Raw genomic sequence first — 57,671 nt, forward strand, 5'->3', positions numbered from 1 at the left:
AGTTTCTTTGGAAAGAGAGAATGGCGTAGTTAAACGTAAATCTAAGTTTAAGTTTAAAAACGAGTAAAAAAACAAGTTCATTTTATTTACGCTTTCGCGAAAGCGTGATAATAACTATTTATCGCATTTTGAGAACTTTAATGCCCTGTAAAACGAGGTCTGAGGCTGTCGAAAACCGCAACACAGAATTATCCAGAAGCTATGAAAACACTAGACAAAATACCTACCAGTAAAATAGGCCGTACGACCGAGCTAGTGAAAACTGGTGCTAAAATAGGTGCCAATTACTTGAAATATTATTCTAAAAAAGCTGTGAATCCGTCCATGGATCGTTCATCACTCGATGAAGATAATGCGACCGACATTTATGACGGATTGAAGAGTTTAAAAGGTAGTGCGCTTAAAGTTGCGCAAATGCTTTCTATGGATAAGAGTTTGCTACCTGGTGCTTATGTAGAAAAATTTAGTCTTGCGCAATTTAGCGTGCCACCACTATCTGCACCGCTAGTACGCAAAACATTTAAAAAATATAACGGTGCTTTTCCAGAAGAGATTTATGATACTTTTTCAAAGGATTCTGTAAACGCAGCAAGTATAGGTCAGGTCCACCGAGCGACCAAAGATGGTAAAGAACTAGCAGTAAAAATCCAGTATCCTGGTGTGGCAGAATCTATAGGTAGCGACCTTGCAATGGTAAAACCAATTGCTATTAAGATGTTTAATTTAAAGGGTGAAGACTCAAAAAGATATTTTGCAGAGGTTGAAGATAAATTAACCGAAGAAACTGATTATACTCTTGAGGTAAAACAAAGTATTGAAATCACTGAGGCTTGTTCTCATATCCCTAATATGAAGTTTCCGCAATATTATCCTGAGTTGTCCAGCAAGCGTATTATCACGATGGACTGGATGACGGGACAGCACCTGAGCGAGTTTGCAAAAACTAACTTTACTCCTGAAACTGGGAATAAACTAGGTCAAACGCTTTGGGATTTTTACATGTTTCAAATGCACGGTTTAAAAGCCGTTCATGCTGATCCACATCCTGGGAATTTCTTAATTTCTAAAGATGAAGAATTGATTGCCATAGATTTCGGTTGTATTAAAGAAATCGTGGATGAATTTTACCAGCCATATTTTGAACTGGCAGTTCCAGCAAGTATTAATAATCCGGAAATATTTAAAGCAAAATTATACCAGCTAGAGATTTTACGTAAGGATGATAGCGAGAAAGAAATCGTTTATTTCAGTGCGTTATTTCACGAAATGTTGAGTTTGTTTACAAAGCCTTTCCAAGAAAAGACATTTGATTTTTCTGATAGCGCATTTTGGGATGAAATCTCGTCACTGAGTGAGAAGTATAGTAATGATAAGGAGTTGCGAAAGATGAACGGTAATCGTGGTAGCAAGCACTTCTTGTATATTAACCGTACGTTCTTTGGCCTTTATAATTTACTACACGATTTAAAAGCGACTGTGAATACGCATGATTATGTGAAGTATTTAGAGGAAAAAGGTTTTAAGAATCATAGTGCTTTGTAATTACTTTCTTCATATAAAATATCAAAGCAGTTGTCCTTAATTGAGCAGCTGCTTTTATTTTATGGACAAAAATTTAATTACTGCTTCTCCAGCATTTGTTGGACTAATGCTTTGAGATCATTAATTTCTTTTTGTTGAGTTTCGATCAACTCCTGTTGTTCCTGAGTAGCTTTAATGAGTACAGGAATAAGAGAATTATAAGCCATGCCCATTCGTTGCATTTCTACCTTCGAATACTCATTGGGGTTGCTTTCATCTAATAATTTGTAATCATGGGTTTTTACAGACTCAGGTACTAGTTGTAAAGCCTCTTGAGCAATAAGACCCAATTTTCTTTCATTAAAAGGATCCTGTTTTAGAATATAAGAAACAGGTCTCATTTGCATTACTTCATTCAAGCCATATGTTAAATTCTCAACATTTCTTTTTTCACGTAGGTCGGATACGTTGATAAAATTATCAGCAAAAACATCGTCCCAAGCACGTGCAGTGGTAGAAAACCCCAGGTCACGATTCAAATGAGTGGTTGGTGAAAAAGAGTTATTAATTGCTGTCTCAGAAGAAAGATCCAGTAAATATTCTACAGAACCAATTCCTACAGCAGTTCCTGTGGCCCCAACACCTCTATCAAAATCAACTACATAGTCAACAGTAACACCACCTATTACAGTGCCATTTTGAGAGTCTGAAAATGGATTAGCTGTCCCGAATCTAACAATATTCTCACTAGCGTCTAAAAGAATCATATTATTTCTACTATCTGATTCGATTCTAAAATCACGTGACAAACCTTGTTCATTGAATACAAATCCTGTATTTGCATCTAAATCAACAGATGTCAAACCATTCTCCATAATTCGGAAACGACCATCATCTGCATCATCTACTAAACTTGCAATAACGATACCTACGGTATTACCATCTCGCCAAAGAACATCGCTACCGAAAGTTGAACTACCGGCGCCAGATACTGTTAATTGATTGACACCATTATCTTGTACATGAAAATTTCCTGAAGAACTTAAATTAAAGGTGGCGTCATGGACTCCGAAGTCAATTTCTGTGGCTTGTGTCAATATTCCACCCAATCTTGTAACTCCAGAAGTCGTTGTAAGTCCGTTTTCAAAACTAGCTAAAGTTGTTCCCATTGATAATGGCGCCCATGCTGGTGTACTTACACTATTATCCCAATAATAGAAACCTCTGGTTACAGAACCATCTCCTGTAACAAATACTAATAATGCATCCTGATCTGCTGTAGGATTTGTAACTGGAAATTCATCAATATGAGGAATTAGTAAGCCATCTTCGTTAGTCGGTGAAGTACGACTAGATGAATGCAAATCTAATAGTGCGTTTGGATTTTCGGTTCCTATTCCGACCTGTGCTTCTAATGAAACACTTGCAAGCAATAAGAACACAATTATTAAAACTCCCTTCATAATTCATTTGGTTTAATTAGTATAAAACTAATAAAACTTAACCACAAATGAAATACGTACTTGTGTCGATTATTACGTAGTACTGCGTATTAAATCACCTCTTATAAACCACTCCATCCTTCATCACAAAACTCACTTTTTTACAATAATGACATTATTTTCTTGGTCTCAGAAATTAAAGAAAAGTCCACTAAGGAAATATTTCAATTTACTTCTTAGCTTTTTCCTTTTTAAGTAAGGCTATTTCTTTCTCGATGTCTTCAATCATTTCTTGTTGTTCTTGTACCGCTTTTACTAAAGGGACTACAAATTCTGCATAGGAAAGTGCATAGAGTTTATCATCCTTAGTAGGAGTTTTCACACCGCTAAAATCATAGTTAGATGCACTTGCTGCCGCTTCAACTTCTTGAGCGATAAATCCAGACATTTTAATTTTTTCAATATCGTATTTAGATTCGTAATCTGGAGTTTCTTTTTTACCAAGTAGTTTAGCTTGAGATCTTGTGTCAAGGTTGTATGTAACAGGTCTAAGTTTTGTAATAAAATCAAGACCTACGACATCTTCTTGAATGTTTTTCTTGATTCGACCGTCGGAATATGTAGAAAAATTAACCTCTCCTCTAATCTGTGTAATAAAAATATCACCTAGATGAACTCTGTTATTACCGTTTATACTGGTGGCATGACCTATAGCGGTTGAGTTATCAAAACTACCTGTTTCATAAGCGTCCTTTCCTATTGCTGTGTTGAAACTACCAGTCGTATTATCGTTCAGCGCATGTCTTCCTATAGCAACATTATCACTTCCTGTTGTGTTTTTTTCTCCAGACCAGTAACCTATACCTACATTATGTGTTCCAGTGGTTGTTTCTCTAAATGATTGATTTCCTATGGCAACATTTTCATTTACAGAGGTTCCATATTGTAATGCTAAATCTCCGATTGCGATGTTATCATTTCCATCTGTATTTGCGCTCAATGAATTAAGCCCAAATGCTACATTTCTAGAACCAGTAACATTTGCACCTAGAGCACTAAGTCCTACCGCTGTATTAGATTCACCAGTCGTATTTTGACCACCAGCATCTTTACCTATAAAAACGTTTTGATTATTGCTTAGGTCATCATTTGCCCCAGCATTATTACCTATAAAAACAGAATTTCCTGTATTAAGTGTGGAAATAGTTCCATTTGTTTCTAATCTTAATTTCTCAACATTATTCACTCTGAATGTGAGTGCTTGATTATCAGTAGTTCCCAAAAAATTAGTAGCACTATTAGTTCCTGCATTTCCTGTTAAGTTCCATTCTGTGCCTGTTTGATTAGTGGCAACTCTTTCCCAATTGGCACCAGTATTGTAATAGAATCCTGGTGTAACATCTCCTGCGGTTACTAGATTATACACTAACATACCCGACACGTGTGCTGTTAAAGGTGATGGGCTTGTAGTTGCACTCAAATTTAATCTTGGCAATAAAAGTCCTTGATTAGAGCTTGATATTTCTAGTATTGCATTTGCATTAGGAGTAATAGTTCCTATACCTACCTGACCCAAGGATAAAAATGGAATTACTAATAATAGAAAGTATATTTTTTTAATCATAACAGAGTTTCTTCTATAATTCATTTTTCAATTGCTGTAATTCTTCTTTTGCTTTCAATAATCGTTTTTGCTGTTCTTTCAGTGTTTGCACTAACGGTATGATGAACTGACTATATGTAACTTTATATAGTACTTCATCTTTCTCTGGTTGAAGCAAACCGCTAAAGTCATAATTTGATTCAATCGCTGCAGCTTCAATTTCTTGTGCTATGAAACCAGAAAACTTAATATTTTCAATATCATACTTAGAAGGATAATCTGGTGTTTTAGGGACGTTCATCAATTCATTCTGTTTATGAATATCCAGATTGTAAGTGACAGGTCTCAAATTTTTGATAAAATCTGTCCCTACTACATCTTCTTTGATATTCTTTTTTATTCGGCCGTCAGAGAAGGCAGCATAATTCACCTGACCACTTATTTGTGTTACAGAAGTATTCCCTAGATGAATTACATTATCTGCATTTACCTGTGTATTATATCCTATAGCCGTTGAATTCTCATAATCTCCAGTTAAATAAGCATTTGATCCAGCTGCAGTACTTATGTCACTATTTACTAACGATTTCATACTATCAAATCCTACCGCAACATTTTCTTCACCACTTTCATTTGCTAATAAAGAAGAGATACCAACTGCGGTATTTCTTCTTCCCGTTAGATTATTTCTCAGAGAATAATTACCGATGGATACATTCCTGTCGCCATCGGTATTTTCCATGGATTGATATCCTATAGCCACATTATGGTCAGAGCTCCTTAATTTTTCCAGCGCTCGAGCACCAATGGCATTATTATTTGCACCTGTTAGATTTCTTCTATGTGCATAAGCTCCTAACACGGTACTTCTTCTACCTATCGTGTTTGATTTTCCTGCATTCCTACCTACAAATGTATTTAAGTTAGTTGCGTTTGCTGGGAAGGCTACATTTACACTATTTAATCCAGCCTCTTCACCTATATAAGTTGAATTACCAGGAATAAAAACAGATAAAGTTCCATTAGTCTCTAGAGCATGATTAAGCACATTATTAGTTCTAAAGCTTAGAGCTCTATTATTTGTAGTACCTATATTATTGATTGAATTATTTGTAGAACCATTACCAGTTGTTAACCAATCTCCTGTAGCATAGTTCAAAATACGTAACCACGCAGAACCATTATTGTAGTAAAAACCTGGCGTTACATCATTAATAGTAGCATTATTAAATATAATGATACCTTCTACATGCGCCGTTAACGGAGCAAATGAAGTCGTGTTATCTAAACTAATGGTATTAATAAGTAGCCCAGCGTCTATAGATTCTAGATCTAGCATGGCGTCAAGATTAGGACTAGACGTACCTATCCCAACTTGTGCAATCGATAAAAAACTAGTAAAAAATAGAACAATGGCTGTTTTAAGCATATTCAGGGAGATATGTTAAAGAAAACCAAATATATCATTCCAAAGTCGTTAAGCAAACTTTTAATAGAATATTTAAGATCTTTTTCGACGACTTGTAAAATATCTACTTATTAGATTGATTACCTACCTCTTATAAACCACTCCATCCTTCATCACAAAACTCATTTCTTCCAGAATAGCAACGTTCTTTTCCGGATTTTCTGAGACCGCAATGATGTCTGCATAGAATCCTTGTTGGATTTGACCTATGTTGTTTTCTTCTTTTAAGATGATGGCTGGTGTAATGGTTGCACTTTGAATGGCTTCCATAACTGGCATTCCGGCTTCATTCATGTAACCAAATTCCTTTGTGTTTTTACCATGAGCAAAAACTCCAGCGTCTGTACCGAAAACGATAGGTACTCCACGTTTGTAAGCTCTTGCAAACGTTCCTTGAATTTGAGGACCTACTTCTCTGGCTTTAGGAATAACAATTTCTGGATAGAAACCTTTTACTTCGGCTTTCTCTGCTACTTCTTTTCCTGCAGTTATTGTAGGAACGAGATAACAATCCATTTTTTTCATTAAATCCATAGTTTCTTCACTCATGTAAGTTCCGTGCTCGATAGTTTTTACACCACCTAAAACAGCGCGACGCATTCCTTCATCACCATGCGCATGTGCAGCGACGTGAAATCCATAGTCTGCAGCAGTTTCTGTGATGGCTTTAATCTCTTCTATAGTAAATTGCGGATTGCTACCGTTTTTTGCCACACTCAACACGCCACCGGTAGCCGTAATCTTTATACAATCTGCTCCATTTTTATAACGATGACGCACGGCTTCTCTTCCTTCATCTGGTGAGTTTGCGACTCCTTCACGAGGTCCTGGATCACCCATTAATTTTTGATTGCTACCGTTAGTAGGATCTGCATGACCACCAGTTGTGGCAATGGATTTTCCAGCAGTAAAAATTCTAGGACCTGCTACTCTACCTTTGTTTATAGCGTCTCGCAAGGAGATATTAATTCCACTACCACCTAAATCTCTTACGGTTGTAAAACCAGACATCAATGTGATTTCGGCATATTTTACAGAGCTATAAGCAACATCTGCTGGGTCATCTACATATTTTGTGACATATGCATGTGGATTATATTCCGTCTCCATATGAACGTGCATGTCTGTAAAACCAGGCATGACCCATTTATCTTTTAAGTCTATATAAGTTCCATCTTCTGGCACGTCTAGAAACCCTTTTTCGACTTTGGAAATGCGATTTTTAACTACCGTAATAGTCATTTGATCTTGCCATTTCCCTTTTTTACTATCCAGCACATGACCAGCATGAATGTAAGTTGTCATGTCTTGAGCAATGGTTATAAATACCGTTAATAATAAAAGGATAGTGAATTTGAATTTCATAACTAATCATTTGAACCGTGAAGTTATGAAATTGCAATTTTAAAACAACTACAGAATCGTCAATTTCAAATATTGCCAGTTGTGTTCTTCTTTGCGATCATCATAATAAGTTCCCGTAACAGCACTATCTATAGGATGAACTTTTAAAATCAATTCCTTGTCTGATATCCAAAACGAACTATTCAAGTTTCCATCAATCTCCCAAGACTGAAAATTGATACTCAAATACTCGTGTGAATCTAGATTACTATCTAAATATTTGATTTCTAATTGCGCACCTGTCTCCATATAGAAATGTCCAAACTCAACAGAGTAATCAGATTGTGGAGAAATATTCAAATGAACCTGTCTTTTTTTACCAGTATTCATATCGATACCATAATATTCTCTTCCTTCAAAATCTGCGTAAAGAACATAAAGATTTAGTGCCTCAATTTTACCTAGATAATGGTGATTATAAGAGAACTCACCTAGCCACGGCTCGATAGTTTTTGTAAGTCCATTTTTTAAAGGCAAGTCAAATTTAAACCAGCCACCATCTTTTGCATTTCCTTCAGTATAAATATATTCTGGCTTATTAGAATAATCTATGTCATAAGTTGATGACTTCCTTTTATGAATAACATTTTCTAGCTCAACCGGTTCTAATTTAATCTTGGATTTTAGAAACGTCATGGCATCATTTCCATAATCAGATTTTATCGCGTTATTTATTGTTAATGGCTCCACATGTTCTTGATACCGTGGATAACAATCTATATAAGCACTATAATTATAGGTTTCTTCATCCACCTCATAGTAAGCACTGTATAAAATATCTTGAGAAGCATTTTTATAACCAAACTCATTAAAAAGATACAAAGCACTTTCAGGCAAGTCCTCTAAATGATAACTCAAATAAGCGCTGAACACATAACCGCCTGGATTACCTTTTAAATCTTCATAAGGAACACTTTTCCAAACTTTCACCCAGTAACCTTCTAGTTTCTTTCCATTATCGATGACATAAGTTTTTACATCTCTCGATCCTGGTGGTGACCAGTCTAGTTTTGTGCCGTATGGGAATTTTGTAATCACGTTACCTTCTGGTCCAGCGACATCGCGCATATTCAAGCCGTTTTTTGCAATAACATAAATACATTCTTTATCATAAGATGATGTGTTTTCCGCTTTCGCGAAAGCGTAATTCAACAACAATAAAAATGTAAGTAATATTCTCATATTAAAACTGAATCGTCCCTTTTAAATAAATTACTGATGTCTTACTTTGTATAGCATCATTTTGAAAAGCTGTATCCATAGGTAAAACACCTATGATAAACTGATTCTCTGCAATCCAGAAAATCCCACCTGCTGTAATCCAACTTGAAAATGTGATAAACGCACCTTGTGGTATCGTTTCTTCATCAAATTCAGTTACGGTAAAATAAGTAGTAGAATCAAATCCATTATAATATTCGGCAATCATGTATTCACCTCGTGGTGAGATATTAGGAAAACCACTGGATAGTATGCTTTTTTTCCCAGTAGTCCGGTTCACCATAATAACCTCTGCATCTTCTGCAAAGCCTGATATTAAATAACTATCGAGCTCATCAATTTGACCATAATACTCAGTTTTTGAAGCCCATTCTCCAGTGTGATCTTTTATTAAAATAGAATCTCTTCCTCCATCAAGAGGTAAATAATATTGTTCCCATTCTACTGGTCTGTAATCGTGCTCTAGCTTGAATTTTTTAGGTTGCCAGGTATCATCTATCTCATAGTTACCTATCATTTTTTGTTTGATATAATCTTCTAAACGCACCACTTCAAACTGGATGATATTTTTGAGTGCTTCTTTGGCAGCAGGATTGTTTTCATAACGCACATCACATTGCTGACCTGTTTCCCACATTTCACGACGTGATGAAACTCCCATGAGTGGCTTATAATCATCATGCGACGCAACATCATAGAGTTCTACAAAATTATGCAAACTCGCCGGCGGAATGGAATTTAAATGTTGTGATAAAAAAACATCAAATACATACATTTCTTGCTTCTGAGCATATAGATAATCATAAAATGTAGGCGCCACTTTCACCCATTGCCCATATTTCTTCACGCCATTATCTAGCACATGAGTTTTGCCTGTTGCAGGAACATTCTCAATTACTTTAAGTTGAGCTCCATAAGGTAACTTTTCAACGACATCATAATCTGTTCCTGGACCAGAACGTAAATTCAGTCCACTCTCGGCAGTTATAAAATAGCAGTGGCCTGGTTTTAATTGCGCTTTCGCAAAAGCGTGACACAAAAAAACCACTATAAAAAGAATGTTTAAGATTACTTTCATAGTGGTTCTATTATCAATTATGGGACCTAAAAAAGAATTAAATTTTCTTTGTAATCCAGTTTGTGATTTTATCAATTCTCAAAATGAAGATTAAAGCTAATACAAATCTTAACAGATACGGCATTATCTCAAAGTCAGAAGCAGAAGAGCTCCAATTGTCAAGAATAGTTTTAATGAATGAATAGAAGAATTCAATCGCTTGAGGAAGTAAATATATCGACTGAGCTATCCATATCACACTGGTAGTTAAGAGAATGATTTTAGTGAGTGATTTAGAATTTAAATCAATTGTTATCGTATCATTTTTTTTAATCAGCCTCGCAGCAATCCATTCTGCCTTTATTATTAGGAATAAGGAAACAATAATATTTACAATTAACAGGAAAACGTTTGATACATAGTATTTATCAAATGGCACTCTTAATAAATCACTCATCGCATCAATTGCAGCTACAGACCATATTGAGAACACATGCACTGCAAAATGATCAAAAATCTTAGTGAAAAGAAAGATTCCTGCCATTCTTAAAACAATGACTAATAGACTGCGATGCGTCATCCTTTATCGATTCACAAACTCTAAAATAGTATCTGTAATAAACTTTATTTGCTCATCGTCCAGCTCTGTGTGCATAGGTAACGAGATGCATTCCTTCACGAGCTGGTTAGTTACTTTAAAGTCGTCTTCATTGTATCGCTCGTCTGCATATGCTTTTTGAAGATGTAAAGGAATCGGGTAGTAAACACCGCATGGGATATCGTTTGCCTGTAAGTGCTTTACGAGTTCATCGCGGTTTGCGTCTTTAATCACTAGTGTGTATTGATGAAACACGTGACAATCACAACTATCACAAACTAGTGGTGTGATGATTTTTTCATTACTAGCAAAAGCGGCTGTATATTTTCTAGCAGCATCTCTACGAGCATTATTATAAGCATCTAAATGCGGTAATTTTGCTCTTAAAATGGTTGCTTGCATGGAATCCAGACGTGAATTCACACCTACAACATCGTGGTGATAACGTTCATACATTCCGTGATTTACAACTCCTCTAATTGTATGAGCGAGTTCATCATCATTTGTGAAAATAGCTCCACCATCACCATAACATCCTAAGTTCTTAGATGGAAAAAATGAAGTCGTTCCTACGTGACCTATGGTTCCTGTTTTAGCTTTTGCACCATTGCTGTGCATATAATTAGAACCTATTCCTTGAGCATTATCTTCTATTACAAACAAATCATGCTCCTTTGCGATTGCCATGATTTCATCCATGTTTGCTGCCAGTCCAAACAGATGCACCGGTACAATGGCTTTAGTTTTAGGAGTAATAGCTTTTCTTATCGCTTCAGTATCAATATTAAAATCAAATGGATTCACATCTACTAGCACTGGAGTCAAGTTCAATAAGGCGATAACTTCAACGGTTGCGGCAAAAGTAAAATCGGCTGTGATGACTTCATCTCCTGGTTGTAATCCTAAACCCATCATTGCGATTTGCAATGCGTCAGTTCCATTTGCACATGGAATCACATGTTTAACACCTAAATAGTCTTCTAACTCTTTTTGAAAAGAATGAACCTCAGGACCGTTTATAAACGCCGTAGATTCTATAACGCTCATCACGCCGCTATTAACTTGGTCTTTTATTTTCTCGTACTGACCTTTAAGGTCAACCATCTGAATTTTACGCATTTGGGAAAAGTATTTGTGACATCGCTCCTATTGCGATGATTATTGTAAAAATACATAATAAAGAGTGCAATGCCCAACCATAATTTTTTATCCTATTTTTGATTAAAACCTACTGGATTGAAATTACTATACAATTGTCTTACTACTTGTGTTCAAGCCACGTTACCCGTTGCCGGTGTTTTTAATAAAAAACTGAAGCTAGGTGCGCAAGGTCGTGCGCGAACCTGGGATATTCTTGATCAAAACGTTAAGAAAACAGTTCCTAAAATATGGGTGCACGCTGCTAGTTTAGGTGAATTTGAGCAAGTGGTTCCTATTCTTGAACAATTGAATAGAGATGCGTATCAAGTCATCTTAACATTCTTCTCGCCAAGTGGTTATGAGAATAAAAAGAATACAGTTCTAGCAGATACCGTTTGTTATCTTCCCATAGATACGGCCGCAAATGCATCAAAATTTATGGAGATTGTAAATCCATCGCTAGCGATTATGGTCAAGTATGAATTTTGGCCTAATTACTTGAACGAGTTACAAAAGCGAGATGTAAAAACCATACTGGTGAGTGGTATCTTCAGGAAGAGTTCTACTTTTAATTCATGGTACGGCAGCTGGATGAAAAAATATCTCAATGCCATTGATCATTTCTTTTTACAAAATGAAGATTCTTATAGACATCTAGGTGATTTAGGATTTAATAATTCCAGTGTTAGCGGCGATACTAGATTTGACCGAGCAAGCCAACTCATAGAAAGAGATAACCAGCTCGATTTCTTAGAGCATTTTATTGATAATAAAAAGTGCCTCGTTGTAGGCAGCAGCTGGCCCGAAGATATTCTTGTATTACAAGAGTGGCTGCGCGAAAATTATGAATCTGGAGATTGTAAAATTGTTATTGCACCGCATGAAGTAGAAACTGATAAAATTAATGCTCTTGTAAAACAACTCGATGACGAACCTATATTGTGGTCATCACTCAAGCGCAATCATAAAACACTAACACCTAAAAGTATTGCCATACTGGAGCAAAACAACACTTTAATTATTGATACTATAGGATTGCTGACTAAAGTTTACAGCTATGCAACCATTGCTTATGTAGGTGGCGCAATGGGAAACAGCGGTCTTCATAATATTCTTGAAGCTGCCACTTATGGCGTTCCAGTAATCATAGGTAAGAATTATGAAAAATTCCCTGAAGCTGGAAAACTAGAAGACTTAGGTGGTTTGTTCTCAGTCGCAACGCCAGGAGACTTTATGGAAATTATGGATCAACTGCTTACAGATCATCATTTATGTGAGAAAACTGGAATGATTTGTGGACACTGGATTAATAGCAATACTGGCGCGACTCGTGAAGTCTTGCATTATTTAAAACAAATAGATGAAAAACTGGTTATTTCTTAGCATATTATTAGTTGGTGTTTTGGCATTAGGCCAGGATATCTCCATTAAAGATACTGCTACAAAAAAAGGCGTTCCCTTTGCTACGATTAGCTTTGGAGATGGAAAAGGCACCTTTGCAGATGATGATGGTGTGTTCCGCTTTTCGCGAAAGCTATATAAAGACGTAGATTCACTACACATATCATCTATCGGGTATCAAGATCTGAGCGTGGCAGCTAGCTCGCTGGGATCAGAAATTTTATTATCACAAGAAGCTGACGAGCTAGAAGCTGTGATGCTAAGCGCAGAATTAAACGGAAAGTTTAAAAATAAAAAACAAAAGCCTGTTGCACACGATAATTATTTCAACTGCTGGTTACCTACCGTAGAATCTGAAATTGCTGTGCGGTTCGATAGAATAGACCATCAACCTACTCGTATTTCTCAACTTCAATTTCCTATTGTTAAAGAAGAAAGTCAAGTAAGTAAAAAGGGCAAATTGCGTGCTTTTTCTACCATGATACGTGTTATGTTTTATGACGTAGAAAATGGCAAACCAGCTTACCGTTCTTTTTATCCCAGCATGACATATGTGATTACTGAAAAATCTGATGATGTTATAGAACTCGATATAGACCATTTGAATATCAATATTCCTAAAAATGGAATTTTTGCGGCGATCCAAATCCTAGGTTATACAACACCAGATGGAAAATTGATTAAAGCTAAAAAATATCGTGAGATTGAAACGGTGCGTGGATTGCGCAAAGTATCTACAACCTACAGGCCTTTATTACCGTTTACTGATGAGATTGAAGGAAAGCAAACATGGGTACGTCGCATTTTTTATAATAATAAGGAATGGGTGCTGTTTGATCTAGAATACAATCCTAACTCATCATTAGTACGCAGTGGCCATGATAATTATGGAATAGGCGCAGAGTTTAAGGTATTCTATAAGAAAGATTAATTCTTTGAAATTCAATATATTTTCTCTGAAAACCATTAGATTTTGTAGAATGTTACTTCAAATAACATACGGACAGCTACTCCGATTTTGCTAAAACACTAATTTCTTTAATTAACTTTAAGATAATTTATGAAATTCATAAGATAACAGGTTTTTACATTTTAATACATTTACACTTTAACTAAATCAACCATTATTATGAAAAAAATTGTTTTAAGTGCTGCAATATTATTATTAACTGCAACTGCATTAACTTCTTGTAGAGAGACAGAAACTAAAACTATCATCAAAGAAGTAGAAACAGAAACTAAAGAGACTACTGAAGAGGCAGAAGGTATGTTAGAGCGTGCTGCAAAGAAAGTTGATAAGGAAATCAACGAGGAAATTAATGAAGAAATTGAAAAAATAGGTGACGATAACTAATCGTTCTTAAAATGTCATTTAATAAAGGAACCTTTATGAGGTTCCTTTTTTTATGCTCTGTATTTCTTGTCTCAGATTATCAAGCCCTTGTTTCAAAGAAATCATGGCTTCTTCACCTTCATGAACATCTAGGTCAAAACTCAATTTAGAATTTACTTCCCATAACTCTTTTATGTCTGCAATGGATTGTTCGATAACTGGATAATCTCTATTTAGAGAAATTAAGTTTACTTGATTCTCAATTTCAGATTTACGTAGTTTTTTAACCACGACAGTATCTGCAGTAACTACCACATGAATGCGATTATCATTTGCCTGTCGTACACTTTCTACTGCTTTTCCCATGACCCATTCTGCCGGTTGTAACACGGGCAACATACTATCACCTCGCACTTGAAAGGCTCTATAACTTCCTTCTTTATATTGCGGTAACGGTATATTAAAGGCAGGCAACTCTTGATACCAGTCAGTATCTAATACATTACTCGCATATCCAGCGCTCGCTTTTATGGGAACCATAATCATGTTTTCACGCTCGCTAGTATCCATAGTGATAATTTTAGGAGCGGTACTTCCTGTAGTTTCAAGATTCTTATTATAACTGTTTCCATATAACCATAAAGGATTGATATGAAACTGACGCAGGAGCTCGGTCACAATCTTACCGGTAATTTTCTTTTTACCACGTTCAATATCTGCAGTAGTACTTCCTGCATCGAGCAGTTCAGCAAACTCAGATTGGGTCTTTCCTAACTCTTCTCGTATTTGTTTGAAGCGTTTTGCTTCTATAGATATCTCTTGTGCCATAAGACAAATATAGACCTTTTAGGAATAATTCCAATTTTAACATAGGATTATTTCCTAGTTATTGGAATTATTCCATATATTTGAAACGTAAAACGGAACGATTCTTGGAATAATTCCATAAAACAAATTATTATGTGTGGAAGAGCAACTATAATTACGCATCAAGAAGAACTAGAAAAACGCTTTAATGCTGTTTTTAAAAATAATGTTCAATTACCAGAGAATGTAAACATATCTGCTGGTGACAAGATTCCTGTAATAACAAGTGAAGCACCAGGTGAAATTCAATTATTCACTTACGGTTTTACACCTCACTGGGCACACAAGCAAACTTATATGCTTAATGCTCGTTGTGAAGGCAGCCTTAATATAGATAACGACATAAATTATAAAGGACCGCTGGGCATATATAATAAACCCATGTTCCGTCAAGCAATTAAATCACAACGTTGTTTAATTCTAGTGGACGCTTTTATAGAAGGACCTAAGCAAGAGAAACTAAATAAACCTTACTTAGTTTATCCTAATCGTGATCGTGGACCATTTGCCATCGCAGGAATCTATGACACATGGCAACATCCACTTACTGGAGAAATTCATCATACTGTTGCGATGGTTACCACTACCGCAAACCGATTAATAAGCCGTATAGGTCATCATAGATCTCCTGTTGTTTTAAGTAAAGAAGATGAGCAACGATGGATTCAACCTGACTTGAGTACTACAGAGATTTCTAAACTCATGAAGCCTTTTGAATCTAAAGGATTCAATGCTTATCCTATATCTCAAAAAATTAAAAAACCAGATGCTAACGGACTGGAGTTATTAAAACCTACTGGTGAGAAACTCTTCAAAGATTATGACCGTTGTCTTTATGAACGCCTTAAGTATGCAGAGGACCATTCTTTTACTATAAGAGAAGAACGACTTGTAGAAGGAGACCAATTCATTTTATTTTAAAAAAGCTGTTATGAACATAGAACTCATAAAAACGGAATTGATACAGGAAGTGGACCAGCTTTTTCAAAAAGAGCATAACAAGTCACTTCAAAAAAGAATCGAGAAAAAGATAAAATCATGGAAAGAACAAATCACAGAAACTGAAGAGTTAATTGAGCGCGTGAACTGTACACTCCAGCATATTTTACAAAGGCATGGTATCACTTTTAAACATCAATTAGAAAAAGAAGGTTTTACACATTACATAGAACCTACAATTCATCAACTGGTATTGCGAAACATGAAAGATTAGTCAGCACTATCTTTTCATTCATTTCACGACCTCACAAGAATTTTCTTAGTGAGGTTTTTTAACCGCCTAACTCAAGGAATCGAGAAAATAAATTATGAGTCAAAAACAAATCATGCATCTGGATCTCGATACTTTTTACGTTTCTGTAGAAAGGAAAATCGACTCACGTCTTAGAGGTAGACCCATACTTGTAGGTGGCACGAGCGATCGTGGTGTGGTAGCAGCTTGTAGTTATGAGACTCGTGGTTTTGGCGTTCACAGTGGTATGTCTATGAAACTTGCCAGACAGCTTTGCCCAGAAGCTATAGTTATAAGAGGTAATGCCGGCACTTATTCAAAGCATTCTGACGAAGTAACTGAAATAATTAAAGAAAAATCACCACTCTTTGAGAAATCTAGCATCGATGAGTTTTATGCAGACCTCACTGGAATGGATCGATTTTATGGTTGTTACAAGTTTGCAACTGAAATGAGACGCAAGATTATAGAAGAAACAGGATTACCTATTTCTTTTGGCTTATCAGTGAATAAAGTGGTTTCAAAAATAGCAACAGGAGAAGCAAAACCTAACAATCAACTACTTATAGATCATGGACAGGAAAAAATGTTTCTCGCACCACTTTCAATTAAAAAAATTCCGCAGGTGGGCGATAAGACCTATCAAACCTTAAGGCATTTAGGAATTAAAAAAATTCATACCCTACAAGAAATGCCTCAAGAAATGATGATTAATGTACTGGGTAAAAACGGCTCTTTAATCTGGCAACGTGCGCAAGGTTTAGATAACAGACCAGTAATTGCTTTTAACGAGCGTAAATCAATTTCTACAGAGCGCACATTTGATAAGGATACTATAGATATTAAAAAGTTAAAATCTATCCTCATTGCAATGACTGAGAATCTAGCATTTCAATTGAGACGTGGTAATAAATTAACAGCTTGTATAAGTGTAAAAATACGTTACTCAGATTTTAATACTTACAACAAGCAAATGCGTATTCCTTATTGCAGTGCAGACCATATTTTGATTCCGCATATTCTTGAATTATTTGATAAGCTTTTCCAGCGTCGTCTATTGATACGATTAATAGGAATCAGGTTTTCACATATCGTGAGCGGTAATTACCAGATCAATCTATTTGACGATAGTGAGCAAGCCATTAATTTATATAAAGCACTAGATAAAATGAGAGAGAAATATGGAGATAGAACAGTCATGAGAGCTGCCGGAATGGAAGCTAGAACCATAGGTAGAATGCAAAACCCTTTTAACGGTTTACCGCCAGTGGTACTAGCACACCGTAAGCAGTAGGCTAAATTTTAAAATTCTGAAATAGGAAACACTATAAAACATGATAATTCATAGGTACAGACTTAAGTCCGCACCTATGAATTGGAAAACTCACAACTTGTCCCGAAGATTTTCGGGAAACTCAAAGACTCAAAGACCGCGTGTATTTAAACAACCACACATACTACTCTTTACGATACGGCACTTATGACGAGAAAGACCTATTGCTTCTAGCGCAACAAAATGGCCTGAAAACAATAGTTCTTACAGACATTAATAATACCAGCGCATGTCTCAATTTTATCAGGCTTTGCACAAAACATCAACTTCATGGAATAGTAGGTATTGATTTTAGGAACGAGCACCAGCAACTCTATGTGGGAATCGCTAGAAATAATCAAGGTTTTCAGGAATTAAACGAGTTTTTATCACATCATTTAGAGCATAAAATCCCTTTACCTAAACGTGCTCCTGCATTTGATAATGCTTTTATCATCTATCCATTAGAACAAGTAATGAAGATGGAGTTATCTCGCTTTCGCGAAAGCGAATTCATAGGAATCTCTACTGCTACTTTAAGAAAACTACCTTTTACTGATTATGCGAGAATGAAGGATAAGCTTGTCGTTCTTCAAACAACAACATTTAGGAATAAAAAAGATTTTAATGCTCATAGACTATTGCGATGCATAGATCTTAACATTCTTTTGAGTCAGTTACCAGAATCTCAGCAAGGCAGTACAGAACATCAAATGATTCCGGTTCAAGAACTAGAAAAAGCTTTTGAAGAATATCCACATATCATCGAGAATACAAAAAAACTCCTTGCGCAATGTTCAATTAATTTCAATTTTGAGAACGCACAACTCAATGAGAATCAACGTGTATTTACTACAAATGAAGATGCCGATTTTAAAGAATTAACGAGACTCGCTTATGATGGAATCGAGCATCGCTACTCAGAAACGGAAGATAAAAAAGATGTCATTGCCCGTATAGAGAAAGAGCTAGGCATCGTAAAGAAAAAAGGGTTTGTCGCTTATTTTCTAATCAATTGGGAGATATGCCGTTATGCTCGTGAATGCGGTTACTTTTATGTAGGTCGCGGTAGTGGTGCTAACAGTATTCTTGCCTACTTACTAAGAATTACAGAGGTAGATCCTATCGATTTAGACTTATACTTTGAGCGGTTTATTAACGATTATAGAACGAGTCCGCCAGATTTTGATATTGATTTTTCATGGGATGATCGAGAAGATATTACAAGATTTATTTTTGAACGGTTTGATAATGTTGCCTTGCTCGCCACCTATAATACGTTTCAAATACGCGCAGTTATGCGTGAGTTGGGTAAAGTCTTTGGACTTCCTAAAGAAGAGATTGATAAATTAACCAGCAACTCATTACATGAGCATGATCGAGATCAAATGCACAATCTCGTCATCAAATACAGCAAGCTCATACACGGCATGCCCAACTATACCAGTATTCACGCTGGTGGAATACTCATTACTGATAAATCCATTCATTACTATAGCGCAACAAGTTTACCGCCTAAAGGTTATCCTACAGTGCAGTTTGACATGCACATTGCTGAAGATGCTGGGATTCACAAATTTGATATTCTCGCACAGCGTGGACTAGGAAAAATACGTGATGCTATTGAGATTGTAAAATACAATCAGCCAGGTGCGCACATTATGGACGTTCATAACGACGTGAAGAAATTCATGAAAGATGAAAGCATCAATAAAATGATCTCACAGGCTAAATGCATTGGTTGTTTCTATATAGAGTCACCTGCTATGAGAATGTTGTTGAGCAAACTCGCCACTAATGACTACATAGGACTAGTCGCAGCAAGCTCTGTCATACGTCCTGGCGTGGCACAAAGTGGTATGATGCGTGAATTTATACTACGCACACGATATCCTGAGAAACGTAAAGAAGCACATCCTATAATGAATAGAATTATGCCTGAGACCTATGGCATTATGGTCTATCAAGAAGATGTGATTAAGGTCGCCCACAATTATGCAAAACTAGATTTAGGTGAGGCAGACGTGCTACGACGTGGAATGAGCGGTAAATATCGCTCGCGAGAAGAATTTCAAAAAGTAGAAGATAATTACTTTAACAACTGTCTCAAGGAAGGTTACGATCCAGCAGAATCCCGTGAGATATGGAATCAGATTAAGAGTTTTGCTGGTTACGCTTTTGCAAAAGGTCACTCTGCATCATACGCTGTGGAAAGTTACCAGAGTTTGTATTTAAAAAGATATTTCCCGCTAGAATACATGACTGCGACACTTAACAATGGTGGCGGTTTTTACAAACCAGAGCTTTACGTTCATGAAGCTAGAATGTGTGGCGGCATTATAGAAGCGCCGTGTATCAACAACAGTGATATTGCTACTATTATAAAGGATACAACTATCTATATAGCGTTGAGTTATTTAAAAGAACTGGAACGTCGTACTATTTTAAGAATCATAGAGGAACGTGATAATAACGGATTTTTCAAGTCACTAGAAGACTTTATTAATCGTGTATCCATCAGTATCGAGCAACTTTCTATTTTAATACGCATTAATGCCTTTAGATTTACAAATACCGATCGGTATGAGCTCTTGTGGCAAGCACATTATAAGCTGGATAAAACACCAAAGAAAGTATTTCAAAGCAAACTGTTTGTTCCTAAACACAAGCACGTGGAAATACCAAGACTTTCTACTACGCCTGAAGAACTAGCATTTGAGCAGTTTGAATTATTAGGCTTTCCACTTTGTTCTCATTTTGACTTATTAAGCGAGCCGCCTAGAAATAAATTGGGTCGCAAAGAAATGATGCAGTATCACAACAAAATGATTCTCATCTATGGCTATGTAGTAAATATAAAAACCACAACTACGGCAAAAGGAAAACGCATGCAATTTGGAACTTTTCTAGATCACAGAGGTGAGTTTTTTGACACAGTTATGTTTCCTCCTGTGGCTGCTAGAATACGCTTTCGCGGAAGCGGTATTTACATCATCTATGGTAAAGTAGTAGAAGAATTTGACTTCTACTCTATCGAGGTTCACAACATGAAAAAAGCAGATTACATTCAAGATCCTAGATATGCAGAGGAGAATCCGCAGACGATACAACGACTCGATAAACAAGCCAGTTTGCGTGATCGCCGTATGGGAAACGGAAACGGTCGCCGTAATCCAGAATTATCCATAGAGAAAGGAACTATTCATCAAAAAGGTGGTGGAAGGAAATCGAGCAAGCCATAACAAGTATTGAAGTAATGCTAGCTATTCCGTCCTGCGACGGCATGACAAGTAAAACACTGAATTAAGTTCAGTTAATAATTTAAAAAAGAGCCCACATGCGCGGGCAGTTGTATATGAACTACGAGAGAATAAAAGAAAAACTTGAAATACTGGCCGATGCTGCAAAATACGACGTGAGTTGTAGCAGTAGCGGTAGTAAACGAGCTAACAAGAATAAAGGACTGGGAGATTCCAGTGGAATGGGAATATGCCATAGTTATACAGAAGATGGCCGCTGTGTGTCATTGCTCAAAATCTTGCTGACTAACGTGTGCATTTTTGACTGTGCCTATTGCGTGACCAGAAAGTCTAACGATATCAAACGTGCTGCTTTTACTGTGCAGGAAGTCGTGGACTTAACCATTAATTTTTACAGGCGTAATTACATTGAAGGATTATTTTTAAGTTCAGGGATTTTTAAAAGTCCCGATGCTACTATGGAGCGATTGATACGAGTAGCAAAAAAATTGCGTCTCGAAGAAAATTTCAATGGCTACATTCATTTAAAATCTATTCCTGGAGCTAGTGATGAGTTGATGCAAGAAGCAGGATTATATGCTGACCGCTTATCAGTAAATATTGAAATACCTACTAAGGCAGGATTGAAACTTCTCGCACCAGATAAAGATCATAAAGACTTTATCCAGCCTATGAAAGCGGTTCAAAAATCGATTCATATTTATAAATCAGAAAAGAAACTGATTAAAAGCACACCTATTTATGCACCAGCAGGTCAGAGTACACAAATGATCGTGGGCGCCACAGGAGAAAGTGATCGTGACATCATGTATAGCGCTAACTTCTTCTATAATAAATTTGAAATGAAACGTGTCTATTACTCCGGTTATATTCCGGTAGCCGATGATTCTAGACTACCAGCCATAGGAACTGAAGTACCCATGATGCGAGAAAATCGATTATATCAGACAGATTGGTTGTTACGTTTTTATGGATTTGACGTGCGTGAAATTCTAAATGATACACATCAAAACCTAGATATGGACATAGATCCAAAGTTATCTTGGGCACTGCGCAATCTTGACCAATTTCCTATAGATATCAATCGAGCAGACAAACTCATGCTTGCCAGAGTTCCTGGCATAGGTATGAAATCAGTAGGGAAAATACTGAGTGCAAGGCGTTTCAGAAAATTGAATTGGGAACATTTGAAAGCAATTGGAATTTCTATGAATCGATCTAAATATTTCATTATTTGTGATTCCAAAGAATTTGAATCTAGAGATTTAACTGGTTCTAAAATCAAGAACTTGATAATGATTAATTCAACCAGCAAATACCATAAAAACTTTAATAATCAATTAAATCTATTTGCATGACAGTAACACTTCTATACGATGGTAGTTTCAATGGATTAATGACTGCAATTTATACCATATATGACCATAAAATAAAGGCACCTATAATTGCTAAGTCTTCCCATGGTCAAAAAGACCTTTTCGGTAGCACAATAGAAATTATTACTGATGTAGATAAAGGACAACGAGTATGGAACAAGTTTACTGCATTATGTAAAAAAGTAGATTCAAGACAAATTTATAAGTCTTTTTTAAGTGAGATTATAGGTATAGAAAATACGATTTATGAATATCTAAGAATCACATTTGCAACTAGGAAAGCACCGAGTGGAGATTTTGGAAATTCAACAGTTTTAAAAATTGCACAAGCCGCAAAAATGGTAGGTCGTGAAAAACATCGCATGGAAGCATTTGTTAGATTTCACCTCATAGAAGATGACATCTACTATGCAAACATAGAACCTGATTTTAACGTGCTGCCACTCATTTCTAATCATTTTAAAAAGCGCTACGCAGACCAGAAATGGGTAATTTATGATCTCAATCGTAATTATGGAATCAGCTATGATTTACTGACGGTTCAAGAAGTGACCATTGAATTTAATGAACCACGTGGACAACGAGGCATCACAAATACTACTATTGATGAGATAGAAGGAGTTGCTGTTAGTTCTCGCTTTCGCGAAAGCGAGATCAACTACAAAGATTTATGGAATCAATATTTTAAAAGTACTAATATCGAGTCGCGCAAAAACATGAAACTTCATTTACAACATGTTCCAAAAAGATATTGGAAGTACTTGAGTGAGAAGAAATAACATCTATACGGTTTTGGCACTAGGCAAAATCTGCGATATTTTACTCATAATAGATAAAATGACACAATTTATCGAATGTTAACGAATTAATAAGAATAGTAAAACAAATTTGACTAAAAAAACTACATTTGTTATATAATTTATTAAATCTACCTCAAAATGAAAAAATTATTTATTGGAGCAATGGCTCTTTCTCTTATGTTCGCTGTAGGATGTAGAGAAGTTGAAAAAGGAATGGAAGACGCTGCTGACGGTGTTGAAAACGCTGCTGACGCTGCAGGAGATGCTGCTGGCGACGCTTTAGATGCTGCTGGTGATGCAGTTGAAGGTGCTCAAGACGGTCTTGAAGAAGCTGGAGATGCTCTAGAAAATGCTGCAGATAATGCAACAGGTGCTGCAAAAGAAGGACTAGAAAATGCAAAAGAAGGTCTTGAAGATGCTGGTGATGCTCTTGAAAATGCGGCAGACGATGTTAAAGATGCTGCAGGTAAAATGAAAGATGACGCTAAAAAAGCTGCTAATGACGCAGTTGATAAAGCTAGCGATGCTACAAAAGAAGCTGCTGATAAGGCAAGTGCTGCTGGAAAGAAAATGATGGGTAACTAATCCATTTAAATCTTTAAAGAATTTAAAAACCGCCCAATGGGCGGTTTTTTTATGTCATAGATTTAGAATTCAATATATAGATCCTACTTATAAAAAGCATATTGTTACTTATACGCTCGCTGAAACTTTCTTAAATGAAAAAGAGGCTACCTATTTCTAGATAACCTCTTAGTACTCGAGACGGGCACCGCATCAAGTGCGGCAGTAAACACTACGTCCCTTTATTTCGTTGCTAAGATTACTATAAATGAAAAAGAGGCTACCTATTTCTAGATAACCTCTTAGTACTCGAGACGGGACTTGAACCCGTACGGGCATTACTACCCATTGGATTTTAAGTCCAACGTGTCTACCAATTCCACCACTCGAGCTTGGTAGTAAAGAAGCCATTTTTAACTTCTTTGAGCGAAAGACGGGATTTGAACCCGCGACCTCCACCTTGGCAAGGTGATGCTCTACCCCTGAGCTACTTTCGCAATTCGCTCTTTTTCAATTACGGATTGCAAATTTAACAACTTTCCGTTATCCGCAAAGCGTTTCAATTAAAATTATCACTTATTAATTATTTTCCTTGCAACATTTTTTTTATTTCATTCAATTTCATCAAGGCTTCAACTGGAGTAAGTGTGTTGATATCCACCATAAGAATCTCTTCCTTAATGTTTTGCAATAAAGGATCGTCTAAATTAAAGAAACTTAACTGCATTTCCTCTTCCTGAGTATCCTGTAAAACTTTTTTAGAATCTTCTTGCTGATGAGACTTTTCCAGTCGTTTTAAAATTTTATTGGCCTTTTTAATAACTTGTTGTGGCATTCCTGCCATTTTTGCCACATGAATTCCAAAGCTGTGATGACTTCCTCCAGGAATCAATTTGCGCATAAAAAGCACTTTATCTTTCAACTCCTTTACCTCAACATTATAATTCTTAATACGATTGAAGAGTTCTGTCATCTCATTTAATTCATGATAATGCGTTGCAAATAAAGTTTTAGGCTGATAAGGATGCTCGTGTAAATACTCTGTGATTGCCCACGCAATTGAAATTCCATCATAAGTACTGGTTCCTCTTCCTATTTCATCCAGTAATACTAGACTGCTTTTACTGATGTTATTCAATATACTTGCACTCTCATTCATCTCAGTCATGAAAGTAGATTCGCCTTGTGAAATATTATCGCTCGCTCCTACTCTAGTAAAAATCTTATCGACGATTCCCATTTGAACCTTGGTCGCTGGAACAAAACTTCCCATTTGAGCAAGCAGAACTATAAGTGCCGTTTGTCTCAAAATAGCCGACTTACCACTCATGTTTGGACCAGTTATCATAATGATTTGCTGTTGTTCTCTATCTAAAGTAACATCGTTAGGTATATAAGGTCGGTCTGCAGGAAGCATTTTTTCAATAACTGGATGACGTCCTCCTTTAATATCAAGGGCATCTCCATCTAGTAATTCTGGTCTAGTGTAATTACTAGCCACGGCATGTGCTGCAAAAGATATTAAACAATCCAACTGCCCTATGAGCTGAGAATTATTCTGAATGGCTTTTATATATGGTGTGATTTCTTGAATCACTTTATCAAAAAGTTCTTGTTGCAACGCATTAATACGTTCCTCTGCACCTAGAATTTTTGATTCATATTCTTTAAGTTCCTCAGTAATATAACGCTCTGCATTTACTAAAGTTTGTTTTCTGATCCATTCTTCGGGAACCTTATCTTTATGTGTATTTCTTACTTCTATGTAATATCCAAAGACGTTATTACTGGCTATTTTCAAACTTGTAATACCAGTTTCTTCAGTATGTCTTGCGAGCATTTTATCTAAGCAGTCCTTACCACTATTTGCAAGACCTCTTAACTCATCTAGTTCTGAATTATAACCTGCTGCGATAGTTCTACCTTTAAGAATATTAACTGGCGCCTCTTCATCTACAGACTCTTTAATGAACTGAATCAAATGTGTGCAAGCATTTAAGTTTTCTCCGAGCACTTGTAATGCCTTATTTTCAGACTTTTCGGCTTGTTCTTTTACAGGAATAATGGCCTCAAGACTATTTTTGAGTTGTACCACTTCCCGTGGGCATATTTTCCCGACGGCAACTTTAGAAACTAAACGTTCTAAATCGCTCATGCGTTTAAACTCTAGCTTGATTGCATTTAGAATCTCCGGTGACTGTGTGAAAAACTCGACAATATCATGTCGTTTCTCAATTTGCTCTTTATTCTTTAATGGAAACGCCAGCCATCTTTTCAACATGCGACCACCCATGGCAGTTGCCGTTTGATCGATGACATCTATTAAAGTAACAGCTCCAGCACTGAGTGCTTGATATAATTCAAGATTACGCACAGTGAATCGATCCATCCAGACATAATCCTCGTCTGCTATTCTGGAAATTCCTGCAATATGACCTACTTTATCGTGCTGTGTTTCTTCTAGATAATGTAATATAGCTCCAGCAGCGGTAATGGATTCTTCTAGTTTTTCAATCCCGAATCCTTTTAATGAATTCACTTTAAAGTGTTTCAATAATGATTCACGTGCAAAATCGATTTGAAATACCCAATCTTCTAAAAAGAAGTAAGGTAAGTCATAAGGGAAATCTTCTTTTAAAGCTGTTTTATCCTTACGATTAATAAGAACTTCACTTGGATTAAAGTTTTGAAGTAATTTATCGATTTCTTCACGAGAACCTTGACTCACCAAAAACTCTCCAGTAGAAATATCTAAAAACGATACTCCATAAACATTGCGATTAACCGTTAAAGAAGCTAGAAAATTATTGCTCTTAGATTGCAATACTTCGTCATTTAAAGCAACTCCAGGCGTAATTAATTCTGTAACACCTCTTTTTACAATCGTTTTAGTCTGTTTAGGATCTTCTAACTGATCACAAATAGCAACACGCTCACCAGCTTTTACTAGTTTAGGTAAATAAGTATTCATCGAGTGATGTGGAAAACCAGCAAGTTCTATCGCATCACCACCGTTATTCCTACTCGTCAAGACTATATTTAGAATACGTGCTGTTTTAATAGCATCTTCTCCAAAGGTTTCATAAAAATCTCCAACGCGAAAAAGCAACAACGCATCAGGATATTTAGTTTTTATCCTGTTGTATTGTTGCATTAATGGAGTGACTTTCTTAGCCTTTGCTGCCAAATCGTATTCTTAAAAGTGAATCTCAAAAATACGATTCTGTTACCGCTTGCTACCCCAAAACAAACAGCTTTTTTCAACAGCTTTTTGTAGCCTATTCCTGAAAATAAGAAATAGTAGGCGTCTCCTTTAAATTCTTTTAATCACGCTTTCGCGAAAGCGTAATCAAATCAATTATATTACTTCCAAGTGTAATTCTTAGCTACCGCTTTCTTTTTTACCGCATTTACCATAGCGCTTTCTAGTTCATTTTCTCCAGCTCCTTGTTCCTTAATATAAACTTCTCTTTGTTCATTAAGTTGTAAGATGGACTTTTGAACTTTTGCTCGCTCTTCCTTTTTGGCCAAAGTAATTTGTTTGATTTCCTCAACACTTTTTTCCTTTAATTCAGGTGAAAGCGTTTTCTTATTTGCCACGATTAAATCTTCAAGCATTTCTTCATCATCTGCAGCGTCTATTAAATCCCAGCTGGCATTATTATAAACACTTTTAGATTTTACAACGCTACGATTCACGTTTGCTGCAATAGAAACGCTTTCTAACTCGGCATCATTAGACATTTGTTGTGAACTTTTAAAAGAACCTTGACTTCCATAAGCGACATAAGTAGTATTTAATTGAGTGTTTAAATCTAGAATTTGCTGATCATACGGTGTAGAAACGTAGTGTGTTGCTTGATTTTGATTGATAACGGTATATTCTCCTTTTCCCATTAAAGCACCATCTTTCCATTTCAAAGAGATACCAGATTGCAGATCTCCACAAAAAATAGTGTTTACTGTTATATCCTTTTGCGCTGCTTCACCCATTGCAAAATCTGCTGAGGTTTTTCCTTGAAGAAAAGATTCATTTCCAGCAATAAAAATCATTTTCAAATCTTGATTACCATCACGCCATTCAAGATGATTAGTCGCATGACTTATAACAGCACCACAATACTCATCACCACCTTTTGTGTTTAGTGCAAATAATTCTTTACTGATGTTATCTAGGTCTGTAGAAAAAGGCACCACTTGTCTCAAATAATTATCTTGTTGTGCAAGTGAAGAATTTCCATACTCGTACAAAGCGATTTCAAGATTTGCCTGTACTTCATTACAATGTGCGTAAGACATTTTGTTAATGAGATTCCACAATTGTGTTTTGGCTTGGTCTATTAATCCATCCATACTATTACTCGTGTCGAGTAATAAGGCAATTTGTATAGTGGCTGGTTTAGCTGGAGCAACAGGTTTAGGATTGACTATTGCCATCTCAGGACTATTTTCTTCAACGACTGATTTATTATTTTCTCCTTTACATGAGATAAAAGAAATCAATAGACTTGCGAGTACTATACTTTTAAACGTTTTCATAAGAATTGTTTTTAAGAATTAGGTAATTGTTTGATATCGATTGGGCCATTAGGCGACACGACGTACACTTTAGGCTTAGGTTCTTTCACTGGTGCTACTGGTGCTGCTGGTTCTTTAGGCTTAGGAACATATCTTAACGTCAGGTTCATTCCTAGTTGAATCACTGGTTTAGTAATCGCAGCGTTTACCACAATGTCGTATCCTGCATGAGGAATAGGATCATAGTAATAAGAGATCGGTTTTTTAATACGTGTCACGCCTTTCTTTTGTTTTAAAGCGTCCATACTTATATTGTTTGCGGCCACATAACTTTTATAATGATCTTTAGGCATGTGGTAATACTTAGCATCGGCCATGTGGACGTCATAGGTTTGCATATCAAAACCGAGTGCCGTGTAGTATTCTTTCTTCTTCTTTACCTCAGCTAGTAACTTGGTTTGTAAATCGGCATAAATTGCTTCAAGGTTCTTTACGTAGTAATCTACTTTAACAAGATTATAAACCTCTGCACTGGCACAAGCCGATAGAATTTTTTCAAAATCTGCATCATCACGGTAAGAAATCAACAGGTTTTGCTGGAGCTCAAAGCCTACGGGAACTTCAGTATAAGTTTTACTGAACAGCTTTTTTGTGACCTCAATCTCATATTGTGGCACAAAGGATATCATATCAATCGCAAACTGACCATTAAAACCCTTTGCTCTCAGTGCTGCTTTAATCGCATTAATTTTATCACTCATCAGCTGTGTGGTCTCGTCTGCCGTTTCTCCTACTTGATTGATATTAAAAACCGCTGTATAATCTGTTGCCTCTACATTATAAAGACTACGCAGGTTCAAGGTGAGAATATTTGAAGGTTGTAACTGCACATGGCCAAAAGATGCTGGCCTATAATTCATAACCTTAGCATTTCCCATATCTGCAGTAGCGATATTTGCTCTCGAGATTTCCATTTGAGAGGCCTGGTTATTAAAATTCCCTAGATGCTGTGCATTTAAACTGAGCGCAGTAAGGAATAAAAAAGTGGTGGTGATGATTTTCATTTCGTTAGATTTTTTATCAAAACTACTGGGATAGTACAATGAGAAATATCTTAAATGAGTGAATGACCTATATGATTGAGTGAATGGGATGTTCTGTTGAGTACGCTTTTGCAAAAGCGTATAAAACCAACCCTAAACCGCTCATAAACGGCATGGTGCTTGAATCTATCTAACTTTTAATGCCTAAGTTTACAACCGAAATGAGAGCAATAATTCTATTTATCGTACTATTTATAAGTGGCGCAACAGCAGTTGTGGCGCAAAGCAATGAATCACGTAAATCTAGCGAGAGTACTACTATGGTGCTAGAAGGACGCGTGATTACTGACAAGCGTGAACCGGTGTCGGGCGTGAACATAGAAGGCCCTATGGGACGTTATGCCACGACTGATATTCAAGGGTACTTTAAAATCCCTGCAAACTTGGGTGATGAAATCATTATAAGAAGATCAGATTTTGAAACCGTTTATTATAAAATTAAAAGCAATGATGATATTGAGATTCAAGTTGTAAATGATGCATCTCAAAAAAATCAATTGAAATCCTTGAGCTATGAAACGCTGCTCGATAGCGCTCAGGTTTATCTTAAAAAAGACGCTCAGAAAACAGCCGATTTCCTCATCGCCGCACTATCAAATAATCCACGTGGATTAACAGCTGCAAAAGAAGCAAGAGCATATGAAAAACTAGGTGATCTATATCTATTTAATAAGCAAGCAGACCTAGCAATTACTAATTTTAAAGCCGCGATAAAATCCCAAGACACTCCACAACGTCAACTTAAACTAGCAGAATCTCTACAGAGCAACGGAAATTATCAAGAAGCGATCAAGACACTTGAGGCCATTTTTTCAACAAATAATACTTCAAGAAATAAAACCTTAAAAAAAACTAAGTCATCTAGTGGAACCTCAACAACTTTAGGTTTGACTCATCAACAAGTGATTAAAGCTTACACTACTTTAGGAAATGCTTATCAAAAAACTAATAATGCTGTTGAGTCACTTAAGTACTTTAAAATGGCTTTAAAGGTAGCGCAGGATCATAATTTAACATCATTAACTCCTGTTCTCAACACAAACATAGCAAATGCGTACAATCAAACTGGTCAAATCGCAACTGCAGATTCCTATTACAATGACGCTATTAATGAATCTAAAAACAACAGCGTTATCAGTAACGTAGCAACACAATCAGCAACCGCCGATTTCTATAATAGCAACCAGCAATATGAAAAGGAAATCGCATTGCGTAGAAGTAACATTGCACTTATAGATAAAGCAAAAGATGTAGAAAATTCTAGTTTTAAAATTGAAGCCGAAGCCGCGAGCGATGATATGGAACTCGCTGATGAAATTATGGCTGAAGAGGTAAGTGCTGGCATTATGGCACCAGTTTCAAACACTGCTCCTTATTCTAAACAAAAAGAGCAACTTAAAATCGCCGAGGCTTATAAGGCCACTAATAAATTTGCCGAAGCTATTGAGTCTTATGAAAGTAGTTTTAATGAAGCTAGCACAAATGAAGATCTAGACACTAAAAAGGAAGCTGCTCGCAATCTTGCAAAACTCTATCGTGAAAACGGCAACAATTCAAAATCCCTCAAGTATAACGAGATTTATATCGAGACCGTTGATCTTTTATATGCGCAAAAAGAACAAGAGATTGCAGTAAATACTCGCAAAGCTCAAGACCTACTCAATAGACAGACGCGCATTCTTACCCTAGAAAAAGATCGTGAACTCACTGAAAACAGAATGGCACTCGTTAACACAGAGCGTGAGTTAACGCAACAAGTTAACAATCGCCAGCGCTGGATTATTTACTCTCTTGCTGCGCTTACTTTATTATTGATCACGCTCGCCTATTTTATGTGGCGCAATAACCAGCAGCAGCGCATTAACAATCGACTGCTAGCGCTTAAATCATTGCGTAGTCAAATGAATCCTCATTTTATATTTAATGCACTTAACTCTGTAAATAGCTATATCGCTATGAATGATGAGCGTGCGGCAAATAAGTACCTGGCAGATTTTTCTAAACTCATGCGCAGTGTTCTTGAAAATTCTGAGCTGGATTTTATTCCTCTTTCTAAGGAAACAGAATTACTAGGGCTTTACCTTAAACTCGAGCACGAGCGTTTTAAGGACAAGTTTGATTATGAACTCATCATCGACCCATTACTAGAAGGAACTGCGTTACAAGTGCCGCCTATGTTACTGCAACCTATCATTGAAAATGCTGTGTGGCATGGATTGAGATATAAGGATGAGAAAGGCTTTTTGAAAGTAGCTTTCGCGAAAGCAGGAAATGAAATCCTGGTAACCATTACAGACAACGGAATTGGAAGAGCTAAGTCCGAGGATCTCAAGACAGATCACCAAAAGAAACGTGAAAGTAAAGGTCTAGGCAATGTGGAAAACAGGCTCGCACTACTCAATGAATTACACGATTGTCACATAGAAATGACTGTAAATGACGCTCATTTATCTCCAGATATAGGTACTGAAGTTGTCGTAAAAATGAATGTCCCAAGTTAACATACCGCTCATGAATTTAAAAGCCATAATCGTAGAAGACGAGCAAATCTCTAGAGAGATTCTTAAAAAATATTTATCAAAATACTGCCCTAACGTCACTGTTATAGGAGAAGCTACTAATGTAGATGAAGCGCTACAATTACTACGCAAAACAGACATAGATTTACTATTTCTAGATGTGGAAATGCCTTATGGGACAGCGTTTGACCTGCTGGATAAACTAGGGAATCGCGATTTTGAAACCATATTTGTAACAGCTTATGATCAGTATGCAAAAGAGGCGCTGAATCAACAGGCCGCTTATTATCTCTTAAAACCTATCGAGATAGATGAGCTTATTAAAGCGGTAGACATTGTAAAAAGTATTAAGGAACGTGAAGAAGAAGTTCATGTAGGTTTATCTGTAAAAGAGCAAGATGGTTCTCAATTACATGATAAAATCACTATTCCTACTCAAGAAGGTTTTGAAGTCATCCCAGTAAAGGATATCATCTACTGCACTGCCGACGATAATTATACGAATGTTTATCTCGCCAACTCACAAAAATTAGTTTCTAAAACCTTGAAACATTTTGACGATATGTTATCTGAAAAAGGGTTTTGTAGGATTCACAAATCACACTTGATTAACGCCTCTCATGTCACTGCATACAGAAAAGGAAAAGGTGGTAGTGTGATGTTAGGAGAAGTGGAGTTACCAGTAAGTCCTAGTCGTAAACTAGAATTGTTTAAATTTTTTAGTTAATAATTAGCTTGATTGTAGCTTATTTAAAAATCTAAGTAACTCACCTTACGGCTGTCAATTTCTTGGGTAAGAACATCTAGAACTTTTGGATTATGATTTGAATATAATTCGTGAGAACCCATTTCTTTTTGGGCATTTAATAAGTTGAATTCCTTCAAAATATGTAAGGTTTGCCGAGCTACGGCAGCACCGCTATCGATGATTTTAACTTTACTAGGCAATAGCTCTTGAAGCATATCTTTTATATATGGATAATGACTACAGCCCAATACGAGATAGTCTATTCCAGAAATCATAAAAGGCTCTGTAATTCCTACGAGTAAGTCTCGCATTTCTTCAGCATCTTTTTTTCCAGCTTCTATAAGTTCTACGATTCCCGTACCTACAATTTCTATAGTATTTACGTCTTTAGTAAAGGCTTTTTGAGTTTTATTGAATAGTTCACTGGTAAGCGTTCCTTGAGTTGCTAGAATTCCTATTTTCCCGGTCTTGCTATTTAACGCCGCAGGTTTAATAGCTGGTTCTATCCCTATGAAAGGAACATCATAGTGTTCTCTTAGATATGCTATACTATTAGTAGTAGCTGTATTACATGGAACAGCAATAAGTTTACAACCACGACTAAGTAGGTATTCTGTATTCTTAATGCATAGTTGTGTGATTTCTTCTTTAGGCTTGCGTCCATAAGGCGCATGAGCACTATCTGCTAGATAAATAGTATTCTCATGAGGTAAGAGTTGCACTACTTCTTTCCATACAGAAGTTCCGCCTACTCCACTATCAAAAAAACCTATAGGTTGCTTATTACTCATGAGATAAAGATACTATTCTTTAAAATACTAATAAGCTAATCATAGCGAACCCAACTGAACTTTAAAGAATTACTTTTGAGGTCTCGGCTCCGCTCGACCAGGCAATCCAATTGCTTTAAAACCAAAAATCTAATAACAAAAAGACACAAAAAAACCGCTTAGAACATCTAAGCGGTTTTGATATGTGTAACTCAATAATTACTGAGTGATACCTAATTCTTTCTTTACGTCTGGAGTGATGTCATAACCGTCAGCAAGGATTACTCCTGTACCTGTAGTTGAATCAAGAACGTAGTCAAAACCTTTTGCACGTGCTACTTTTTGAATTGCTTCACGTACTTTTTTGTATAAAGGCTTTAAAAGATCTGTTCTTTTTTGACCCATTGCTTGTTGAGAACTTTGGTAGTACTCTTCTAGTTTCTTTTGTCCAGCCATAAGCTCTTGGTAAGCACGTTGATTTTCTTCATCGCTACGTGTTTCGGCAAGGCTTTTTAATTGCTCAGCTTTAGATTGTAATTCTTTATCCATTTCACCTAGAGTTGCCTCATAAGTTTTTGCAAGATCTCTTAATTGCTTGTCTGCAGCTTTTGCTTGTGGCAATTGCTCTACAAGTTCTTGAGAAGCTACGTGACATACTTTACTCGCTGTTGCTTGTGCGTCAGCTGTATTCATTCCTATAGTTAGGAACATCACTACTACTGCTGTTATAAGTGTTTTTACTTGTTTCATTTTCTATTTATTAATTATTGTTTTGCTTTAATTTTTATGAATCGGGCTGCAAATATAGAGTTCTCAGACCATTATCTATAACTCTATGACTATTTTTGATTTGCTTTCTTCTTTGCTGCTCTTGCTTTTAAAATACTATCCTTCTTTCTTTCTCTAGCACTTATGATGCTGTCTCTACGCTTTTGAAATTGCTCTGCTCTTGCTACTTTAATAGAATCTCTAATTCTTAGTTTTTCTAATCGTGCCTTTTCTCTATCATTGATAAGAGTTTCTCTTGCTTCTTCTTTTTCCTCTACGCCTTCTGCTTCTTCAACAGACAGGTAACGTTCTTCTTTCTCTTGCTCTTTAATCTCTTCCTTAGTAGGTTCCTTCTTGTCTCCTCTATTTCTAGAATCCACCTTAGCAGTTCTACCTATTGCTTTTAAAACCTGGTCACTTAAATCGTGACGCTCTGCATTATATAACATCGCAGCTTCTGAACTGTCGAGTATGTAATCGTATTTTTTAAGACTACCTATTTTACGTATTTCATTAAAAACTTGATCTTGAACCGGTTGAATCAATTGTTCTTTTTGTAGAACAAAATCTCCTTGCGCTCCGAATCGTTTAGTCTGGTAAGCCAGCAACTCTTCTTCTTTAATTTTAATGTCTTCTTCCTTTTCTTCAATGAGCTCATTAGTAAGTAAAACACGCTCGTTTTGTAAAGCGTCTTTCATTTGTTTTACTTCTAGATTCATGCCATCAATCTCTTGCTTCCATTTATCCATCTTCTGCTCGAGTTGCTGGACTGCCTTTTGAAACTCAGGCACATTCTCTAGAATGTAATCCATATCAATGAATCCTACTCTTATACCTCTTGTGGTTTGCGCTTCCGCGAAAGCGAAACACATAAAGGCCATTATACTGATAATAAAAATCTTATTTTTCATAAGCTCAAAGTGTTTATAGAAAATATCGTGCCATTCTAGAATTGTTGCCCAATAATAAAGTGAACATTCCATCCACTTGGGTCATTGCTCAATGCTGATGGTACTTTATCAAATCCGTATCCAAAATCAATTCCTAATAATCCAAATGCTGGCATAAATATACGCAATCCTGCTCCTGCAGATCGCTGTACCTCAAATGGGTTATAATCTCTAAAATTACCATAACTACCAGCAGCCTCAGCAAATGAGAGTACATAAATAGATGCTGCTTGCTCTAGTGAAATAGGGTATCTTAATTCAAACGAGAATTTGTTATATACGGTATCACCGTCTGCATTTCTAGTTAAAGAAGAGTTATCATAACCACGCATTCTGATTATATCACGACCATCTAAAGAAAATGCACCTAATCCATCACCACCTACAAAGAAACGCTCAAATGGCACTACTCCTCGATCTTGATTATAAGCTCCTAAGAAACCAAATTCCGTATTAGTTTGTAATACCAATTTATCATATAATCTTGTGTACCACGTACCTTGAAATTTAACTTTATAGAATTCAAGGAATTTTAATCGTTCTCTATCTATTTTCTCTTGATCTGCAACTCCATTGCTCTGGAATTCTTCTTGATCACCTAGATTAGCATAATCTACACCATTAAATAATGAGTATGGTGGAGTAAGTTTTGCCGTTATAGAAAATGATGATCCATAAGTTGGGAAAATAGGGTTTACACCTACATTATTCCTACTCAAACCAACGGTATAAGCTAGATTATTTGCATATCCAGTATCAAAATCAAATAAAGCCGACTGATAGTTACGTACTGTATAACGTTGATAAGATAAGGCTTGAGAGAATTGGAAATAATTATCTGGCCACTCTAGACGTTTAGCAAATCCTACTGTTGCTCCAGTGATGTAGAATCGCTGGCTGCGATCTACCTCTCTAAAATTACGCTGGTTCACACGGAATTGCTCACTATGCGACAATGATACATTTAGAGAAACTGGCTTTTTACCACCTAACCATGGCTCTGTAAAGTTCAAGCTGTAGGTTCTAAAAATAGTACTCGCTTGCGCTCGTATAGCTAGCGTTTGTCCATCTCCCATAGGAACTGGCTGGTATGCTTCTCCATTAAATAAATTACGTAATGAGAAGTTGTTAAAACGCAATCCTAGCGTTCCTACAAATCCACCACCACCATAACCACCTTGTAGTTCAATCTGGCTAGCGCCAGCTTCTTCAAGCTCATACTCAACGTCAACAGTACCTTCTTGCTGGCTTACATTTTTAAGTTGTGGATTAATAGTCTCTGGATTAAAGAATCCTAACTGACCTAATTCACGTATAGAATTGATAATTTTTTGTCTTGAATATCTTTCTCCTGGTGTAGTTTGTAATACTCTGTAGATTACGTGATCATTTGTTCTAGTGTTTCCAGTAACTGTGATGTTATTAAAGAAAGCTTCTTCACCTTCTACTATACGTACTTCAAAGTCTATCGTGTCATTATAAACACGAGTTTCTACCGCGTTTACAGATGAGAATAGGTAACCGTTGTTTTGATACTGATTTGAAATATCATCAGAGTCTGGATCTTGTGGATTACTGATGCGGTCATAAAAAGCAACACCATTATATACATCGCCTTTATCAACTTTAAGAATGCGTCTCAGTTGCTCGTCTGTATAAACGGTATTTCCAACAAAGTCAATATTACCGAAGTAATACTTTCTTCCTTCTTCTACTTCAATGTCTAATGAGATTCTTTTATCATTATTTTTAATTAACGTATCACCTATAATACGTGCATCTCTAAAACCTTTTTCTTTATAAGCATCGAGTACAGAACTTAAATCTTCTTGATACTTCTCTTCCACATACTTAGAGCGCTTTAATATTCTGAAAACGTTGCGCTGCTTTGTATTTCTCATAGCCTTGCGCAGCTTTTTATCTTCAATGAGCTCATTTCCTGTAAAAGTGATAGCATCTATTTTCACTTTTTCACCTTTATCGATGTCGATTTTCATATCCACACGATTTGTACTCTGTGCAGCTGTGTCTTCAACTTCTCTTATTCTTACTAAAGCATCAGCATACAAGAATCCTTTTTCTTTGTACTTATTTTCTACAAAGTTACGTGTGTTAGTTACCAAATTTTCAGTCGCTTTACGACCACCAGTAAGTTTTAATTCTTCTCTAAGATCTTTTGCTTTACCTTCTTTAATTCCGGTAATATCGACGTTATTAAGATTAGGAACCTCAACAATGTTTAATTCAAGATTAATAAGCTCCATAGATCCTCCATCAGGATCTGGAACTACACTTGTTTTATAAAATCTAATATCACTGAAGAGTTTCAAGTCCCATAACTTCTTTACCACATCGCTCAATCGCTGTCCAGGAACATAGATTTCATCTCCTTTACGCAAACCGGTAAAAGCGATTACAGTATTTTCATTATAAGTTTGACTACCAGTAACGGTAATCTCTCCTAATTTATATTTTGTGGCGTTTCCTATAGGCGTATCTGCCTGTTGTGCCTTCATAGCAGTACTTAATAAAAATACCACTACTATAAGTAGCGAGTGTGCTAGCTTTCTTGTCATCATTCTATAATTGTTCACTCGTTTTACCGAATCTACGTTCTCGGTCTTGATAATTTCTCAATGCTTCAATAAGATGCTCTTTCCTGAAATCAGGCCAAAGCACCTCTGTAAAATAAAGCTCAGCATAAGCGATTTGCCATAACAAAAAGTTACTTATACGTTGCTCTCCACTTGTTCTTATTAATAAATCCACATCAGGCATGTAGTTGGTATATAACAAGCTATTAATTGTGTCTTCATTTATATTCTCTACTTCTATATCACCATCTTTAACTTTAGTGGCAACATTTTTAATTACTGTTATTAATTCTTCACGTGAACCATAACTCAATGCTAGAGTTAAATTCATGTGAGTATTATCCTGTGTTGCAGTAATTACTTCTTGAAGTTCCTTTTGCGCTGTTTTAGGTAGTAATTCTAAACTACCTACCGCTTTAAGCGAAATATTATTATTCTGTAATGTAGGAAGTTCTTTTTTAAGACTAGATACTAGTAACCTCATTAAAGTTTCTACTTCCATTCTAGGACGTTTCCAGTTCTCTGTACTAAATGCATAAAGAGTCAGGTGTTTAACACCTAGCTCTGCACAAGTCTCAACAGTTTCTCGTACTGCTTTTGCACCTTTTTCATGACCACGTACACGCATAAGGCCTTGCTTCTTTGCCCAGCGCCCATTACCATCCATAATCACAGCAATGTGCTGTGGAATATTCTGGTTATGTAATACGTTTGCTTCCATTTTTAAAAATTACAATAACATGGCTTCCTACCGAATGCATACGTTAACGTCACACCAGAGAAAACATACCAATCATTATTGTTAATATTTCCAAAACTTCCATTTGAAAAATCCTCATTGTTACTTCCATCCAGGTTATCTGTGAAAGTATATCTTACTCCTACTTCAACTCCTAGAACTAACTTAGGAGCAATATTTGATTTAATTCCTAGTATAAATGGCACTGCAATTCCTCTTGCGGTATCATCTTCTACTAACTGATTTGCAACTTGATCAAGTCTAAAGGCTTCATATTGAAAACCTGTTAAACCTGTATATAGATATGGAACTATATGCTGCTTTCCAGTGTAAAGTTCCCATTCCCAAAAGTTATATTCTATCCCTACACTTGCTTCAATAAGGTTGTAATTATACTTATAACCTCTTAAATCACGAGAAACATCATCGCTATCATTATCATCACCTACCATATTAGAAAATAATATGGAACCTCTAAAACTGTGGCGATCACTTCTATTCCATTTAAAAATAACACCAGCTGTTAAGTCTAAAGGGTCTATAAACTTAGTGCTTCCCACATCACCTACGATATTGCTACCGCCGGCAAATACTCCTAACTCATAGGTTTGCGCTTTCGCGAAAGCGAAACAAAAAAAGATACTAATAATAAATACTAACCGCATGAAAATTTTAAAACGTGCAAATATAACAATTCTGCTTACCCAACAGGAGTAAACACGCACGATTGTGCGTTAAGTAAAACAAGGTTTCTTTAAAATTATTGTTTAGTTGCGCTTATCTTCTCCCCAAAGTAGTTTGTGACGGATCGTTTTTATAAAACTCACGTGTTCTAATTCTATGAGATCTATGGTAAAATCTGCCTTACGGAGTGTTAATTCTGTCTCATCTGGATAGGAAGCAATGCGATTATCTAACGAGGCAAGAAATTCATTTTCTCTACCCATAACCTTAACAGTAATTACAGTATCGTCTGGAATCACAAGTGGTCTTGCATTTAGATTATGTGGAGCAATAGGTGTAATTACTAGCGCCTCAGTGTCTGGTGAGATAACTGGTCCACCACAACTTAGACTATATCCAGTAGATCCTGTAGGTGTAGAGACTATTAATCCGTCTGCCCAGTAAGATGTTAACAGTTCTCCATTAAGATGGGTTTCTATTTGTATCATACTGGTTGTGTTCATGCGACTCACCGTTACCTCGTTAAGAGCAAAGTTATCTGGCGCAAGGTGGTTTGTAGGATGATTTGACACTGCTGTAACTAAGCTGCGCTTACTTAATCGATATTTCCCTTTAAATAATAAATCAAAAGCTAGCTCTAATTCCTCAGATTGTAGCGTTGCTAAAAAACCTAATCGTCCAGTGTTTATTCCCATCACAGGAATATTAAGCTTACCTATATAGGAAACAGCTCTTAAAATCGTTCCATCACCACCTATACTTATCATTAAATCAAATGAAGCATCGAGATTTTCAAACGACTGCGCATGAGTTAAGTCTACCTGACCATTAATGAGTTTTTCATAATCTTTTTCAATGAAGACGTCACAAGAATGTGCAGCAAGTTGATCCAGCACTTCTTGAACTGTTTCCAGGCTATCCTCTTGCAGGTACTGACCATAAATTGCAATTTTCTTCATTATATGTTCAGATATTTATTGAGATAATCACTGCGTTCTTTTAGATTATCGAGATATGAATCTTCCTCGGCCGCGCTTACTACTTCATAGCTGTATCTTCTAAAAGTTTGAAGAATTTGATTCACATTTTCAGGACTCACTTTAATCGTAATTTGTGTTAAGTGATCTCTATAATTACTTATAAAACAACCATATAAATTAGAATCGTTTGACTCTACAATCTGTGTGATTTCACTAAAACTATAATCTGTAGTTCCTTTTTCAAGAACAATCACAGCTCCAGATTCATATAAAAATGGAGAGTCATTAAATAGCTGTAGAATATCCTTGAGCTCATAATAGCCTAGATACTTATTATCTATATCTAGAACTGGCATCACATTACAATCATGCTGTGCAAATGCCTCAAGTACGTCCAGCCAATGTGTGTCTTTTTTTACAAAGAAAGTGTCTAGTGCATACTTAACATCTTTTAAAGTACAACCAGACTCAAAACAATGCGCATCATTTTCAGAAACGCATCCTATGTACACCTCATTTTCCATTACGGGAAGATGAGAATAAGTCAATTGTGAGAATATATTTTGCGATACGGTAACCGCATCAGTCACCTGAAGTGGTTTAACGTCATTAATAATGTATTGATGAATATTCATTAAAAGCGCTTTTTATGCAAATTAAACATTTCTGTGATTACTCGTTGCGATGATTCCTTTGTATTTTTGAATCTCAATAAAATCTTATGACAGCACTTAGTGTAAATGTTAATAAAATCGCCACTTTGCGTAACGCTCGTGGTGGAAATGTGCCAGACTTGATTCAGTGTTCATTAGACATAGAACGTTTTGGCGCGCAAGGTATTACTATTCATCCACGACCAGATGAAAGACACATCAAGTATCAAGATGCTCGTGACCTTAAAAAAGTCATTCAAACAGAACTTAATATAGAAGGTAACCCTAACGAGAAGTTTATCGCGCTGGTAGATGAAGTACAACCAGCACAAGTAACTCTAGTTCCAGATGCTGTAGATGCGATTACTTCAAACGCTGGATGGGACACGATCAAACATGAGGCATATCTTACTAAAATCGTAAAACACTTTAAAGATCAAGGAATAAGAACGAGCATTTTTGTAGATCCTACACCTCAAATGGTAGAAGGCGCTGCAAAAACTGGTGTAGATCGCATAGAACTCTATACCGAAGCATATGCCCATGGTTATCCTACAAATAAAGAAGCTGCCGTTGCTCCTTATATAATAGCTGCAAAAAAAGCTATCGAGCTAGGACTAGGAATAAATGCTGGGCACGATTTATCTCTAGAAAACATGAGGTATTTTAAAGATCAAGTACCTGGATTGCTAGAAGTTTCTATAGGACACGCGCTTATTTCTGAAAGTCTATATATGGGACTAGAAAATGTAGTGAATATGTATAAAGCAAGACTTACCGACTAGATGTTACATTCAATCATATTAGGAGAAGGAAAACCGTTTGTGATACTTCACGGTTTTCTAGGCATGGCCGATAATTGGAAAACGCTGGGAAAGCACTGGAGTGAAAACGGCTATCAAGTGCACCTCATCGACCAGCGAAATCATGGTCGCAGTTTACATAGTGAAGAGTTCAGTTATGAATTACTCGCTCAAGACATTAAAGATTATTGCACTGAGCACCATTTAGAGAACATCTACCTACTAGGTCATTCTATGGGTGGAAAAGTAGCTATGAAAGTAGCCGCAGATTTCCCTCATCTCATCGAGAGATTAGTCATTGCAGACATCGCTCCTAAAGAATATGCACCTCACCACAGTGATATCATAAATGGATTAAAATCTTTGGATTTTGACACCATTACTAATCGTAGTCAAGCAGATGAGCAGCTCGCATTGCGCATTCCTGACTTTGGGACACGACAGTTTCTTTTAAAGAGTTTGTATCGTGTCGATAAGAAACGATTTGGCTGGAGATTTAACCTAGACGTACTGGGAAATAGCCAGAAAATGATTGGTTTTCAAGATGCTATCCATGAGCAAATCCAAATTCCTACACTATTTGTAAGAGGTGGCAACTCGGGTTATATTAACGATAACGATTTAGTTATTATTGAGCACGCTTTCGCGAAAGCGGACTTAAAAACAATCCCTAATGCTGGACACTGGTTACATGCCGAACAACCTGAATTATTCTATAAAACCGTTACTAAATTTCTTGAAGAATAAATACTATGCAAGCATAATAATTACGAAAACGCTTGCGTAACTGGTTTAAAATATTAAATTTGAATCAATTAAACCCCAATTTTTTAATAACAAACTGATTATGAACAAATTAAAAGCTTTAGCAGTGCTTCTTTTGATTTCTACAATGGCTTATGCTGGTGGATATCGTGTAAGTACACAGAGTAATAGACAGTTAGCAATGGGACACACTGGTGTTGCCGTAGTTAATAGCGCTGATATTCTCTTTTTCAATCCTGCCGGGATCGTCCACTTAGAAAATAAATTAAATTTTAGTGCTGGTGGATTCGGTGTAATATCAAGCGTAGCTTACCAAAACTCAGAATTTGGAACTAGTGCCGAAACAGATAGTCCGACTGGAACTCCTGTTTATGCCTATGGAACTTATAAAATCAATGAAAAACTTGCTGTTGGTCTTGGGATTTACACACCTTTTGGTAGTAATGTAACTTGGGATACAAACTGGGCTGGTTCTCATTTAGTAAATGAAATTGAGTTAAGCGCTATTTTTATTCAACCTACTGTTGCTTATCAATTATTTGATAGTGTAAGTATAGGTGGAGGACCGATCATCGCTATAGGTGGAGTTTCTTTTAATAGAAACGCAGGTCGTTCTTTAACAAATGAACAAGGTGAACGTTCTAACGTTGCTATTGAAGACTCAGGAGTTCTTGCTTATGGATGGACTGCTGGTTTAATGTTTACACCTAATGATCGTTTTTCTTTAGGATTTAACTACCGCTCTCTTATTGATATAGAAAGTACTGAAGGAACTGCAACATTTACAAATTTCCCTAACTCTAGTTTAACACCTGATAATGGTGATACTGGATTTACAGCAACTCTTCCTTTACCAGCAGAAATTACTGTAGGTCTTAGTTATAAATTTAATGACAAGCTATTACTTGCGTTTGACTACAATCGTGCTCTATGGAGTGAATATGAAAGTTTAGATTTAGTTTTTGAAAACGGTTCTACTTCTATCAACCCTAGAAACTATAAGGACTCTTCAACTTGGAGATTAGGTGCTCAATACATGGCTACAGATAATTTAACGGTAAGAGCTGGATGGTATTATGATGAATCTCCTGTACAATCTGGATATTTTGCTCCAGAGACTCCACGTAACGATTCTATAGGATACACTTTTGGACTTTCTTACCAAGTTAATTCTAAACTTGCGATTGATGCATCTTTCCTTTACTTAAGATTTAAAGAAATAAATGAATCATATGATTTCTTTACAGATCCAGGATCAACGACTCCTTCAAGTTTTGGCGGAACATATAAATCACAAGCGCTTATTCCTGGAATAGGAGTAACATATAGCATGTAATAAAACAACAATGATGAAAAAATTTAATTTAAAATATATAGGACTTTTTATTGCAGCAGCTGCAATAGTAAGTTGTGATGTAGAGTTTGAAAACCCTATTGACGAAGCTGGAGCATTTTCTTCAGGTGAAGCAGATTTTTCAAATTACGTAGCAGTAGGTAATTCATTAACATCTGGTTATGCAGATGGTGCTCTTTACCTAGACGCTCAATTACAATCTTTTCCAGCGATAATCGCTGGACAAATGGAAAACGCAGGTGGTGGCGAATTTATTCAACCACTTGTAAATGATAATGCTGGTGGATTACTTGCTGCTGGAGTTCAAATTTTACCTAACAGATTCGTATTAGCATCTGACGGAATGGGTGCTCCTGCAGGACCTGCTGTATATACAGGTCAAGCTCCAACTACTGATATTACTAATACAGTAACTGGAAAGTTAAATAACTATGGTGTTCCTGGTGCAAAGAGTTTTCATTTAGGAGCTCCTGGATATGGTAACATCGCTGGAGTAGCACTAGGTCAAGCAAATCCTTATTATGTGCGTTTTGCAACTAGTGGAACTTCTACAGTAATAGCAGATGCTGCTGCAGCTAACCCTAGTTTCTTTACCTTATGGATAGGAAACAATGATGTGCTGTCTTTTGCTACTTCTGGTGGTGTAGGTGTTGATCAAACTGGAAACCTTAATCCTGCAACCTATGGTAGTAATGACATTACAGACCCTAACGTATTTGCAAGTGTAGTTTCTGGATATGTAACTGCATTAACAGCAAACGGAGCAAAAGGAGCTTTAATTAACATCGCTGATGTTACTTCAATTCCTTTCTTCACAACTGTACCTTCAAATGCAATCCCACTTGATGCTGCAACTGCTGGAGCTGTAATGGCAAATCCTACTATACAACAGTATAATGGTGGTTTACAAGTAGCTGCTGGCGCTGGATTAATTACTCCTGCTGAGGCTGCATTAAGAACCATTAATTTCGTTGCTGGGCAGAACTACATGTTGATGGAAGATGAAGATCTTACAGATTTATCTGGATTAGGACTTCCTAGCTTGAGACAAACTAATGATACTGATCTCATCACTTTTACTAGTGCAACGGTTATAGGTACGACAGTAGGTGGAAATCCTCAATTAATAAGAGGAGTATCTGTACCACTTGAAGATCAGAACGTATTAACAGCGACTGAGCAAGCTTTAATTAGTGCAGCTCAAGCTTCATATAATGCAACTCTAGAAGCTCTTGCTGGTGCAAATGGACTAGCGTTTATTGATGCTAAAGCAGCTCTTGCACAAGTAGCAAATGGTGGCGTTTCTTTTAACGGTGGAGTTCTTACTTCTACTTATGCTAGTGGTGGTGCTTTTTCTCTTGATGGAGTTCACCCTACACCACGTGGATATGCTTTAACAGCAAATGCTATCATAGACGGAATTAACGCACAGTATGGAGCAAACGTTCCTAATGTGGATATAGGTGCTTACCGCTCTATTCAAACGAGCGATACTGTAAACTAATTACAGATTTTTAAATTATTAAAATCCGCCTTGGGAATACTGAGGCGGATTTTTCTATTTTTACCTTTTTAAAATCCTACTATGAAATTTATACTTAAACTTTTGATTACTGCTATAATAGTAGTCGTACTCTCTGAAATTTTACCAGGAGTAACTACTGATGGATATCTAAGTGCCATTCTTGTTGCTCTGTCACTGTCACTATTAAATTTTATAGTACGTCCTATTCTTGTGATCCTAACCTTACCAGTGACTATACTTACACTAGGGATCTTTTTACTTATCATTAATGCGATCATCATACTACTAGCAGATTGGCTCGTTGCAGGATTTGAAGTGGATGGTTTTCTGTGGGCATTTATATTTGCTCTATTACTAGCCATTGTAAGGTCCATACTATTCAAGCTACTGGATAAAGATAAAGACTAGCTCAAGTAAGCAGTCTCTTAGAGACCATACTTTTAAAATCAAGTTAAACAATTGCTTAATAGGACTTACATTTCCTAAAGCGCTTGCTTACACGTAAAATAATGAGTAATTTTGCACCCCAATTTTAACAACACTTATGAACATCAAGCGCACTGACATAGACGCACTTAACGCGACGCTAACTCTAACTGTTGAGAAAGCAGATTATATATTTACAGTAGATAAATTACTGAAAGATTACCGCAAGACAGCAAATATTCCTGGTTTTAGAAAAGGACAAGTTCCTGCTAGCTTAATCAATAAAAAATACCGCACTCCTATTCTAGTGGATGAGGTAAATAAAATCATTCAGAAACAATTGAATGAATACATCACTAAAGAGAAATTAGAGCTTTTAGGAAATCCATTACCTAGACCACAGGAAGATATCAACTGGGATGCAGACGACTTTACCTTTGAATTTGAACTAGGTCTTGCACCACAGTTTGAAGTAGATCTAAAATCTAAAAAAGCCATCACGCACTACGAAATCAAAACTGATGATGATACATTAAATCGTCAGATCGATCGTATCCGTGAACAATATGGAAAACTTATTGCTAAGGATACTGTAGCTGAAGGTGATCAAATCACTGGTGTGTTCCGTAATGATGATGAAGGCATCAATAGCGATGCTACTTTTAAAACTGACAAAATCAAAGGAAAAACAAACCTTAAGAAATTTGTAGGTAGTAAAGTAGGTGATACTTTAGACTTAAAAACTAAAGGACTTTTTGAAGACGATCACGATTTGATGAACTTCTTAAAAGTAGAGCACGATAAAGCACACGGACTAGACATTAAAGTAACTTTTGAAATCACTGAAGTAAACGAGCGCGAGCTTGCAGAGTTGAATCAAGAGTTCTTTGATAAACTATTTGGTCCTGGAGTAGTTTCTAGTAAAGAAGAATTAATGGAACGTTTAAGAGAAGACGCTGGTCGTCAGTTTGCTCAACAAACTGATCAAAAGTTACTCACTGACGTTACTGAAGGACTTATAGAGAATACTAAATTTGACCTTCCAGCAGACTTCCTTAAAAGGTGGATTGCAAACTCTGGAGAAAAAGAATTAACTGCCGAAGAAGCTGCTGCTGAGTACGACCGTTCTGAAAAAGGATTGCGTTACCAGTTAATAGAAGCAAAAGTCCTAAAAGACAATCCAGACCTTCAATTAAAATTTGAAGAGTTACAAGATTATTCTCGCACTCAAATTAAAGCTCAAATGGCTCAATATGGTCATACTGACGCTACAGATGAAGAAGTGGATGGAGTTGTTGCACGTATCATGCAAAACCAAGATGAGGTGAAGAGAATGAGCGAGCAGTTACAAAATGAAAAAATGCTACAGTTCTTTAAAGACAATTCTAAACTCAAGAAAAAAGAATTGACTTATGAAGAATTCATTAAAGAAGCTTATGAGTCATAATCCTGTTTTCTACTTAAAATAGAAAACACTTCCTTCCTAACGGTAAGGATTGAGGATGGGCTTAATTATTATTATCTTTAAGGCGTTAACTTTATCAAATGGTTAACGCCTTTTTTACCTATTAAAAAGTAATATTACCACATGGATATATCTAAAGAATTTGAAAAATTTGCCGTAAAAGATCAAGGTGTCAACCCGATGTATTACGATAAAATAATGGGTAGCATGTACCCGACTAATCTTACTCCTAATATTATTGAAGAACGCCAGATGAATATCGCCATCTTTGACGTGTTCTCTCGTTTAATGATGGATCGCATCATCTTTATGGGAACTGGAGTAAACGATCAGGTAGCAAACATTATACAAGCACAACTGCTTTTCTTAGAAAGTACTGATGCTAACAAGGACATACAAATCTACATCAACTCACCAGGTGGTAGCGTTTATGCCGGTTTAGGTATTTATGACACCATGCAGTTTATCAAACCAGACGTTGCAACGATTTGCACAGGAATGGCTGCTAGTATGGGAGCTGTATTACTTTGTGCAGGAGCAGACGGGAAACGTAGTGCCTTACCTCACAGTCGTGTGATGATTCACCAAGTGTCTAGTGGTGCACAAGGACAGGCTAGCGATATTGAGATAACCGCTCGTGAGATTGTGAAATTAAGAGAAGAATTATACACCATCATTGCTAAGCATTCTAAGCAAACTTATGAAAAGGTCTATGCCGACTCAGATCGTGATTACTGGATGAAAGCTGCCGAAGCAAAAGAATACGGTATGATTGATGAAGTATTAACTCGTGACTAGTAAATAAGGTTTTTATGTTCCCGCTTTCGCGAAAGCGTTATTAAAATCATATTACTACAAACCATAAATTATGAGTAAAGAACAACTGGAATGCAGTTTCTGCGGTCGCAATAAGGCCGATACCAATTTGCTAATTGCTGGACTCGACGCGCACATATGTGATCGTTGTATCGAGCAGGCGCATGGAATCGTACTAGAAGATGTGAAGAAAGAAGATGAAGCTGGCCTTACTAACGCTGAGTTAAAATTACGCAAGCCACAGGACATTAAAACATTTCTAGACGAGTATATCATAGGACAAGAGTTTACTAAAAAAGTAATGTCTGTTGCGGTATATAATCACTATAAAAGATTATTACAACCTGCCAGTGATGATGATGTGGAGATTCAAAAATCTAACATTCTCATGGTAGGACAAACCGGTACTGGAAAAACGCTTATTGCCAAAACTATTGCACGCATGCTTAACGTACCGCTTGCCATAGTAGATGCTACCGTTCTTACTGAAGCTGGTTATGTAGGTGAAGATGTAGAAAGTATCTTAACACGTCTCTTACAAGCTGCAGATTATAACCTAGAAAAAGCACAAACCGGAATCGTTTTCATAGATGAGATTGATAAAATTGCTCGCAAGAGTGATAATCCTTCCATTACTAGAGATGTGTCTGGTGAAGGTGTACAACAAGGACTCCTTAAATTACTGGAAGGAACTGTAGTAAACGTGCCGCCTAAAGGTGGACGCAAGCATCCTGACCAGAAGTTTATTGAGGTGAATACAGAGAATATCTTATTTATCGCCGGTGGAGCATTTGATGGTATAGAAAAAGTGATCCGTAAGCGATTGAATATGCAAGCGGTAGGTTTTAGCGCTAGTATGTCTAATGATGATGTAAAAGATCAAGATAACATCTTGAAATACATCATTCCTAAAGATGTGAAAGATTTTGGGATGATTCCTGAAATTATAGGTCGCCTTCCTGTTTTAACACACATGGATCCACTTGACGCTGGAACTTTACGCGCGATACTAACAGAGCCTAAAAACGCTATTATCAAGCAATACACAAAGCTGTTTGGCATGGATGATATCACATTCACCATTACAGATGGAGCCCTAGAGTACATTGTTGATAAAGCGATTGAATACAAATTAGGTGCTCGTGGATTACGTTCTCTCTGTGAAGCGATATTTACAGACGCGATGTTTGAACTACCTAGTAGTGACGACAAAGAATTCAGAGTTACAAAAACTTATGCCGAGTCTAAACTTGATAAAAGTGGTATTAAAAAGCAGTTGAAAGCTGTGGTTTAAACACAACTCGATTTATAGTAAAAAACCTCATCGTTTGATGAGGTTTTTTTGTATTGTGACTTTACACTTATTTGCCGCGCGCGTTAATTATGCGAGTGGATAAAACTTGAATTTGTAATGCGGTCAACGTAATTAATCATATGAGAATAGTAATAATTCTTTTCATAAGATTAAAGATTGATTATATTATTGAGTAAAAGTTGAGTCAAAGCGACCATTAGTTATGTTGTATGAAAAGCCATTTTCGTCAATAATAATGAATGAAAATTCAGCTGACATAATATTATTTGTTGTGTCCAATCGGTTAAACTTTATTGTTCCATCATTACCTTGTGTTGTAAATGCACCAGTAGTTTGATTATTATATGATATTTCAGCATAAAACTCATTTGAGGTAAAATCATTCAAATCGTTAAAAATCAACGGCGTTATTTCCTTTTCAATAGAACCTAAATTTATTTGCCTTAATCCTAAAACTTCATCTCTTGCAGTTATCCCAAAAGTGTATTCACCATCTACCAATTGATAAAAACAGTTGAAGTTACCGCTGTTATTTACGAATGGCTCACCATTTACTAAACAACCAAATGTTCCAGCACCAGTCTGGGTAATGGGTGGTAAACAGTCTATTCCTTGACAATTACTATCATCATCTTTCTCACAAGAAATTGTGCATAGTAACATAAGTGCGCACAAGCACATATTTAGTGATTTCATAAGATTATATTTTAATCAACTAGTTAGGGGAGAATTTACTAGTCGTTGATATTATAAAGGTATAAGACTTTCCTGGGCAAATTGTGAAAGAATTGTTAATCACAAATAAATTTAACTTAAACCTAAATACAAGGTATTGATTTTGAAATAGTTAATACAACAGCTATTTAGAATGTTTAACTTTAAAATAACATTGATAACAAAATATTAAACACTAAATCACTAATGGAAAAGTCTATAGTTTTTGAATTTGCGACTGCAATCGCAGCAACTCTTCCATATAATCTCGAGAATTACTTAATCTAGGAATTTTATGTTGTCCGCCTAGTTTGTCTTTTTCTTTGAGCCAGTTGTAGAATAAATCGGGTGGTGCGTCGTGTATTCTCAGTTCTGTAAGTGTGATGTTATTAGCTCGTTTTGCTTCATAGTCTGAGTTGACTTGTTGTAATTCTTGATCCAGTGTGCGAGCAAATTGATGTAAGTCGGCAGGTTTGTGGTTGAACTCGATCATCCATTCATGAGCTCCTTTTTCTTTTCCTTGCATGAATACTGGAGCAACGGTATAATCTTTTATACTACATGGAACTTCATGCATGGCTTTTTTAAGTGCAGCCTCTGCATTTTCAATAATCAGTTCTTCTCCAAAAACATTGATATGGTGCTTCGTCCTACCAGTCACTTTAATGTGATAAGGTGCTGTAGTTGTAAAACGTACCGTATCGCCAACTTTGTAGCGCCATAATCCGCCATTTGTGGTGATGACGATAGCATAGTTCTCTCCTACCTCAACTTGGTCTAGAGTAATAATTTTCTCGTCTGGTGTTCCATAAGTTTTCATAGGAATGAACTCATAGAAAATTCCATAATCCAGCATTAATAACAATTCCTTGTTATCATTACTATCTTGTATGGCAAAGAATCCTTCACTCGCATTATAGGTTTCATAATATTTTATGCGATCACTAGGCAACAGCTTTTTATACTGATCTATATAGGGATCAAAGCTCACGCCACCATGGAAAAACACTTCCATATCGGGCCATATTTCTAGAATATTATCTTTTCCTGTAGTTTCCAGTACATTGTTAAGCAATACCATCATCCAGGATGGAACACCTGCAAGACTGGTTACTTTTTCATTAATGGTTTCTCTTACTATAGCTGGCATCTTGGTTTCCCAGTCTGCCATTAGTGCTACATCATTTCCAGGCGTCGAACTATAATCTGCCCAAAAAGGCATGTTATCAATTAGAATCGAACTCAAATCTCCTGCACTGGTTCCTGCAATTTTATCTAACTTTTTACTTCCACCTAATCGTAATCCTTTACCCGTAAATAGTTGAGAGTCTGGATTGTTATTGAGGTACATGCACAGTAAATCCTTAGACGCGGCATAATGGCAATCTTCTAGCGATTCTTTACTTACAGGAATGAACTTACTACGACTGCTCGTAGTTCCACTGCTCATGGCAAACCACTTGATAGGTGTAGGCCAGAATATATTATTTTCTCCTTGCTTACAGCGCTCAATATCATCTTGAACATCATCATAATTTCCTATAGGGACACGATTTGCAAAATCTCTGTAGGACTTCACATCTGCAAAGCCGTATTTTTTCCCTATTTCAGTATGACGTGCAAAACTGATCATGTCCATCAATAAATTGTTCTGTAATTCTTGTGGATGCTTCATAAAAAGCTCCATATCGTGAATGCGCTTCTTTAGAAACCAGGATACTACAGAATTGATTAACGGTATCGCCATAAAGCTGAAAAAACTTGGGTATTTTTACCCTACTAAAATACTACTAAAAAAATAAAAAAGCGATTATGCTGGTGACTGGAACCTTACGTAAAATGCAGACTGAACTTCAAGAAACCGTTCAATATTATTGGGTTTTTAAGGACAACTTCATTCATGTGAATCAGTTACTGGATAAAAAAATCCATATCAAGCATGTGGCAAACGAGTGCATGAACTGCGGTCTGGATAAAAAGATATGGCGTCAGGGATTTTGTTACGATTGTTTTACCAGTTCTCCTCAAGCCGGCGACTGGATCATGAAACCCGAGTTGAGCCGTGCACACTTAGATGAAGAAGATCGCGATCTGGAATATGAAAAGAAAGTACAGCTCAAACCGCACATTGTTTATCTCGCAAATTCTAGTAACGTAAAGGTAGGTGTCACACGCAAGACTCAAGTTCCTACGCGATGGATCGATCAAGGTGCTCACGAGGCGATTGCCATTCTAGAAACTCCTAATCGCTACCTAGCCGGAATTGCTGAGGTGGCACTCAAGGATCACGTAGCAGACAAGACCAACTGGAGAAAAATGCTGACTAATGATATTGAAGATGTTGATTTGTTACGCTTTCGCGAAAGCATAATTAAACACATCCCTGCCGAAGCAAAAGAATTTATTCTGGATCCCAAAGATGAAACTCACATCCATTTTCCTGTTTTACAATATCCTGCTAAAGTAAAAACGGTCAACCTCTCTAAAACACCAGAACACAGTGGTGTTGTGAAAGGAATTAAAGGTCAATATCTCATTTTTGAAGATGGGCAAGTGATGAATGTGCGCAGTCATGAAGGTTATGTGGTTGATTTAACGGTTACGTAATAGAGATTAAGGCTGAACCGTAAAACCATAATGAGGAGCATCTACTCCACTGTAAGCATTGCTGTAAAGCTCCAAATTTGTTGAGTTTCCATACATCCCATAGCTCATAATGTAGCCTTGTTGAGAACTGTTGCTTTTCAATTTGTAATTACCAGCTTCTTTTAAAACGATCCCAAATCGGTGCTCAAAACGATCTGTCTCTCTGGTGGTGCTCAGGTAAAAACGCTCATATTCAAACATGGTAGCTCCGGTAACTGGAACTATATTTTCTGGCGCCACGTTAATCCTTACATCATCTCCAAACTGTGTTTCTTTTTCTAGCGTAAGACTGAAGTTAAAAACATCGTTAGGATTTAATCCTTCAACATCCTCAATGGATCGTAAACTGTTGTTTTCCATAAATTCAAATGGAATAGTCGTACTTATGAAAATAGTGTCATTTACTTGAAATCCGTTAGGGTTAGTTTCAAAAACCGTAGCGTCATCAACCGTTCCCTGAATATTGAGATAATAACTATCTTCTTCTCCGCAGCCACACATGGACGCACACAAGAGCATACTACCTAAAAGAGTTCTCGTAAATAAGACTGATAAATTCATAAGGTGATTTTACTATAGATGCAGGTTTATGATAAGCGTTGCGTGTTATTTCTTCTTTTTAAATAAATTATTGAGAATGTTTCCTGCTGCTTCTTTAACCTTAGTTTCTGCCTCTTCTTTTACTTGTCCTACGGCTGTGGTATCCTTAGGCTTAGCAACTGCAGTAGAATCTTTAACCTGAGTTTGCGTGGAATCTTTAGGCTTTTTGTTTCCATTTATGGCATCTTTAATGCCGCTCAATGGATTTTTTCCACCTAGAATATCAGTTACTGCATCGTTTAATGTTTCTTCTCCTTTTTCTTTTAATCGAGCTTTTTGAATTTCCACGATTTGGTTCGTCAGATTCTTAACAGCCATATCCAAGTTCAAATCTATTTTAGGAGCCATAAAGGATCCAGCTAATTGTACAGGAATAGGAACAGATATTTTATCAATGTCATCATTTTCAAGTTTAGCAAGTAGTGAAGCTCCTTCTTTACCAAAATATTTTGCAGGAACGTTAAGATCGAGTGTATAACTCATATCATTAGTTAAGCTATGAGAACCACTAGCAGTTACTTTAATATCTTTAATATTAAAATCAAATGGAGTTACTTGAACCGCTCCATCTTTAAAAGTAAGTTTAGTCACTAAATCAGATAATTTTAAATCATCTAAGTTTATAAAACTCAACTTATCGTCCAGCTTTGCGATGAGTGGCGCTTTACTTCTATCAATTTCTTGCGTTAATAATTGCGCAATTGCGTCTCCTGCAAGACTACTTATAATTGGTGTTAAGTCATTATTGAGCTGACCATTTAAATTAATCTCTGTGTTGATCTTACCTTTTAAGGCTTGAATGAGCGGCACTAATTTCTGGAACATTTCAAAACCTTCAAAAGATTGTGCAATATCAAGATCATTCATATCTAGCGCCATATTGAATAAAGGCGTTTCACCTTTTGTAGATACAGATCCATTGAGTCCTATGTTTCCATTAAATATTTCAGTCGTAGTATTATTAAGAGTAAGCGTTTCATCTCTTACTAGCGCGATTCCTTTTACATTTTTAAGCTTCAAATTATCATAAAGCACTGTGTTTGCATTAAAAGTCAAATCTGCATTCAAGAATGATGGAATTTTAATGGCTTCTTCAGGAGTTGTAGTTGTAGTTGTTTTGGATTTTTGCACGGCAGTAGGTTCCACGTCTGCCATGAAATCTGAGGTGTCAAACTGATTAGAATCTACTTTAAAACTTCCTTTCAAGTCTTGGTCTTTAAATAGAAAACCCATGAGGTTGTTAATAGTTCCGTTTGCCTCAAAATCTGTGTTTCCAGTTTTGGCCTTAAAGTTATCTAGCTTGATTCTAGTATTATTAAGGTCTAGGTCTGCTCGTTCTATATTCAACGGCTTTTTTAAATCTGCACTTGCATAGGTAAAGTTTGTTAAGCTAGCTGTTCCTTTAGTATTGATATTTTCATAGCGTTCTTTTTCTACGCTGTTCATATCAAACTTGGTTTGCACATCTGCAACCAGCGTACCATCTAGATTCATGTCTTCTCCCATAGGAAAAGCCTTGGATAAATTACCTAGATTCAACGTTCCATCGAGGTTTAAATCTACCAGCATATTAGTAGTTAAGTTTCTGATCAACGCATTTCCTTGCAGTCGATCTTGACCTATATTAAAGGCTACATTTCCTATCTTGACATAAGTATCTTCAGCAATTCCAGTCGTGTTTTTAATTTGAGTATCGATGTTGATTTTAGTAACGCTCTGAGGTAAATCTGGATACTTAAAAGATGCGTTTTTAGAACTTATATTGATATCGAGTTTAGGAATATGGACATCATCCACCATTCCGTTAATGATACCATTTACTGTAAAATCACCAGTGGTAGTCATGCCGTCTAGGTTTTTACGATAAACCTCTGGAATCACAGCAAAGAAGTTTTTAAAATCTGAACTAGGTGTTTTAAAAGCAAGATCGACCATAGTTCCTTCTTCCAGTAACTGCACACTACCATCCAGATTCAACTTTAAATCATTTATTAAAGCTTCGTTTTCTTGTAACGTGTACTTCTGATTTGCTAAATCCATTAAGATTTTTGCATCGAGTTTTACATCTTGCCCAGATAGATATTCTATATCATCAAGTCCATAAAACACTTGTGCAGTTGTCTCTGTATCTAGAGTGCTATTTGCAAGTGAGAAATCTCCAGTTCCAGAATGTGTTAAGTTTTTTAATCGCAATTTATTTTTAGTCGCAACATCTTCATAGCTGAAATCAGAATCGTTAATCTCATAATGATTCAAATCAAAGCTGAAACCGCTCGTCGTATCCTGTGGTTGAGTGGCTACGGTAGTAGAATCTGCCTTTGCAATATCCCAGCTCGCTTTACCGTCGGCATTAACCTTAAGTCTGGAGATGGCATTATTCACTATCAACTCATTCACATGAATAGGATCAGACGCATCATTAAATAAATCACCTATAGGCAAGTCTAATTTCACTTCTTTTCCATAGAACAAGGTATCGCCCAGAAATGGTTCTTTATTTATGATAGAAAGCCCATCAATAGATAAACGAGCATCTGGAAAAGCTCTGAAAAGGCTTAAATCCACCTCAGCAAACTCTACTTGAGCATCAAGTGCACCGTTAAGTTTATTTTTTATGATTGCGGCAATTTGATCTTTAAACAGAAATGGTGCTGCAGCAACGAGCACAACAACCGCTAGTAAAAAGACTCCTAATATTTTAAATACTTTTTTCATTTATCAAATTTAATTTCCTGTGTAATTGCAATAACTACAACTTAACGATATGAAAACAAAAAAGGTGCTAATAAACTGTGAAAGTATGTGCATCACAAGATTAATAAAAATCACAAGCGCGATCAACTCAAAAAACCAGTTCATCTCAACTCTTAAAGAGTTTTCATATTAATGTAAAAGTAGCTTTTAGGCTGCGTATAATTTCTTAATTTGCTGCAAAATTTTAAGACATCACTCTAAATCATAACCATAAGATGTTCATTGCGTTAGGCAGTAATTTAGGAGACCGTAAAAGTCACCTTCTTACCGCTGCAAGCCTTATAGAGAATCAGCTAGGATTGATTATTAATACGGCTCCTGTATATGAAGTCCCAGCGGCTGGTTTTAACGGTGGAGATTTTTTAAATACTTGCATTCTCGTTCATAGTAATAAAACGGCTCAAGAATCTATTACCATTTTACAGCACATAGAACGTGAAATGGGACGTGTTCCTAGAACAAGCGATACTTATGAAGACCGCACCATTGATCTTGATATCCTTCTCTATGATGATGAAATTATAGAAACTGACCAACTTCAAGTTCCACATCCTAGAATGGAACAGCGTCATTTTGTGATGCAACCGCTAGCCGCTATTGCTGGAAAATTAGAACATCCAGTCTTAAAAAAGAGCATGAAAGATATTGCTAGCTCGCTAGAATCTCTAGATGCTGTTAGTGATTTTGAAATTCCGCTTTCGCGAAAGCGTTTCCCCATAACCAATCTCAACTTTATAGCGATTGAGGGAAATATAGGTTCTGGAAAAACCAGTTTATCGCATAAAATTGCAGAGGATTTTAATGGAAAACAAGTGCTGGAACGATTTGCAGACAATCCTTTTTTACCACTATTTTATGAAGATACCGAGCGGTATGCATTCCCACTAGAAATGTCCTTTCTTGCAGACCGCTATCAACAACTTAGTGATGACGTGGCACAGCACGATCTCTTTTCGGAATTCACAGTGGCAGATTATTACGTGATTAAATCGCTGATATTTAGCAAAATAACGCTTGAAAAGCAAGAATACGCTTTATATAAAAGACTCTTTAATATGATGTATAAAGAACTGGTAAAACCAGATTTATACATTTACCTCTACCAGACCGAAGATCGATTGCTGGAAAATATTAAAAAACGAGGTCGTGATTATGAGCAGAATATTGAGGCAAGTTATCTTTCTCAGATTCAACAAGGCTATGCTGATTTTATAAGATCTCAACAAGATTTAAAAATCAAAGTTATTGATGTAACTGATCTTGATTTTGTAAATAATCAGGCAGATTATTTGAAGGTGCTGGAGCAAATTGCTCAGGCACTTTAAGGTTTCAATTTATAAAACAAGTCATAAATCACTATCCCAGTGCATACTGAGATGTTGAGCGAGTGCTTAGTACCATACTGCTCAAGTTCAATGACTTTACTGCAAGCATTTACTACATCTTGCTGCACGCCTTTCACTTCATTTCCCATGATTATGGCAACTTTTCCTTCAGGCTTGAAACTATGCAGCGCTACAGAATCCTCTGCTTGCTCAATAGCACAAGTGATCACGCCTTGCTCATTGAGTTCTTGAACAACTTCTAGAGTATGCTCACGATATTCCCATTCTACCGTTTCAGTAGCTCCTAGAGCCGTTTTCCTGATGTCTTTATGCGGCGGCTGCGCAGTGATTCCACATAGATATATCTTCTCAATACGATAAGCATCTGCCGTGCGGAATACGGAACCGATATTATTCAAACTACGCACATTATCTAAAATTATGATGAGTGGTGTTTTCTCGCTTTCGCGGAAGCGGTTAACAGATAATCGATCTAATTCTTCATTCAATAATTTTCTCATAAAGATTTTTAAGAAATA

49 protein-coding genes and 2 tRNA genes (1 of these 51 running past the window's edge) are annotated in these 57,671 nt (G+C 36.4%); 24 read left to right on the forward strand and 27 right to left on the reverse strand.

What is annotated here, in order from left to right:
• Together ACSHWW_RS03900 and ACSHWW_RS03905 are read left to right on the forward strand one after the other, a co-directional pair.
• Positions 1 to 29, forward strand: the final stretch of a protein-coding gene (locus tag ACSHWW_RS03900; protein ID WP_435681106.1) for a TetR/AcrR family transcriptional regulator. Its footprint begins 655 nt before the window's first position; the window shows 29 of its 684 coding nt (coding positions 656-684); its start codon lies beyond the left edge, outside the window; it ends in the stop codon at positions 27 to 29.
• A gap of 172 nt (positions 30 to 201) precedes the next feature.
• Positions 202 to 1,542 (forward strand): ABC1 kinase family protein, encoded by a 1,341-nt coding sequence (locus ACSHWW_RS03905; RefSeq protein WP_435681107.1) that lies wholly within the window; start codon positions 202 to 204, stop codon positions 1,540 to 1,542.
• A gap of 77 nt (positions 1,543 to 1,619) precedes the next feature.
• On the opposite strand, the gene ACSHWW_RS03910 is transcribed toward ACSHWW_RS03905, so the two are convergent.
• The 8 genes from ACSHWW_RS03910 to ACSHWW_RS03945 form a co-directional block, all read right to left on the reverse strand.
• Entirely contained in the window at positions 1,620 to 2,885 is a 1,266-nt protein-coding gene (locus ACSHWW_RS03910) for a tail fiber domain-containing protein (RefSeq protein ID WP_435681108.1), read from the reverse strand.
• A gap of 307 nt (positions 2,886 to 3,192) precedes the next feature.
• Positions 3,193 to 4,587: a tail fiber domain-containing protein gene (locus tag ACSHWW_RS03915; RefSeq protein ID WP_435681109.1), complete on the reverse strand. Its 1,395-nt coding sequence runs from the start codon at positions 4,585 to 4,587 to the stop codon at positions 3,193 to 3,195.
• 13 nt (positions 4,588 to 4,600) lie between these two features.
• The gene (locus ACSHWW_RS03920) at positions 4,601 to 5,995 is read right to left on the reverse strand and encodes a tail fiber domain-containing protein (RefSeq protein WP_435681110.1); all 1,395 of its coding nucleotides are present in this window, start codon (positions 5,993 to 5,995) and stop codon (positions 4,601 to 4,603) included.
• A gap of 123 nt (positions 5,996 to 6,118) precedes the next feature.
• Positions 6,119 to 7,399, reverse strand: coding sequence for an amidohydrolase family protein (locus tag ACSHWW_RS03925; RefSeq protein WP_435681111.1), 1,281 nt, complete (start codon positions 7,397 to 7,399; stop codon positions 6,119 to 6,121).
• Positions 7,400 to 7,447: 48 nt separating this feature from the next.
• Positions 7,448 to 8,620: an SH3 domain-containing protein gene (locus ACSHWW_RS03930; protein ID WP_435681112.1), complete on the reverse strand. Its 1,173-nt coding sequence runs from the start codon at positions 8,618 to 8,620 to the stop codon at positions 7,448 to 7,450.
• A 1-nt stretch (position 8,621) separates the two neighbouring features.
• Positions 8,622 to 9,737 carry an SH3 domain-containing protein gene (locus ACSHWW_RS03935; RefSeq protein WP_435681113.1) on the reverse strand — a complete coding sequence of 372 codons (1,116 nt, stop codon included), beginning with the start codon at positions 9,735 to 9,737 and terminating at the stop codon, positions 8,622 to 8,624.
• 37 nt (positions 9,738 to 9,774) lie between these two features.
• Entirely contained in the window at positions 9,775 to 10,260 is a 486-nt protein-coding gene (locus tag ACSHWW_RS03940; protein ID WP_435681114.1) for a hypothetical protein, read from the reverse strand.
• A 39-nt stretch (positions 10,261 to 10,299) separates the two neighbouring features.
• Positions 10,300 to 11,433: a DegT/DnrJ/EryC1/StrS family aminotransferase gene (locus ACSHWW_RS03945; RefSeq protein WP_435681115.1), complete on the reverse strand. Its 1,134-nt coding sequence runs from the start codon at positions 11,431 to 11,433 to the stop codon at positions 10,300 to 10,302.
• Positions 11,434 to 11,550: 117 nt separating this feature from the next.
• Between ACSHWW_RS03945 and ACSHWW_RS03950 the strand changes: the two genes are divergently transcribed.
• The 3 genes from ACSHWW_RS03950 to ACSHWW_RS03960 all read left to right on the forward strand — a co-directional run bounded on the left by ACSHWW_RS03950 (position 11,551) and on the right by ACSHWW_RS03960 (position 14,209).
• Positions 11,551 to 12,837 carry a 3-deoxy-D-manno-octulosonic acid transferase gene (locus ACSHWW_RS03950; RefSeq protein ID WP_435681116.1) on the forward strand — a complete coding sequence of 429 codons (1,287 nt, stop codon included), beginning with the start codon at positions 11,551 to 11,553 and terminating at the stop codon, positions 12,835 to 12,837.
• On the forward strand, positions 12,815 to 13,786 hold the full coding sequence (locus ACSHWW_RS03955; RefSeq protein ID WP_435681117.1) for a carboxypeptidase-like regulatory domain-containing protein: 972 nt from the start codon (positions 12,815 to 12,817) through the stop codon (positions 13,784 to 13,786). The genes ACSHWW_RS03950 and ACSHWW_RS03955 overlap by 23 nt, the downstream gene beginning before the upstream one ends.
• A 198-nt stretch (positions 13,787 to 13,984) precedes the next feature.
• Positions 13,985 to 14,209, forward strand: a complete 225-nt coding sequence (locus ACSHWW_RS03960; protein WP_435681118.1) for a hypothetical protein — start codon at positions 13,985 to 13,987, stop codon at positions 14,207 to 14,209.
• Between the two features lie 33 nt (positions 14,210 to 14,242).
• Here ACSHWW_RS03960 and ACSHWW_RS03965 read toward each other — a convergent pair whose 3' ends face one another.
• On the reverse strand, positions 14,243 to 15,016 hold the full coding sequence (locus ACSHWW_RS03965) for a LexA family transcriptional regulator (protein ID WP_435681119.1): 774 nt from the start codon (positions 15,014 to 15,016) through the stop codon (positions 14,243 to 14,245).
• A gap of 132 nt (positions 15,017 to 15,148) precedes the next feature.
• Between ACSHWW_RS03965 and ACSHWW_RS03970 the strand changes: the two genes are divergently transcribed.
• The 7 genes from ACSHWW_RS03970 (at position 15,149) to ACSHWW_RS04000 (ending at position 23,619) form a co-directional block, all read left to right on the forward strand.
• A complete protein-coding gene (locus tag ACSHWW_RS03970; RefSeq protein WP_435681120.1) occupies positions 15,149 to 15,976 on the forward strand; it encodes an SOS response-associated peptidase in 828 nt (275 codons plus the stop codon).
• 10 nt (positions 15,977 to 15,986) lie between these two features.
• On the forward strand, positions 15,987 to 16,268 hold the full coding sequence (locus ACSHWW_RS03975; protein WP_435681121.1) for a hypothetical protein: 282 nt from the start codon (positions 15,987 to 15,989) through the stop codon (positions 16,266 to 16,268).
• A 94-nt stretch (positions 16,269 to 16,362) separates the two neighbouring features.
• On the forward strand, positions 16,363 to 17,580 hold the full coding sequence (gene dinB / locus ACSHWW_RS03980) for a DNA polymerase IV (RefSeq protein WP_435681122.1): 1,218 nt from the start codon (positions 16,363 to 16,365) through the stop codon (positions 17,578 to 17,580).
• A gap of 140 nt (positions 17,581 to 17,720) precedes the next feature.
• Positions 17,721 to 20,840 (forward strand): DNA polymerase III subunit alpha, encoded by a 3,120-nt coding sequence (locus tag ACSHWW_RS03985; RefSeq protein ID WP_435681123.1) that lies wholly within the window; start codon positions 17,721 to 17,723, stop codon positions 20,838 to 20,840.
• 113 nt (positions 20,841 to 20,953) lie between these two features.
• Complete coding sequence (locus tag ACSHWW_RS03990; protein WP_435681319.1) at positions 20,954 to 22,216, forward strand: putative DNA modification/repair radical SAM protein; 1,263 nt, start codon at positions 20,954 to 20,956, stop codon at positions 22,214 to 22,216.
• Positions 22,213 to 23,013, forward strand: a complete 801-nt coding sequence (locus ACSHWW_RS03995; RefSeq protein WP_435681124.1) for a TIGR03915 family putative DNA repair protein — start codon at positions 22,213 to 22,215, stop codon at positions 23,011 to 23,013. The genes ACSHWW_RS03990 and ACSHWW_RS03995 overlap by 4 nt, the downstream gene beginning before the upstream one ends.
• Positions 23,014 to 23,172: 159 nt before the next feature.
• The gene (locus tag ACSHWW_RS04000; protein WP_435681125.1) at positions 23,173 to 23,619 is read left to right on the forward strand and encodes a hypothetical protein; all 447 of its coding nucleotides are present in this window, start codon (positions 23,173 to 23,175) and stop codon (positions 23,617 to 23,619) included.
• 285 nt (positions 23,620 to 23,904) lie between these two features.
• On the opposite strand, the gene ACSHWW_RS04005 is transcribed toward ACSHWW_RS04000, so the two are convergent.
• From ACSHWW_RS04005 to ACSHWW_RS04025, 5 genes are all read right to left on the reverse strand, one after another.
• A tRNA-Leu gene (locus tag ACSHWW_RS04005) sits at positions 23,905 to 23,990 on the reverse strand.
• Positions 23,991 to 24,023: 33 nt separating this feature from the next.
• Positions 24,024 to 24,095: transfer RNA gene (locus ACSHWW_RS04010), tRNA-Gly, on the reverse strand.
• 86 nt (positions 24,096 to 24,181) lie between these two features.
• A complete protein-coding gene (mutS, locus tag ACSHWW_RS04015) occupies positions 24,182 to 26,785 on the reverse strand; it encodes a DNA mismatch repair protein MutS (protein ID WP_435681126.1) in 2,604 nt (867 codons plus the stop codon).
• Positions 26,786 to 26,961: 176 nt separating this feature from the next.
• Positions 26,962 to 28,137 (reverse strand): vWA domain-containing protein, encoded by a 1,176-nt coding sequence (locus ACSHWW_RS04020; protein WP_435681127.1) that lies wholly within the window; start codon positions 28,135 to 28,137, stop codon positions 26,962 to 26,964.
• An 11-nt stretch (positions 28,138 to 28,148) separates the two neighbouring features.
• The gene (locus ACSHWW_RS04025) at positions 28,149 to 29,180 is read right to left on the reverse strand and encodes an SIMPL domain-containing protein (protein ID WP_435681128.1); all 1,032 of its coding nucleotides are present in this window, start codon (positions 29,178 to 29,180) and stop codon (positions 28,149 to 28,151) included.
• Between the two features lie 179 nt (positions 29,181 to 29,359).
• Between ACSHWW_RS04025 and ACSHWW_RS04030 the strand changes: the two genes are divergently transcribed.
• Positions 29,360 to 31,720 carry a tetratricopeptide repeat-containing sensor histidine kinase gene (locus ACSHWW_RS04030; RefSeq protein ID WP_435681129.1) on the forward strand — a complete coding sequence of 787 codons (2,361 nt, stop codon included), beginning with the start codon at positions 29,360 to 29,362 and terminating at the stop codon, positions 31,718 to 31,720.
• A gap of 10 nt (positions 31,721 to 31,730) precedes the next feature.
• Entirely contained in the window at positions 31,731 to 32,465 is a 735-nt protein-coding gene (locus ACSHWW_RS04035) for a LytR/AlgR family response regulator transcription factor (protein ID WP_435681320.1), read from the forward strand.
• 23 nt (positions 32,466 to 32,488) lie between these two features.
• Here ACSHWW_RS04035 and murI read toward each other — a convergent pair whose 3' ends face one another.
• The 8 genes from murI to ACSHWW_RS04075 form a co-directional block, all read right to left on the reverse strand.
• Positions 32,489 to 33,277: a glutamate racemase gene (gene murI, locus ACSHWW_RS04040; RefSeq protein ID WP_435681130.1), complete on the reverse strand. Its 789-nt coding sequence runs from the start codon at positions 33,275 to 33,277 to the stop codon at positions 32,489 to 32,491.
• A gap of 198 nt (positions 33,278 to 33,475) precedes the next feature.
• On the reverse strand, positions 33,476 to 34,006 hold the full coding sequence (locus ACSHWW_RS04045; protein ID WP_435681131.1) for an OmpH family outer membrane protein: 531 nt from the start codon (positions 34,004 to 34,006) through the stop codon (positions 33,476 to 33,478).
• An 89-nt stretch (positions 34,007 to 34,095) separates the two neighbouring features.
• Complete coding sequence (locus ACSHWW_RS04050; RefSeq protein WP_435681132.1) at positions 34,096 to 34,935, reverse strand: OmpH family outer membrane protein; 840 nt, start codon at positions 34,933 to 34,935, stop codon at positions 34,096 to 34,098.
• 35 nt (positions 34,936 to 34,970) lie between these two features.
• On the reverse strand, positions 34,971 to 37,550 hold the full coding sequence (gene bamA / locus ACSHWW_RS04055) for an outer membrane protein assembly factor BamA (protein WP_435681321.1): 2,580 nt from the start codon (positions 37,548 to 37,550) through the stop codon (positions 34,971 to 34,973).
• A 4-nt stretch (positions 37,551 to 37,554) separates the two neighbouring features.
• Entirely contained in the window at positions 37,555 to 38,289 is a 735-nt protein-coding gene (locus tag ACSHWW_RS04060) for an isoprenyl transferase (protein ID WP_435681133.1), read from the reverse strand.
• 2 nt (positions 38,290 to 38,291) lie between these two features.
• Complete coding sequence (locus ACSHWW_RS04065) at positions 38,292 to 38,972, reverse strand: DUF6089 family protein (RefSeq protein WP_435681134.1); 681 nt, start codon at positions 38,970 to 38,972, stop codon at positions 38,292 to 38,294.
• A 102-nt stretch (positions 38,973 to 39,074) separates the two neighbouring features.
• A complete protein-coding gene (locus ACSHWW_RS04070; RefSeq protein WP_435681135.1) occupies positions 39,075 to 39,950 on the reverse strand; it encodes an NAD kinase in 876 nt (291 codons plus the stop codon).
• On the reverse strand, positions 39,950 to 40,606 hold the full coding sequence (locus ACSHWW_RS04075; RefSeq protein ID WP_435681136.1) for a CBS domain-containing protein: 657 nt from the start codon (positions 40,604 to 40,606) through the stop codon (positions 39,950 to 39,952). The genes ACSHWW_RS04070 and ACSHWW_RS04075 overlap by 1 nt, the downstream gene beginning before the upstream one ends.
• A gap of 86 nt (positions 40,607 to 40,692) precedes the next feature.
• On the opposite strand from ACSHWW_RS04075, the gene ACSHWW_RS04080 reads away from it, so the two are divergent.
• From ACSHWW_RS04080 to clpX, 8 genes are all read left to right on the forward strand, one after another.
• Complete coding sequence (locus ACSHWW_RS04080) at positions 40,693 to 41,409, forward strand: pyridoxine 5'-phosphate synthase (protein WP_435681137.1); 717 nt, start codon at positions 40,693 to 40,695, stop codon at positions 41,407 to 41,409.
• Positions 41,410 to 42,174 carry an alpha/beta fold hydrolase gene (locus ACSHWW_RS04085; protein ID WP_435681138.1) on the forward strand — a complete coding sequence of 255 codons (765 nt, stop codon included), beginning with the start codon at positions 41,410 to 41,412 and terminating at the stop codon, positions 42,172 to 42,174.
• A 100-nt stretch (positions 42,175 to 42,274) separates the two neighbouring features.
• Positions 42,275 to 43,528, forward strand: coding sequence for an OmpP1/FadL family transporter (locus ACSHWW_RS04090; protein ID WP_435681139.1), 1,254 nt, complete (start codon positions 42,275 to 42,277; stop codon positions 43,526 to 43,528).
• Positions 43,529 to 43,541: 13 nt separating this feature from the next.
• Positions 43,542 to 45,050 (forward strand): G-D-S-L family lipolytic protein, encoded by a 1,509-nt coding sequence (locus ACSHWW_RS04095; RefSeq protein WP_435681140.1) that lies wholly within the window; start codon positions 43,542 to 43,544, stop codon positions 45,048 to 45,050.
• An 81-nt stretch (positions 45,051 to 45,131) separates the two neighbouring features.
• On the forward strand, positions 45,132 to 45,479 hold the full coding sequence (locus tag ACSHWW_RS04100) for a phage holin family protein (protein ID WP_435681141.1): 348 nt from the start codon (positions 45,132 to 45,134) through the stop codon (positions 45,477 to 45,479).
• A gap of 136 nt (positions 45,480 to 45,615) precedes the next feature.
• A complete protein-coding gene (gene tig, locus ACSHWW_RS04105) occupies positions 45,616 to 46,944 on the forward strand; it encodes a trigger factor (RefSeq protein WP_435681142.1) in 1,329 nt (442 codons plus the stop codon).
• A gap of 141 nt (positions 46,945 to 47,085) precedes the next feature.
• The gene (gene clpP / locus ACSHWW_RS04110; RefSeq protein WP_435681143.1) at positions 47,086 to 47,760 is read left to right on the forward strand and encodes an ATP-dependent Clp endopeptidase proteolytic subunit ClpP; all 675 of its coding nucleotides are present in this window, start codon (positions 47,086 to 47,088) and stop codon (positions 47,758 to 47,760) included.
• Positions 47,761 to 47,830: 70 nt separating this feature from the next.
• Entirely contained in the window at positions 47,831 to 49,072 is a 1,242-nt protein-coding gene (gene clpX, locus ACSHWW_RS04115) for an ATP-dependent Clp protease ATP-binding subunit ClpX (protein WP_435681144.1), read from the forward strand.
• 186 nt (positions 49,073 to 49,258) lie between these two features.
• On the opposite strand, the gene ACSHWW_RS04120 is transcribed toward clpX, so the two are convergent.
• Together ACSHWW_RS04120 and ACSHWW_RS04125 are read right to left on the reverse strand one after the other, a co-directional pair.
• On the reverse strand, positions 49,259 to 49,789 hold the full coding sequence (locus ACSHWW_RS04120; RefSeq protein ID WP_435681145.1) for a hypothetical protein: 531 nt from the start codon (positions 49,787 to 49,789) through the stop codon (positions 49,259 to 49,261).
• 235 nt (positions 49,790 to 50,024) lie between these two features.
• The gene (locus ACSHWW_RS04125; RefSeq protein WP_435681146.1) at positions 50,025 to 51,554 is read right to left on the reverse strand and encodes a GH3 auxin-responsive promoter family protein; all 1,530 of its coding nucleotides are present in this window, start codon (positions 51,552 to 51,554) and stop codon (positions 50,025 to 50,027) included.
• 65 nt (positions 51,555 to 51,619) lie between these two features.
• On the opposite strand from ACSHWW_RS04125, the gene ACSHWW_RS04130 reads away from it, so the two are divergent.
• On the forward strand, positions 51,620 to 52,414 hold the full coding sequence (locus ACSHWW_RS04130) for a DUF2797 domain-containing protein (RefSeq protein WP_435681147.1): 795 nt from the start codon (positions 51,620 to 51,622) through the stop codon (positions 52,412 to 52,414).
• A 6-nt stretch (positions 52,415 to 52,420) separates the two neighbouring features.
• Here the strand turns inward: ACSHWW_RS04130 and ACSHWW_RS04135 are convergent, their stop codons facing one another.
• Both ACSHWW_RS04135 and ACSHWW_RS04140 read right to left on the reverse strand, forming a co-directional pair.
• The gene (locus tag ACSHWW_RS04135) at positions 52,421 to 53,014 is read right to left on the reverse strand and encodes a hypothetical protein (protein WP_435681148.1); all 594 of its coding nucleotides are present in this window, start codon (positions 53,012 to 53,014) and stop codon (positions 52,421 to 52,423) included.
• Positions 53,015 to 53,059: 45 nt separating this feature from the next.
• Positions 53,060 to 55,768, reverse strand: a complete 2,709-nt coding sequence (locus ACSHWW_RS04140; RefSeq protein ID WP_435681149.1) for an AsmA family protein — start codon at positions 55,766 to 55,768, stop codon at positions 53,060 to 53,062.
• Positions 55,769 to 56,022: 254 nt separating this feature from the next.
• On the opposite strand from ACSHWW_RS04140, the gene folK reads away from it, so the two are divergent.
• Positions 56,023 to 57,132 carry a 2-amino-4-hydroxy-6-hydroxymethyldihydropteridine diphosphokinase gene (folK, locus tag ACSHWW_RS04145; protein ID WP_435681150.1) on the forward strand — a complete coding sequence of 370 codons (1,110 nt, stop codon included), beginning with the start codon at positions 56,023 to 56,025 and terminating at the stop codon, positions 57,130 to 57,132.
• On the opposite strand, the gene ACSHWW_RS04150 is transcribed toward folK, so the two are convergent.
• Positions 57,129 to 57,653 carry an RNA methyltransferase gene (locus ACSHWW_RS04150; RefSeq protein WP_435681151.1) on the reverse strand — a complete coding sequence of 175 codons (525 nt, stop codon included), beginning with the start codon at positions 57,651 to 57,653 and terminating at the stop codon, positions 57,129 to 57,131. The two genes, folK and ACSHWW_RS04150, sit on opposite strands and share 4 nt — an antisense overlap.
• Positions 57,654 to 57,671 lie beyond the last annotated feature (18 nt).

Origin of the sequence: Nonlabens sp. (assembly GCF_051251825.1) — a bacterium.
Lineage (GTDB): Bacteria > Bacteroidota > Bacteroidia > Flavobacteriales > Flavobacteriaceae > Nonlabens.

Bases quoted from the DNA above. Each gene is read 5' to 3' on its own strand.
- ACSHWW_RS04030 (WP_435681129.1), top strand. From the start codon at position 29,360: ATGCCTAAGTTTACAACCGAAATGAGAGCAATAATTCTATTTATCGTA.
- ACSHWW_RS04070 (WP_435681135.1), bottom strand. From the start codon at position 39,950: ATGAAGAAAATTGCAATTTATGGTCAGTACCTGCAAGAGGATAGCCTG.
- ACSHWW_RS04140 (WP_435681149.1), bottom strand. From the start codon at position 55,768: ATGAAAAAAGTATTTAAAATATTAGGAGTCTTTTTACTAGCGGTTGTT.
- clpX (WP_435681144.1), top strand. From the start codon at position 47,831: ATGAGTAAAGAACAACTGGAATGCAGTTTCTGCGGTCGCAATAAGGCC.
- ACSHWW_RS03955 (WP_435681117.1), top strand. From the start codon at position 12,815: ATGAAAAACTGGTTATTTCTTAGCATATTATTAGTTGGTGTTTTGGCA.
- ACSHWW_RS03930 (WP_435681112.1), bottom strand. From the start codon at position 8,620: ATGAGAATATTACTTACATTTTTATTGTTGTTGAATTACGCTTTCGCG.
- ACSHWW_RS03990 (WP_435681319.1), top strand. From the start codon at position 20,954: ATGAACTACGAGAGAATAAAAGAAAAACTTGAAATACTGGCCGATGCT.
- folK (WP_435681150.1), top strand. From the start codon at position 56,023: ATGTTCATTGCGTTAGGCAGTAATTTAGGAGACCGTAAAAGTCACCTT.
- ACSHWW_RS04080 (WP_435681137.1), top strand. From the start codon at position 40,693: ATGACAGCACTTAGTGTAAATGTTAATAAAATCGCCACTTTGCGTAAC.
- ACSHWW_RS04025 (WP_435681128.1), bottom strand. From the start codon at position 29,180: ATGAAAATCATCACCACCACTTTTTTATTCCTTACTGCGCTCAGTTTA.
- ACSHWW_RS04100 (WP_435681141.1), top strand. From the start codon at position 45,132: ATGAAATTTATACTTAAACTTTTGATTACTGCTATAATAGTAGTCGTA.
- murI (WP_435681130.1), bottom strand. From the start codon at position 33,277: ATGAGTAATAAGCAACCTATAGGTTTTTTTGATAGTGGAGTAGGCGGA.
- ACSHWW_RS03960 (WP_435681118.1), top strand. From the start codon at position 13,985: ATGAAAAAAATTGTTTTAAGTGCTGCAATATTATTATTAACTGCAACT.
- ACSHWW_RS04095 (WP_435681140.1), top strand. From the start codon at position 43,542: ATGAAAAAATTTAATTTAAAATATATAGGACTTTTTATTGCAGCAGCT.
- ACSHWW_RS04090 (WP_435681139.1), top strand. From the start codon at position 42,275: ATGAACAAATTAAAAGCTTTAGCAGTGCTTCTTTTGATTTCTACAATG.
- ACSHWW_RS04120 (WP_435681145.1), bottom strand. From the start codon at position 49,789: ATGAAATCACTAAATATGTGCTTGTGCGCACTTATGTTACTATGCACA.
- ACSHWW_RS04125 (WP_435681146.1), bottom strand. From the start codon at position 51,554: ATGGCGATACCGTTAATCAATTCTGTAGTATCCTGGTTTCTAAAGAAG.
- ACSHWW_RS04135 (WP_435681148.1), bottom strand. From the start codon at position 53,014: ATGAATTTATCAGTCTTATTTACGAGAACTCTTTTAGGTAGTATGCTC.
- clpP (WP_435681143.1), top strand. From the start codon at position 47,086: ATGGATATATCTAAAGAATTTGAAAAATTTGCCGTAAAAGATCAAGGT.
- ACSHWW_RS03935 (WP_435681113.1), bottom strand. From the start codon at position 9,737: ATGAAAGTAATCTTAAACATTCTTTTTATAGTGGTTTTTTTGTGTCAC.
- ACSHWW_RS03965 (WP_435681119.1), bottom strand. From the start codon at position 15,016: ATGGCACAAGAGATATCTATAGAAGCAAAACGCTTCAAACAAATACGA.
- ACSHWW_RS03905 (WP_435681107.1), top strand. From the start codon at position 202: ATGAAAACACTAGACAAAATACCTACCAGTAAAATAGGCCGTACGACC.
- ACSHWW_RS03995 (WP_435681124.1), top strand. From the start codon at position 22,213: ATGACAGTAACACTTCTATACGATGGTAGTTTCAATGGATTAATGACT.
- tig (WP_435681142.1), top strand. From the start codon at position 45,616: ATGAACATCAAGCGCACTGACATAGACGCACTTAACGCGACGCTAACT.
- ACSHWW_RS04020 (WP_435681127.1), bottom strand. From the start codon at position 28,137: ATGAAAACGTTTAAAAGTATAGTACTCGCAAGTCTATTGATTTCTTTT.
- ACSHWW_RS03925 (WP_435681111.1), bottom strand. From the start codon at position 7,399: ATGAAATTCAAATTCACTATCCTTTTATTATTAACGGTATTTATAACC.
- ACSHWW_RS03975 (WP_435681121.1), top strand. From the start codon at position 15,987: ATGAACATAGAACTCATAAAAACGGAATTGATACAGGAAGTGGACCAG.
- ACSHWW_RS04060 (WP_435681133.1), bottom strand. From the start codon at position 38,289: ATGGAAGCAAACGTATTACATAACCAGAATATTCCACAGCACATTGCT.
- ACSHWW_RS04150 (WP_435681151.1), bottom strand. From the start codon at position 57,653: ATGAGAAAATTATTGAATGAAGAATTAGATCGATTATCTGTTAACCGC.
- dinB (WP_435681122.1), top strand. From the start codon at position 16,363: ATGAGTCAAAAACAAATCATGCATCTGGATCTCGATACTTTTTACGTT.
- ACSHWW_RS04085 (WP_435681138.1), top strand. From the start codon at position 41,410: ATGTTACATTCAATCATATTAGGAGAAGGAAAACCGTTTGTGATACTT.
- ACSHWW_RS04075 (WP_435681136.1), bottom strand. From the start codon at position 40,606: ATGAATATTCATCAATACATTATTAATGACGTTAAACCACTTCAGGTG.
- ACSHWW_RS04130 (WP_435681147.1), top strand. From the start codon at position 51,620: ATGCTGGTGACTGGAACCTTACGTAAAATGCAGACTGAACTTCAAGAA.
- ACSHWW_RS04050 (WP_435681132.1), bottom strand. From the start codon at position 34,935: ATGAAAAATAAGATTTTTATTATCAGTATAATGGCCTTTATGTGTTTC.
- ACSHWW_RS04045 (WP_435681131.1), bottom strand. From the start codon at position 34,006: ATGAAACAAGTAAAAACACTTATAACAGCAGTAGTAGTGATGTTCCTA.
- ACSHWW_RS03915 (WP_435681109.1), bottom strand. From the start codon at position 4,587: ATGATTAAAAAAATATACTTTCTATTATTAGTAATTCCATTTTTATCC.
- bamA (WP_435681321.1), bottom strand. From the start codon at position 37,550: ATGACAAGAAAGCTAGCACACTCGCTACTTATAGTAGTGGTATTTTTA.
- ACSHWW_RS04035 (WP_435681320.1), top strand. From the start codon at position 31,731: ATGAATTTAAAAGCCATAATCGTAGAAGACGAGCAAATCTCTAGAGAG.
- ACSHWW_RS04065 (WP_435681134.1), bottom strand. From the start codon at position 38,972: ATGCGGTTAGTATTTATTATTAGTATCTTTTTTTGTTTCGCTTTCGCG.
- ACSHWW_RS03940 (WP_435681114.1), bottom strand. From the start codon at position 10,260: ATGGCAGGAATCTTTCTTTTCACTAAGATTTTTGATCATTTTGCAGTG.
- ACSHWW_RS03920 (WP_435681110.1), bottom strand. From the start codon at position 5,995: ATGCTTAAAACAGCCATTGTTCTATTTTTTACTAGTTTTTTATCGATT.
- ACSHWW_RS03945 (WP_435681115.1), bottom strand. From the start codon at position 11,433: ATGCGTAAAATTCAGATGGTTGACCTTAAAGGTCAGTACGAGAAAATA.
- ACSHWW_RS04000 (WP_435681125.1), top strand. From the start codon at position 23,173: ATGAAAAAATTATTTATTGGAGCAATGGCTCTTTCTCTTATGTTCGCT.
- ACSHWW_RS03970 (WP_435681120.1), top strand. From the start codon at position 15,149: ATGTGTGGAAGAGCAACTATAATTACGCATCAAGAAGAACTAGAAAAA.